This is a genomic window from Coralloluteibacterium stylophorae (assembly GCF_018122625.2).
GTDB lineage: Bacteria > Pseudomonadota > Gammaproteobacteria > Xanthomonadales > Xanthomonadaceae > Coralloluteibacterium > Coralloluteibacterium stylophorae.
The window spans coordinates 56,700-114,370 of the sequence record NZ_JAGQFT020000001.1 but is presented as its reverse complement, the minus strand read 5'-3'; the positions used below and the strand labels follow the sequence as shown (position 1 = coordinate 114,370).

Below are 57,671 nucleotides of genomic sequence, written 5' to 3'. Positions count from 1 at the left end.
GTGGACGAGCTGATGGTCAACGGCCAGATCTTCGATCACGCGGCGCGGCTGCGGTCCTTCGAACTGACCGCGCAGGTGCGCGAGCGCCTGGCGGCGTGAGCCGCGGAAGATCCGGCTGACCTGCGGGACCGGTCGCGGCTGAAGCGGCTCCTATACGGAGCTCGCGTTCGCCCAGACGATGCGCTCGCCGATGCGCACCGTGCGGAAGGCCTCGTCGGCGAGGCTGGCCGCGCGACGGGCATCGGCGAGCAGGCGCGGCGGCTCGTCGAGCGCATCGTCGGCCAGCTCGAAGGTGCCCCAGTGGATGCCGATGCTGCGCCGCGCGCCGACCGCGCGGTGCAGGCGCACCGCCTCGGCCGGATCGATGTGCTGGCCGCGCATGAACCAGCGCGGCGAATACGCGCCGATCGGGATCGCGGCGAGGTCGAAGGGTCCGAGCCGCGCGATCTCGCCCAGGCGCTCGCTCCAGCCGGTGTCGCCGGCGAAGTAGAAGGCGAACGCCGCGCGGCGCACGGTCCAGCCGCACCACAGCGAGCGGTTCGTGTCCCACGGCGTCCGCGCGCTCCAGTGGCGCGCCGGCGCGCAGTCGAAGCGAAGGCCGTGGACTTCGGTCGCGTCCCACCAGTCGAGTTCGTGCACGCTGCGCGCGCCGCGCCGGCGCAGCCAGTCGCCCAGGCCCAGCGGAACCAGGAACGCCGCGTCGGGAAAACGCCGCACCAGGCGCCGGATGCTGTCGTAGTCGAGATGGTCGTAGTGGTTGTGCGAGAGCAGGACCGCGTCGATCGGCGGCAGCGTCGCCACCGTCGCCGCCGGCGGCGTCCGCCGCTGCGGGCCTGCGAAGCGCAGCGGCGAGGCGCGCCCGGACAGTATCGGATCGGTGAGCACCGTGCGCTCGCCGACCCGCAGCAGCACGCTGGCATGCCCCAGCCACCACGCCGCGTCCTCGCCGCCGCCGAAGTCGGCCTGCCCGCACCAGGCGCTACGGAACGCGTCGTAGCCCCCGGCGGGCGGCTTCGGCAGGCCCTGCTCGCGGCGTTCGCGGCGCCAGCGCCGGAGATCGCCGCTGCCGCGCGTGTCGGGGTCCGGATTGCGGAAGCCCTGCGGCGTGTGGTGCGGCTTGTGCGGGTCGTAGTGCGGGTTGCGCCAGGCCATGCGGGTTCCTTCGGGACGATGCGCAGGGTGTCGGCGGCGGCGTCAGCGGGACGTCAGGCGGCGTCGGCTCTCGAAGCTGCGCGGGCGCCCGTCGAGCGGGTCGACGAAGGCCAGCCGCCGGGCCAGCAGGGCCAGCGGGGCGTCGAAGTCGTCGTCGGCGTGCACGCCCAGCTCCGGATACAGGCGATCACCCGCGATCGGCGCACCGAGCGCCGCCATGTGCACGCGGAGCTGGTGCTTGCGGCCCGAGACGGGCTCGAGCGCGTAGCGCCACACGTCGTCCTCGCGCGCCAGCACGTCGATGCGCGTGTGCGCATTCGCGGTGCCCGGCTCCTCGCACATGCGGAAGAACGGCTCGCCCGGCATCAGCCGTGAGCGACGCTCGCACGGGAACGCCAGCCCCGGCAGCGCCGGCGCGAGCGCCTCGTACTGCTTGCGGATGCGGCGTTCGCGGAACAGCGCCTGGTAGGCCGCGCGGCTGTCGCGCGAGGCGGAGAACAGCACCAGTCCCGCGGTCTCGCGGTCGATGCGGTGCAGCGGGACCAGGTCGGCGTTGCCCAGGCGCCGCGTCAGCCGTGCCAGCAGCGTCTCGCGGACGAAGCGGCCGGCCGGCACCACCGGCAGGAAGTGCGGCTTGTCGACCACCACCAGGTGGCGGTCGACGTGCAGGACCTCGGCCTCGAACGGGATCGGCGGCTCGTGCTCGACCTCGCGGAAGTAGTGCACGCGCAGGCCGGCGCTGTGCGCCGCATCCTCGGCGAGCGCCCGGCCCTCGGCGTCGAGCACGCGGCCGCGCCGCATCCGCGCGCGCCAGGTCTCGCGGTCGATGCGCGGGAAGCGCGCGGCCAGGCAGTCGAGCACGGTCGTCCACGGCCCGGGCGGCAGATCGAGGGTGCTGCGGGCGTCTGGCTCGGGCGACTGCATCGCGACGATGGTAGAGCCTTGGCCGGCAACCATGGGCGCAATGCCCGTGACGTCTGGCCCATGAGCCGCCCCCGTCGGCCTGCGACGCTCGGACGCTTTGCCAGGGGATCCACCATGACCCGCCACCTGCTCGCCCTCGCCCTTGCCGCCGCCCTCGCCGGCTGTGGCGCGGACCACGACGCCGCCACGCCCGCCGACGGAAAGGGGGCCGCCGCGACCGCTGCCGGCACCACCGCCGATACCGGCGACGCCGCCGCGCGCCTGCAGACGCTCTACGCGGAGTTCTGGGAGGAGTCGCTCGCCCTGCACCCGCTGCAGGCGACCTTCGTCGGCGACGACCGCTACAACGACCGTCTTCCCGACACCGCCAGCGCCGAGTTCCGCGAGAAGGAGCACGCCTTCCTGACGAAGTGGCTGGAGCGCGCCCGCGCCATCGACAGCAGCGGGCTCGAGGGCCAGGACCGCCTGTCCTACGACATCTTCGTCGAGGAGCTGCAGGACGAACTCGAGGGCGAGCGCTTCCCCGGCTGGCAGCAGCCGCTCAACCAGTTCTACAGCTTCCCCAGCACCTTCGCGATGCTGGGCTCGGGCACCGGTGCGCAGCCGTTCGAAACGGTCGCCGACTACGACGCCTGGCTGTCGCGCGCGGGGCAGCTGCCGGCGCTGTTCGACTCCTCGATCGCCAACATGCGCGAGGGCATGGCCAGCGGCGTGGTGCAGCCGAAGGTGCTGATGGAGAAGACGCTCGACCAGCTCGACGGCCTGATCAAGGACGATCCCACCGAGACCCTGTTCTGGCGCCCGATCGCGGAGATGCCGGAATCGTTCTCCGACGCCGACCGCGAGCGTCTCACCGAGGCCTACCGCAGCCTCGTCGCCGACCGGCTCATGCCCGCCTACCGCGAGCTGCGCGCCTTTGTCGCCGACGAGTACCTGCCCGCCGCGCGCGACAGCGTCGGCCTCGACGCCCTGCCGCAGGGCGCAGAGTGGTACGCGCACAACGTGCGCACCATCACCACCACCGACCTCACGCCCGCGCAGATCCACGACATCGGCCTGGCCGAGGTCGAGCGCATCCACGGCGAGATGCGCGAAGTGATGCGGCAGGTCGGCTTCGAAGGTTCGCTGCAGGACTTCTTCGCCCACGTCACCAGCGATCCGGAGTTCACCTACCCGAGCGAGGACGCGCTGCTGGCCGACTACCGGCAGTTCGAGGACGAGGTGAACCGCGCGGTGCCGCAGCTGTTCTCGCTGACGCCCGAGGCCGGCTTCGAGATCCGGCCGGTGGAGGCCTTCCGCGCGAAGTCCGCCGCCGGCGGCTCCTACATGCGCCCGAGCGAGGACGGCAGCCGCCCGGGCATCTTCTACGTCAACACCTACGACCTGCCCTCGCGCAAGACCTGGGACCGCGACTCCCTGTTCCTGCACGAGGCGATCCCGGGCCACCACTTCCAGATCGCGCTGCAGCAGGAGCTCGACCTGCCGGCGTTCCGCCGCTTCGGCGGGCAGACCGCCTTCATCGAGGGCTGGGGCCTTTACGCCGAGTCGCTGGGCAAGGAACTGGGCGTCTACGACGATCCCTACCACTACTTCGGCCGGCTGCAGGCGGAACTCTGGCGCGCGATCCGCCTGGTCGTCGACACCGGCCTGCACAGCAAGGGCTGGAGCCGCGACCAGGTCATCGCCTACATGAAGGAGAACTCGGCCACCACCGACACCGAGGCGGTGTCGGAGACCGAGCGCTACATGGCGATCCCCGGCCAGGCGCTGGCCTACAAGATCGGCGAGCTCAAGATCAGGGAACTGCGCACCCGCGCCGAGGCCGAACTCGGCGACGCCTTCGACATCCGCGCCTTCCACGCCGAGGTGCTGAAGGACGGCTCGGTGCCGCTGGACGTGCTCGAGGCCAAGATCGGCCGCTGGATCGAGGCGCAGCGCGACGCCGCCGCCTGATCGCCGGCGCCGGTGCGCGGCATGCGCTCCGCACCGGCGCCTGATCGTTTCACCACACCCCCGGGCCTAGTCTCGCGCCAGCGACGCGTGTCGCGAGACCGGGAGGCACCGATGGACCCCATGCTGTTCGACGGCTGGCAGCCGCTGGCGCGCACGGCGCTGGTCGGCGTGCTGGCCTATGCCGGGCTCGTCATCCTGCTGCGGATGTCGGGGGCGCGCACGCTGGCGAAGATGAACGCCTTCGACCTGGTGGTGACGGTCGCGCTCGGCTCGACGCTCGCCACCATCCTGCTGAGCAAGGACGTCAGCCTCGCGCAGGGCCTGCTGGCGTTCGCGCTGCTGGTGGCCATGCAGTTCGCGGTCACCTGGTCGAGCGTGCGCCTGCCCTGGGTGCGGCGCGTGGTGACCGGCGAACCGGTCCTGCTCGTGCACCGCGGCGCCCTCCTGGAGGACGCGATGCGCCGGGCGCGCGTCAACGAGGACGACCTGCGCGCCGCCGTCCGTGCCGCCGGCACCGGCGGCGTCGCCCGGGCCCATGCGGTGGTGCTGGAGACCGACGGCACCTTCAGCGTCATCCCCGCGGACGCGGACGGCGCCGACGATGCGGCGCTGACCGGAGTTCCGCAGGCCGGTCGGGATCGAGAGCGCGATGGCACCGCGCTGCCGCGCGCCAGCACGCACGGCTGACAGGCAACGAGGGTTCGCTGGCCGCCCGCCTTCCGTGAGCGTGCTCGGGCGGCGCGGCCGCAGTGCCGGCAGGCTGCGCGGATCGCCTTCGGGGCGCGTCCGAATGGATCCAGGCGGGCAGGAGGTTCTCAGGGCTCGCGCGGTCGCGGGACCGGCAGCGACCAGCCGTGGCGAATCGCCATGAACCTCAGCCCGAAGCACAGCAGTGCGCCGGCGACCATGCCCGCCGCCGGCGGCAGCGCCAGCCAGGCGCCCAGTACCGCGACCGCCGCCCCCAGCGCGGCGGCCACCGCGTAGAGCTCCGCACGCAGCACCACCGGCACCTGCGCGACCAGCATGTCGCGGGCGATGCCGCCGCCGATGCCCGAAAGCATGCCGAGCAGGACCGCCATCACCGGATGCAGGCCCCAGGCCAGCGCCTTGGTGGCGCCGGCCACCGCGAACAGCGCCAGGCCCGCCGCGTCGAACAGCTGCACCGGGTTGCGCAGCCGCTCGATGTCCTCGTAGCGGAAGAAGGTGATCGCGCCTGCCAGGATCGCCACGCCGAGGTAGCGCCAATCGGCGAAGGCGGCGGGCGGCACCGCGCCGATCAGCACGTCGCGCGCGATCCCACCCGACACCGCGGCCGCGAACGACAGCACCAGCACGCCGAACAGGTCGAGGCGGTGGCGCACGCCGACCGTCGCCCCGCTGATGGCGAAGACGAACGAGCCGACCAGATCCAGGACGACGAGGAAGAGATCCATGGGCGGGCACATGCGGGGCGCGCCAGCATGCCGGCCCCGTCCGCCGCATGCACCCACCAGCCCGGTCCGGGCCCGGGCGAGGCCGCCCCATTCCCCAATCCCCATTCCCCGCTCCCCATCCCCATCCCCCATCCCCCATTCCCTGTTCCCTGTTCCCTGTTCCCCAGTCCCATTCCCGCTTCCCCATCCCCGCTTCCCCATCCCCCACCCCGAGCCCGACACCACAGTCACGCCCGCGCACCCACAGTCGATCGCCCCCGTCCCGCCGAGAGCGCCCGCATGAACGCCGTGGCCCCCGACCTCCTGCGCCGTCGCCTGCTCCAGGGTGCCGGCGGGTCCCTCCTCGCCGCCTCCGCGCTCGGCGCGGCCGGCGCGCAGACGCGGGTGCCCGAGCGCGCCAGCGGGCAGCCGATGCCGGAGCTTGCGCGTCCGCTGCCGGCCGGTCCGCAGCGGCGGCTGGGCTGGGCGGTGGTGGGCCTGGGCAACTTCGCGCTCAACCAGATGCTGCCGTCGTTCGCCGACAGCAAGCACGCCAGGCTGGTGGCGCTGGTCAGCGGCAATCGCGACAAGGCGCGCGAGGTCGCCGGGCACTACGGCGTCGAGGACGACAACATCTACGGCTACGACGACTTCGACCGCATCGCCGAGAACGACGCCATCGACGTGGTCTACATCGTGCTGCCGCCCGCGCTGCATGCCGACTACACCATCCGCGCGCTCGAAGCCGGCAAGCACGTGCTGTGCGAGAAGCCGATGGCGCCGACGGTCGCCGAATGCGACGCGATGATCGAGGCCGCCGACCGCGCCGGGCGCAAGCTGATGATCGCCTACCGCGCGCAGTACCAGGCGCACAACCTGGAGGCGATCCGCATGATCCAGGACGGCGAGCTGGGCGCGCTGAAGTACATCACCTCGGCGCATTCGCGCAACACCAATCCCGAGGAGCCGGCCGACCAGTGGCGGCTGCAGAAGGAGATGGCCGGCGGCGGCTCGCTGTTCGACATCGGCATCTACAGTCTCAACGCCGCGCGCTACCTCTCCGGCGAGGAGCCGGTGCGGATCTCCGCGAGCATCCACTCCGACGCCTCCGACCCGCGCTTCAGGGAGGTCGAGGACCTGGTGCTGTTCCGCCTCGAGTTCCCCAGCGGCGTGATCGCCAACTGCTCCAGCGGGTTCAGCACCGCCAGCATGAACCGCGCCACTGCGGTCGGCGCGGATGCGGTGCTGACCATGGAGCCGGCCACCGACTACTACCGGCACTCGCTGTCGGTGAGTTCGAAGGACGGCACCCGCGAGCTGGGGCTGCGCGAGGACAACCAGTTCGCGCAGGAGATCGACCACCTCTGCGAATGCATCCGCGCGGACACCACGCCGAAGACGCCCGGCGCGGAAGGCCGCCAGGACGTGCGCCTGATGCTTGCGATCTACGAGGCGGCGCGCAGCGGGCGGACGATGCCGTTCGAGTCCGACTACCGCCGCAGCCGCGAGGAGCTGCTGCGCGGCTACGCCATCGTCGAGGCGCTCAAGCAGGCCTGAGGGCGCTCACGGCGCCCACTCCGGCAGGGCCCGCCACAGCGCCTCGCGCATGCGGCGGGTGTGCGAGCCCTGCCAGTAGACGCGGCCGCAGCCGGGACAGCGCCGCACCGGGTCGGGCGAACCCTGCACCGTCGGCGGCACGTGCGCGGCGGCCTCCTCCGCGGTGGCCGCGCGCAGCGGTGCGTTGCAGACCAGGCAGCGGGTGAACAGCTCCGTGGGCGCCGGCAGCGCACAGTGGGCGACGACCTCCGCGAGCTGCTCCAACGGTACGTCGCTGGCGGGGATGAACACCTTCGCCGGCCGCAGGAAGGCGACGAGGTGGCGGTCGCGGGTCAGCAGCACGCGGTCCTCGCACGCGGCGATCGCGACCAGCTCGCGGTCCGGACGCTGCGGTTCGAGCAGGGTGTCGCAGCCGAGCGTCCTGAGCCAGCGCGCGAGCCGGGCGAGCATGGCGTCGGCCAGGAAGGCCGCACCGCCCTGCGCCGGCGGCGACTGCACGTCCCGACCTCGATCCACGCTCCGCTCCTGCGCCGCCGTCGCGGTGGCCCATACTGGGCCGCGGGACGTGGGCCCGGCGTCGATCGCGGGCATGACCTTCCGGCCGTACGGGTCTGCGGGCGTGGCGTTAAGGTGCCGGGTCCGCCCTCAGGTGCCCGCCGATGCCCGACCTGCTCCGCCCCGCCCTCCTCTGCGTGCTCCTCGCCGGGCCCTGCGCGTTTGCCGCAGCGGCCCAGGACGCGCCGTCCGCCCACGCCACGGCGCCCGTCCCCGCCGGCCTCGCCGGGTTCGACGCCTACGTCGCCGGCGTCCAGGAGACCTTCGACGTACCCGGTATCGCGGTCGCGATCATCGATGCGGAGGGCACCGTGCTCGAACGCGGCTGGGGCGTGCGCGAGCTGGGCAAGCCGGCGCCGGTCGACGCGCACACGCTGTTCGCGATCGCCTCCAACACCAAGGCCTTCACCTCGGCGTCCCTGTCGATCCTCGCCGACGAGGGCCGGCTGTCCCTCGACGACCGGGTGATCGACCACCTGCCCTGGTTCCGCATGGCCGATGCCTACGTGACCCGCGAGATGCGCCTGCGCGATCTGCTGGTGCACCACAGCGGCCTCGGCCTCGGCGCCGGCGACCTGCTCTACTGGCCGACCACCAGCTACAGCAACCGCGAGGTGGTCGAGCGCCTCGCCCACGTGCCGCTGGCCGGCGGGTTCCGCGCCGGCTACGCCTACGACAACATCCTCTACGGCGTCGCCCAGCAGGTGATCGAGACGGTCGGCGGGCAGTCCTACGCCGAGTTCCTGCGCACGCGGATCTTCGAGCCGCTGGGCATGGACGAGACCCGCTTCAACGCCGACCACCTGCGCCCCGGCGACGCCGCCGCGACCGGCCACGCCAGGGCCGACTTCACCGACCTCGCCCCGGTCGCGCCGATGACCTGGTCCAACGTCGCCGGCGCCGGCGGCATCTATTCCAGCGTGCACGACCTCGCCACCTGGATGCGCGTGCAGCTCGACGGCGGCGTGATCGAGGGCGAAGGCGACGGCGCCCGCCGTCTCTTCAGCCAGGCGCGGCACGAGGCGATGTGGACCGTGGTCACGCCGCGCGCGATCCGGCCCCCGCAGGTGCCGGCGCTGGCCGCGGCGACGCCGAACTTCCTCGGTTACGGCGAGGGCTGGAACATCTCCGACTACCGCGGGGAGAAGCTGGTCTGGCACACCGGCGGCTGGCCCGGCATGGTCTCGCGGGTGACCCTGGTGCCGTCGAGGAAGATCGGCATCGTCGTGTTGACCAACGCCGAGGCCGGCGCCGCGTTCCAGGCGGTCACCATGCGCGCGCTCGACGCGATGCTGGGTGCGCCGGACACCGACTGGACCGCCGCCTATGCCGCCGGGCTCGGCAGGCAGCAGGAGGAGGCCACGGCCGACTGGGAGCGGCACCTCGCCGCGCGCGATGCGGATTCCGAGCCGTCGCTTCCGCTCGCCGACTACGCCGGCACCTACCGCGATCCCTGGTACGGCGACGTCCGCGTCGAACGCAGCGGCACGGGCCTGGCGATCCGCTTCTCGAAGACCGCCCAGCTCGTCGGCGACCTCGAGCACTGGCAGCACGACACCTTCCTGGTGCGCTGGCGAGACCGCCAGCTCAACGCCGATGCGTTCCTGAGCTTCGCGCTGACGCCCGACGGCGCCATTCGCGAGGCGCGCATGGAACCCGTCTCGCCGCTCACCGACTTCAGCTTCGACTTCCAGGACCTGCGCCTGGCGCCGGTCGGGAGCGGGGACGCCGACGCCGACGCGGGCTGAGCCCGTGCGGCCGCGCCTGCCGGCTCAGCCGAACCGCGGCTGGGCCAGCACGCTCAGGAAGTGCCCGAGGACGCGCGGCTCCAGCAGCAGCATGAACAGCACGCCGTAGATCGCGCCGGCCAGATGCGCGCTGTGGTTGATGTTGTCGCCGCCCTTGCGGTCCATGTAGATGCTGTAGCCGACGTAGAACACGGCGTAGACGATCGCCGGCACCGGCAGGAAGAACACGAAGATCAGCGACCACGGGTCGACCAGGATGAAGGCGAACAGCACCGAGGTCACCGCGCCGGAGGCGCCGAGGCTGCGGTAGTTCGGGTCGGCGCGGTGCTTGAGGTAGCTCGGCAGCGAGGAGACCAGCAGCGCGCTCAGGTAGAACAGCGCGAAGCCTACCGGCCCGATCAGCTGGCCCAGCACCTGCTCCATGATGCGGCCGAAGAAGAACAGCGTGATCATGTTGAACGCGAGGTGGGCGACGTCGGCGTGGATGAAGCCCGAGGTCACCAGGCGGTCGTACTGGTGCGCCTTGCGCACCGCCGGCGGCCACAGGATCAGGCGCGCGATCAGCCGCGGGTTCTTCCAGCCGAGGATGGTCACCGCGCAGGTGACGACGATGATGCCGAGGGTGACGAACATGCGCTGGACGAGGCCCGTAGGAGCGGCCGGCAAGTCTACTGGAGACCGGCCGGCCGCCGCGCCCTCAGCCCGGGCCGCTGCGTTCGCGCGGGCGCGCCTTGCGGTCGGTGAACAGCATCGTCGCCACCAGCACCACGCCGAAGGCCGCCGCCAGCAGGAACAGCGCCAGCGCCAGCGCCGGATAGCCGAACAGGCGGAGGTCGGTGTCGACGCTCATCATCATCGCCGCGCCCACGATCAGCGCCGCGATGATCACGCCCGCGCAGATGCGGTTGGCGATCTTCTGCAGGCTCTCCATGAGGTAGGTCTCCTCGAGCCCGGCCAGGTGCACGCGCAGCCGGTTCTCGGAGAGCAGGTTCAGGATCGAGGACACCCGCCGCGGCATGTCGCGGGTGAGTTCCTGCATCTCCATCATCTCGCTGGCGATCGCCGAGGGCGAGAACGAGCGCATCATGCGTTTGCGCATCACGCTCTGCAGGTGCTGCTCGACCACGCGGCGCACGTTCATCTCGGGGCCGAGCGCGCGCGACACCGCCTCGAGATTGAGCAGGGTCTTGGCCAGCAGGGTCAGCTCCGGCGGCGTGCGCAGGCCGTGCGCCGCGCCCACCCGGGTCAGCTCCATCACCATCCGTCCTTCGGACATGAGATCGGAGTCCGACAGGTTGCAGTACTGCGCGATCAGGCGCCCGGCCTCGCGGATGAACTCGGTCTCGCGGAAGTCCTGCAGCCGCGTGCCGATCGCCATGAACAGCTCTGCGACCTCCTCGCCGCGGTCGTCGACCGCAGCCAGGATCAGCTTGAGCAGGCGGTCGCGCATGCGCGGCGGCACGTGCGCGACCATGCCCAGGTCGAGCAGCGCCAGGGTGTTGTCCTGCATCAGCAGCACGTTGCCGGGATGCGGATCGGCGTGGATCAGGCCGTGCACGAACACCTGGTCCAGGTAGGCCCGCATCAGCGTCTCGGCCAGCCGCTCCAGCGGTTCCTCCATGCGCCTGAGGTCGGCGACGCGGGTGATCTTGGCCCCGTCGAGCAGGTCCATGGTCAGCACCCGCGTGCTGCTCAGGTCCCACACCGGCCTGGGCACGCGCAGCTCGGGATAGCTCTCGAGGTTCTCGGCGAAGCGCGCGAGGTTCTCGGCCTCGATCCGGTAGTCGAGCTCGGCGACCAGGGTCTTGCGGAACTCCGCCACCCAGTCGGCGAAGCGGTAGCGGCGGCCGACATCCGAGACCCGGTCGACCGTGCCCGCCAGGCGCGCCAGCAGCGCGAGGTCGCTGCGGATGATGCCGTCGATGCCGGGCCGCTGGACCTTGACCGCCACCCGCCGCCCACCGCGGAGGGTCGCCGCGTGCACCTGCGCCAGCGAAGCGGCGGCCAGCGGCTTCTCGTCGAACGTCTCGAACGCCTTGCTCAGGCGCACTCCGAGCTCGCTCTCGACCTGCTCGCGGATCGCTTCGAACGGCACCGGGGCGACGTCGTCCTGCATGCGTTCCAGAGCCGCCATGTAGGGCGGCGGCACCAGGTCGGGCCGGGTCGACAGCGACTGCCCGAGCTTGATGAAGGTGGGACCGAGCGCCTCGAGGTCGGCAGCGAGCTGCCCGGGTTCTTCCGGCGCCTGGGCCTCGCCCTCGACGGTCGCGGCCAGGGCCGCGTCGTCGAGGCTCAGGCCGTTGAACAGCCCGGCCTTGCGGTAGCGCATCAGGAGCCGCGCGATGTCGAGGTAGCGGCGCATGCCGCTGGGATTGCCGTTGTCGCTCATGGCGTTCCCCCGGCCATGGAAGGTCCGGTGGAACCGGAGACGGGAGCACGGCGGTGGCCGTGCACGGATCGGGTCGGGCGCATGCGGGCGTCGCGCATCGTTGCTCCAGTGCGCCGGGGTGGGCGGGCGCCGGGCACGATGGCAGCGCACGGGCGAGCGTCCCGTCAACGTCGCCGCGCACTGACGCACCGCCCACGCCCCCCGTCCCAGCATGCGACGTGCCGCCCTCCCCGCGGCGATTTCGACGAGGCAGCCCATGAACAAGCCCCCCGCACCCGGCATCTCCACCGACCACCGCAAGGACCAGAATCCCGGCTACGCCGAAGAGGAGGCGGGCACCAGGGACGAGGCCCAGCAGCCGGCGCCGAAGCCGGCGAAGAACTTCGAGAATCCCGAAGGCGGCGTCGGCGACAAGAAGCCGGAAAGCGGCGCCTGAAGCACCGCGCTCAGCCGAGTGCGCCGAACTCTCCACCCTTCTCAGCGGCCCGCTTCCACGCGGGCCGCTCGCGTATCCGCGCCAGGAACCCGCGCAGGTGCGGGTAGCGCTGGTCGAGGCCGCCGCGGGCGGCCGCGGCCTCCAGCGGGAAGCTCATCTGGATGTCGGCGGCGCTGAAGCGCTCGCCGGCGAACCAGGCCTGCCCGGCCAGCGTGCGTTCCATGAAGTCGAACTGCGCGGACAGCTGCGGGCGGACGAACCCGCCCAGCACCTTGTCGGCGATGCCGCGCGCGATCGGCCGCACCAGCGCCGGCGCCCTGGCCTTGACCTGACCGAACACCAGGGTGAGCAGCAGCGGCGGCATCAGCGAGCCCTCCGCGAAGTGCAGCCAGTAGGTGAAGCGCCGCCCGTCCTCGCTGTCGCGCGGCGGCGCCAGCCGCCCTTCCGTGTCGTAGCGCTGCAGCAGGTACTCGATGATCGCCCCGGACTCGGCGACGACCACGCCGCCGTCCTCCAGCACCGGCGCCTTGCCCAGCGGGTGCACCTGCTTCAGCGACTCGGGCGCGCGCATGTCCTTGCCGCGCCTGTACTCGCGGATCGAATAGTCGAGGCCGAGCTCCTCCAGCAGCCAGACGACGCGCTGCGAGCGCGAGTTGTCGAGGTGATGGACGACGATCATCGGCGGACTCCGCGGCAGGCCAGGGCCGCGCAGGATACGGCGGTGCGGTGATGCGCGGGCGACGGCGCGTCCGGGCCGCACCCGCCCGCACGGGCACGTACCATGGCCGGTCCGTCCCCATCCAGCCCGCCGCCCATGCAGCCACGCACCGTGCTCGCCGCCGCCCTCGCCGCCTCCCTCCTGCTGCCGGTCGCCGCGCCTGCCGCCGATGCGCCGCTGACCACCGTGGCCGAACGCTCCGGATTCCAGCGCACCGGCCGCTACGAGGAGACGATCGCGCTGTGCGAGGCCTTCGCCGCGCGGCATCCCGACGCGGTGCGCTGCGAGCGCTTCGGCACCACCCCCGAGGGCCGGCCGATGCTGGTCCTGGTCGCCAGCCGCAGCGGTGCGCTGACGCCGGAGGCCGCACAGGCGCAGGGCCTGCCGGTCACCCTGATCCAGGGCGGGATCCACGCCGGCGAGATCGACGGCAAGGACGCCGGCTTCCTCGCCCTGCGCCAGCTCCTGGACGGCGAGGCGGCGCCGGGCGCGCTCGGGCGCCAGGTGCTGCTGTTCGTGCCGGTGTTCAACGTCGACGGCCACGAGCGCTTCGCCGCCTGGAACCGCCCGAACCAGCGCGGCCCCGAGGAGATGGGCTGGCGCACGACCGCGCAGAACCTCAACCTCAACCGCGACTACCTCAAGGCCGACGCGCCGGAGATGCAGGCGATGCTGGCCCTGATGCGGCGCTGGGACGTGCTCGCGCTGGTCGACCTGCACGCCACCGATGGCGCCCAGTTCGAGCACGACGTCTCGATCCAGGTCGAGCCGGTGAAATCCGGCGACGTGCCGCTGCGCGAGGTCGGGCGGCAGTTCCGCGACGGTGTCATCGCGGCGCTGCGCGACGAGGGCTCGCTGCCGCTGGACTTCTATCCCTCCTTCGTCGTCGGCGACGACCCGTCCTCGGGCTTCGAGGACGGCGTGCCGACGCCGCGGTTCTCCAACGGCTTCATGGTGCTCGCCAACCGGCTCGGCATGCTGGTGGAGACGCACAGCTGGAAGCCCTACCCAGAGCGCGTGCGCACCACCCGCAACACCATCGTCGCGGTGCTCGAGCTGATGGCCGAGCATGGCGCGCGCTGGCGCCGGGTCGCGCAGGCCGCCGATCGCCGCGCGCAGGCGCTCGCCGGCACCCCGGTGCCGCTGGACTGGGCCGTCGCAGGCCCGGCGCGGACAATCGAATTCCGCGGCTATGCCTACACGCGGACGCCGTCCGACGTCTCGGGCGCGACCATGACCCGCTACGACGAAACGACGCCGCAGGTCTGGCGCGTGCCGCTGCGCACCGCGGTCGAACCCAGCGTCGAGGTGGCAGCGCCGGGGGCGGGCTATGTCGTCCCCGCCGCGCACGCCGCCTGGGTCGGCGAGAAGCTTCGCCACCATGGGGTGATCTTCTCGACCCTGCAGGGCGCGCATCCGCAGGCCGCGACCGAGGTCTTCCGCGCCACTTCGGTGGCGTTCGGCGCGCGTCCGTTCGAGGGCCACCAGCGTGCGACCCTCGCCGGCGGCTGGGCACCCGAGGCCCAGGACGTCGGCGCGGGTGCGCTGTTCGTGCCGATCGCGCAGCCGCGCGCGCGCCTGGCGATGGCCCTGCTGGAACCGCAGGCGCCGGATTCGCTGGCCGCCTGGGGCGAGTTCAACAACGCCTTCGAGCGCAAGGAATACATGGAGGACTACGTGGCCGAGGACGTCGCCCGCGACATGCTGCGCGACCCGGCCGTGCGCCGCGCGTTCGAGGCCAGGCTGCGGGATCCGGGCTTCGCCGCCGACCCGCAGGCGCGGCTCGACTTCTTCTATCGCCGCCACAGCGCCTGGGACGAGCGCCTCGACCTCTATCCCGTGCTCAGGGTCGAGCGGCCGCTCGAGTAAGGGCGCGGGCGCTCACGCCGGCGCGAGGTCCGGCCCGGCGCCGCCACGGTCGCGCCGCCGGCGGCGGGCGAACCAGGCGGCGAAGAAGGCCACCGTCAGCAGCAGTTCGGCGAGGTCGCCGCCGTAGTACATCCACTGCGCCGCGGATTCGAGCTCGGCCCTCCCGACGCCGGTACCGCGCGGGAACCCGTAGCCGTACATGAGCTTGCCGAGGTTCGCGTGCGCGGCGGTGCCGACGAACAGCACCGCCAGCCGCATCGCCGCGCCCGGGCGGTGCGGCGCCGGATCGGGACCGGCGATGGCCCAGGCGAAGAGGTAGCCGGAGACCAGGAAATGGACGTGCAGCAGCACGTGCAGCACCGGGTCGGACATGCCCAGCGCGAACAGCGGCGTGAGGTAGAGCACGTACATGCCGCCGATGTCGAGCAGGAGCGCGGTCAGCGGATGCACCAGCACGCGCAGCGGCGGCGCCCCGAAGAAGCCGACCACCCGCCGCGCCGCGACCGCCGGCAGCGCCCGCAGCAGCAGCGTGCCCGGCGCGCCGAGCACCAGCCCGAGCGGCGCGAACATGCCGAGCACGAGGTGCTGCAGCATGTGGCCGCGCAGGTCGTGGTGCGCCCAGGCCGCGACCGGCCCCGCCATCACCGCGACCACCAGCAGCACGCCGCCGGCGAAGGCCGCCGTCCGCCATCGCGACCAGCGCCCCGCGCGGCGCTCGCGCAGCACCAGCACCAGGTAGCCGCCCAGGGCCAGCAGCGGCACCACGACCAGGAGCACGAACAGCGCCGCGGCCGCGTCCGGCGCCGCGGCGTGCGCGTGCTGGTTCAAGCTCCCCGGCTCCCGCCCGCTTCGCGCCGTACGCGCCGGGCGAGCACCAGGCCGATCGCCAGCAGCACCAGGGCGCCGCCGTTCCAGGCCAGGTCGTAGGGCCACAGCGGCTCGACGTAGCGGACCTGGTGCAGGCGCAGCAGCTTGTGGTCCACCAGGCCGTCGAACAGCTGGAAGCCGCCCGCGCCCAGGAACAGGCCCGCCCAGACCGCGCGCCGCACCAGCATCCCGCGCTGGCGCAGCTCGCCGAGGAGGAAGAAGCCGGCGACCAGAAGGATCAGCTCCGCCGAGTGCAGCAGGCCGTCGGAGAGCAGGCCGATGGCGGGCGTGGAACGGTCGAAGAAGTGGTGCCAGGCCAGGATCTGGTGGAACACGATCTCGTCGACCGCCGCCATCAGCCCCACCCCCAGGACCGCCGCTGCGCGCAGGGTGCGGACGGGGGCATGCGCATCGTTCGGGACGAACGGCTCACCCATGGTGTCGTGGCGGTCCGGCGGAACCGCCAGAGTCGGGCTGTCGTCGTGCAGCCGATGTCGAGGCGACGGCCTCGCCTGCACTGCCGGCGCCGGCGTTCCGCCGCAGCGTCGCCTCGATCCGGTCGGCGGCGGCCGTCGCGCCGTCGGGCGCGGTCATCGCCGCGCCGCGGCGCGCGCGCTTGGCGAAGCCCGGCTCCCTCAGCAGGCTGCGCAGTTCGGCGGCAGCGCGTTCGGCGCCGTAGCGACGCGCCGGCAGCGCCCGCGCCACGCCCAGCGCGGTCAGGCGCGCGGCGTTGTCGGGCTGGTCGAAGCCGTGCGGCACCACCAGCATCGGTCGCGCGGCCTGCAGGGCCCGTGCGCAGGTCCCGATGCCGCCCTGATGCACGAGGACGGCCGCATGCGGGAACACGCGTTCGTAGGGCACCGCATCCACCGCCATCAGGTCGTCGGCACCCGCCGGCACCGCCGCGTGCGCGCCGGCGCCGACCAGCAGCGCCCGCCTGCCGACCGCGCGTGCCGCGCGCACGCTCTCGTGGAAGAAGCGGCCGGCGACCGCGACCGCCGCCGAGCCCAGGGTGAACACCAGCGGCGGCGGTCCGGCGGCGAGGAAGCCGCGCACCGCGTCCGGCATCGGCAGGTCGCTGTCGTACAGCGCGAAGCCGGTGCAGTCGGTGCCCGGCGGCCAGTCCGGCTGCGGCGGCGCGAAGGCCTCGGGAAACAGGGCGAGCACGCCGTCGGGTCCGTGCTGCGCATCGAACAGCGGATTGCCCCGCGGGTTGCGCACCGGCAGGCCGAGGCGTGCCCGGAGCCGGCGCAGCGGCCGCGTCCAGCCCGCGGTGCCGTGCTGCGCGAGCCAGCGCAGCATGTGTCCCTGCGCGCGCGCGGGATGCGTGCCGCGATGCAGCGGCGTGAACGGACCCAGCGGCGGGAACTGGTGCGCCGACAGGAACACCATCGGCGACAGCACCGCCGACATCCACGGTCGCGCCCAGCGCTCGGCCGCGACCTGTCCGGCGAACGCGAGGCTGCTGGTCGCGATCAGCGCCGCCTCGCGCGCGACGGGCTCGATGGCCGCATACGCCGGCCCGGCATCGCGCGCGACCAGGTCGACCAGGAAGCGCGGCCCGCGCAGCGGCGCGAAGGCGTGCTCGACATGGCCGGCGGCCGCCTCCGCGGACAGCGTGCCGGCGGCGACGAAGTCGAGCCCGGCGGCGGCGACGTGCGGCGCGTGCACGGCGTGGCTCGCCACCGTCACCGCATGCCCGCGGGCGGCCAGCGCCCGCCCGACCGCCAGGAACGGAAACAGGTCGCCGAGGGAGCCGACGGTGGCGAACAGGATGCGGGACGGAGGGGCGCCGGCCATGCGACCGAGCCTGCCGGCACCGGCGCCAGCGCCCCGTGAGCGGCTCAGCCCGCGGTCGCGTCCTTGCCGCGCTCCAGCGCCGCGAGCAGCTCGGGCATCGCCAGCGCGCGCTCGACGCTCAGCAGCGCCAGGCCCGAACGCGCCGACTCCGGCAGCTCGCCGGGATCGCCCGCCAGCACCACGGAACCCTCGTAGTGCCGGTAGCGCAGCTCGGTCAGCACGCGCCCCACCGGCAGCAGCTGCATCTCGCTGTCGAGCACGATGGCGTCCGGCGGGCCACCGCCCTCGCCGTCTGCCGGCGGAGCGTCGTCCAGGAACACCAGCGCCGCCGCACCGCTGCGCATCACCGTGCAGCGGTAGTTATGCAGGCGCAGGCCGTCGGCGATGATCGACAGCCGCGATGCCTCCTCGCCCACCACCAGCACGTGACGGCCGGCGCCGTCGAAGGCGCGCTCCTGCGCCGCCGCGGGCAGCACGTTCCTCAGCGGCAGATGGATGTCGAAGCGCGTGCCCATGCCGGGCCGGCTGTGCACGCGCAGCACGCCCTGGTGGTTCTCCACGATCCGGCGGCACGACAGCAGTCCGAGGCCGGTGCCGCCCTCCTTGGTGGTGAAGAACGGGGTGAACAGGCGCGCGCGCACCTCCTCGCTCATGCCCATGCCGGTGTCGATCACCGACAGCCGGACGTACTCGCCCGGAACCGCCGCCTCGTCCTCGAGGATGTCGCCGCGGCCGAGTTCGCTGCGCCCGGCGGCCAGGGTCAGGGTGCCGTCCGGCGGCATGGCCTGGATCGCATTCAGGCAGAGGTTGAGCAGGCACTGCTGCAGCTCGGTCTCGTTGCCGGCGACCGACAGGTCCTCGTCCTCGACCTCGATCTCCAGCGCCATCGTGCGCGGCCGCGTGCCCTGCAGCAGCAGGTCGGTGGCGCGGAACAGCTGCGCGACCACCAGGTGCGGATTGATCTGACGCGCGCCGCGGGCGAACGACAGCATCGACGCGACCATGTCCATCCCGCGCTTGGCGCAGGTCTCGATCATGGTCGCGAACTTCCTGACGCTGGGATCGGTGCCGGCCCGCTCGGCGATCATCGGCGCCGCGATCAGCAGCGGCTGCAGGATGTTGCGCAGGTCGTGCGACAGTCCGCCGGCCAGCAGCGCCAGGCTCTCGTAGCGCTGCGAGCGCACCAGTTCCGATTCGGCCTGGTCGCGCGCACGCTGCTCGGCCGCCTCGATCAGGGCACGCTGGGTCGCGGCGCCGAGCCGCGCCGGCTGGTTCTTGAGGATGTAGTCGGTCGCGCCCTGGCGCAGCGCCTCGATCGCGGTCTCCTCGCCCATCGTCCCCGACACGAACAGGAACGGCATGCGCGGGCTGGCCTCGCGCACGATCGCCAGCGCCGCATGCCCGCTGAAGCCGGGCATGGCGAGGTCGGACAGCACGATGTCCGGCTGGAAGTCGGCCAGCGCCGCGCGCAGGCCCGCCTCGTCCTCGACGCAGCGGACCTCGACGTCGAGCCCGTCCTCGCGCAGCAGATCCGCGATCAGCTCCGCGTCCTGGGGATCGTCCTCCAGGTGCAGGACGCGGATGGTGCCGGGATGGACCTCGAGCAGGCGGCGCATCATGGCCGGGTCAGAGCTCCAGCGGGCTTTCGTTGAGCACGGCCCAGAACTGGCCGAGGGTCTGCACGGCGCGGAAGAACTGGTCGACGTCGACCGGCTTCACCACGTAGGCGTTGACCCCGAGGTCCCAGCTGCGGGCGAGGTCGCTCTCCTCGCGCGAGGAGGACAGGATCACCACCGGGACCTTGCGCAGGTGCGGGTCGTCGCGCATCTGGCGCAGGACCTCGAGGCCGTCCATGCGCGGCATCTTGATATCGAGCAGGACCACCGCCGGCATCTCGTCGCCGCGGTCGGCGAACGCGCCGCGCGAGAACAGCCAGTCCAGCGCTTCGACACCGTCCTCCACATGCACGATCGGGTTGGCCAGGCGCGCCTCGTTCAGCGCGTCGATCGCCATCTCCGCGTCGGCGGGGCTGTCCTCGGCCAGCAGGATGGGACGCAGGATCTTGCTCATAGGGTGCCGGTCTCTCAGGAGTGGGTGGTGTTGCCAGGCAGGGTGAAGCGGAAGGTGGCGCCGGCCTCGGGCGCGGCCTCGGCGTCGATGCGCCCGCCATGGCGGGCGAGGATACGGCGGACGCTGGCGAGGCCGATACCGGTGCCGGGATACTCGCTGGCCTTGTGCAGGCGCTGGAACACGCCGAAGAGCTTGTCGGCGTAGGTCATGTCGAAACCGGCGCCGTTGTCGCGGATGAAGAACTCGTGGCTGCCGTCGTCGCGGCGCGCCGCGCCGATCTCGATCTCGGCGACCTCGCGCCTGGCCGTGTACTTCACCGCGTTGCCCATCAGGTTCTGCCAGACCGCGCGCATCATGTTCTCGTCGCCCATCACCACCGGCAGCGGCTGGATCCGCCAGCGCACGTCGCGCTCGCCGAGGTCGGCCGAGACGATGGCGCGGGTCTCCTCGACCACCGCCTGCATGTCGACCGGTTGCAGCCGCATCGCGCCGCGGCCCAGGCGCGAATAGACCAGCAGGTCGTCGATCAGCGCCGCCATGCGCGCGGCGGAGTCGCCGATCACCCTGAGGTAGTGCGTGGTCTTCTCGTCCGCGTCCTCGCCCAGGTGGCGGCGCAGCTTGTCGGCGAAGCCGCCGACGTGGCGCAGCGGCGCGCGCAGGTCGTGGGAGACGGAATAGCTGAAGGCCTCGAGCTCGCGGTTGACCTCGGTGACCTGGTCGACGCGGCCGGCCAGCTGGCGGTTGAGGTCGCGGACGTCGTCCTCCGCGCGCTTGAGCGCGGTGACGTCGCCGGTGGTGAGCAGGGCGACGCGGTCGGCGCTGTCGGGCAGGCGCATGCGTCGCGCGTTGACCAGCAGCACCCGCTCGGCGCCTTCGGCATTGAGCTGGCGCAGCTCGTAGTCCCAGAGCTCGCGGTCGCGGCCGAGCACGTCGCTCAGGCGCTGCAGCAGGGCGGAATCGAACCAGTTGCCGGCGATGTCGGCCAGCGCTACGCGCTGGTCGCGCGCCACCTCGTCGAGCCCGTAGAACTCGGCGAAGGCGTCGTTGTGCAGGACCACGTCGAGCTGGCCGTCGATCAGCGCGATCGGCTCGCGCGCGGTCTCGAAGATCGCCTGCGCGCGCGCGATCGCCTGCTGCGAGGCGCGCTCCGCGGCCAGGCGATGGCGCAGCTGGCGCTCGGTCAGCATCAGCACGACCGCGAGCAGCGCCAGCTGCAGCAGCATCGCCACGACGTTGATCACGTCGAGTCGCTTGACGTTGCTGGCCGCGGCCGCCTCCCGCTGCTGCAGCTTCGCCTCCTCGTCGCGGAGCAGGCTCTCGGCCAGCGGGCGGAACGGGAACTCCTGCACCGCGGTGATCATGGCCACGTCCGCCGCGGCGATGTCGCCCGCCTCGATCGCCACGACCGCCTCGTCGATCAGGCGCAGGCGCGCCTGCAGCATGCTGCGCAGCTCGCCGACCCGGACCTGCTGGTTGGAATCGTCGCGGGTCAGCAGGGCCACGCGCTGCAGGCCTTCGAGGACGCTGTCGCGGTTCTGGGCAATCGTCGCCCTGTCGAGCGTGTCGAGCAGGCCGAGGCGGTAGCGGTAGACCACGGCCTCGCTGTCGCGGATCCCGTAGAGGAGGTCGTTGAGCGCGCTGCGCACCTCGCTGGTGTGCGCGACCCACTCGGACGAGGCCAGCGCGCGGTCGGTCTCCTGCCGACTGAGCCAGAACGGGACGGTGACGATCAGGATCACCGCGGCGGCGAGCAGGCCGAGCCGCAACCGGAAACCGTCTTGTGCCACCGAGACCGCCATTCGCCTCCCCGTACTCCCAGTCCGTCCACGCAAGCGCGCCGGGCTGCCCCGGCGTAACCGGACGAGTATGACACGAGGCGGCAGCGTCGGCGCCAGACGCAGGACCGTGCACGGCCTTAACACATCCGCGGCTACCCTCGGGCGCTTTGCCCCACCCGGAACGCACCGAACCATGAGCATCCATCCCCGCGCCGGCCAGCTGCCGCAGGCTTCCGACCTGGTCGATCTCGACGAGCTGGAGAAGGCGTACTACGCGGTCACTCCCGATGCCGCGCGCGCCGAGCAGCAGATCGCCTTCGGCACCTCCGGGCACCGCGGCTCGTCGCTGCGCGCGAGCTTCAACGAGGCGCACATCCTCGCGGTGACCCAGGCGGTGTGCGACTACCGGCGCCAGCAGGGGATCGACGGGCCGCTCTACATCGGCCGCGACACCCACGCCCTCTCCGGGCCGGCGCTGCGCAGCGCGGTCGAGGTGCTGGTCGCCAACGAGGTCGAGGTCCGCGTGGACGGCGGCAGCGCCTACACGCCGACGCCCGCGGTCTCGCACGCCATCCTGGTGCACAACCGCGGCCGCCGCGGCGGCCTCGCCGACGGCATCGTGATCACGCCCTCGCACAATCCGCCCGCCGACGGCGGCTTCAAGTACGACCCGACCACCGGCGGCCCGGCCGAAGCCGAAGCGACCAAGGCGATCCAGGCGCGCGCCAACGCCCTGATCGCCCAAGGGTTGCGCGAGGTCCGGCGCACGCCCTGGGAGCGCGCGCAGGCGGGCCTGGTGCGGCACGACGTCCTCGGCGCCTACGTCGAGGACCTGGGCGCGCTGATCGACATGGACGCAATCCGCGGCGCCGGCCTGAAGCTCGGCGTCGACCCGCTCGGCGGCGCCGGCATCGACTACTGGCCGCGCATCGCCGAACGCTACGGACTCGACCTGACGGTGACCGATGCCACCGTCGACGGCACCTTCCGCTTCATGCCGCTGGACTGGGACGGCAAGATCCGGATGGACCCCTCGTCCAGGCACGCCATGGCGCAGCTGCTCGAGCTGCGCGACCGCTTCGACGTCGCCTTTGGCTGCGACACCGACCACGACCGCCACGGCATCGTCGCTCCGAGCGTGGGCCTCCTGCCCTCCAACCACTTCCTCGCCGTGTGCGTCGACTACCTGTTCCGCGAGCGCGGGCAGTGGCGCGAGGCGGTCGGCATCGGCAAGACCGCGGTGTCGAGCGCGATGATCGACCGCGTCGCCGCCGACCTCGGCCGCGGCGTGGTGGAGGTGCCGGCGGGCTTCAAGTGGTTCGTCGGCGGCCTGCTGGACGGCAGCCTCGGCTTCGCCGGCGAGGAGAGCGCCGGCGCGACCCTGCTGCGCCGCGACGGCGGCGTGTGGACGACCGACAAGGACGGCATCGCGCTGGGCCTGCTGGCGGCGGAGATCACCGCGCGCCGCGGCCGCGATCCCGGCGAGGTCTATGCCGGCATCGAGGAGTGCCTCGGCCGCGCGCACTATGCACGCATCGACGCGCCGGCCTCGGCGGCCGAGCGTGCCGCGATCGGGAAGCTGTCCAGCGACGCCGTCACCGCGGGCGAGCTGGCCGGCGACACCATCGAGTCGGTACTGACCCATGCGCCGGGCAACGACGCGGCGCTGGGCGGGATCAAGGTGTCGAGCGCCCACGGCTGGTTCGCCGCGCGGCCCTCGGGCACCGAGGACATCTACAAGATCTACGCCGAGAGCTTCCGCGACGCCGCGCACCTGGCGCGGATCCAGGAGGAAGCCAGGGCCATCGTCGGCGCCGCGATCGGCGCGGCCTGAGCCGGCATCGCCGGCGCCCGCCACGGGCGCCGGCGCTTGCATCGCTCCGGCGCCGCCCCCACCCTCCGCGTCCCGTTCCTGCGCGGATCCTCGCGTGACCGACACTGCATCCGAGGCGCGCGCCGAAGCGCCGCGCCGCGGCCGACGCCGCCGTCCCGACACCGACGCGCCCAAGGGCCGCGTCTCCGCCTACCGCCGGCTGCTGCCCTACGCGCGCCGGCACCGCGCCCTGATCGCGGGCTGGCTGGCGTTCCTGGCGCTGTCCTCGGCGGCGACGCTGGGGCTGCCGGTGGCGGCGCGCTTCATGATCGACCGCGGCTTCGGCCAGACCGACCCTGCCCTGCTCAACGCGGGCTTCGTCGCGCTGTTCGCGGTCGCCTGCCTGCTCGCCTTCGCCGGCGCGGCGCGCTACTTCTGCGTGACCCTGCTCGGCGAGCGCGTCGCCGCCGACGTGCGCACCGACCTCTACGACCACCTGCTGCATCTCGACCAGGCCTTCTACGAAGGCACCCGCTCGGGCGAGCTGGTCTCGCGGCTGTCGGCCGACACCGAACGCGTGCAGAGCATGGTCGGCTCGACCCTGTCGCTGGCGCTGCGCTCGGGCGTGACCCTGATCGGCTCCGGCGTGATGCTGCTGGTGACCAGCCCCGCGCTGGCGGGCCTGACCGCGCTGGTGATCCCGGCGGTGATCCTGCCGATCGTGATCATGGGCCGCCGCGTGGAGCGGCTGTCGCGCGAGAGCCAGGACCGCGTCGCCGACGCCACCGCCGTGGCCTCGGAGTCGCTCGGCGCCATCCACACGGTGCAGGCCTATTCGCGCGAGGAGCGGGAAAGCGCCCGCTATCTCGGTGCGGTGCGCGATTCGCTGCGCACCGCGCTGCGCCGCATCCGCATGACCGCGGTGCTGACCGCCATCGTGATCCTGCTGTCGTTCGGCGCGATCACGCTGGTGCTGTGGGCCGGCGCGCACAAGGTGCTCGACGGCAGCATGGACGCCGGCGTGCTCGGCCAGTTCGTGCTGTACGCGGTGATCGCGGCCGGATCGGTGGGCGGGCTGTCGGAGGTGTGGGGCGAGATCCTGCGCACCGCCGGTGCGCTCGGGCGCATCGGCGAGCTGATGGACGCGCAGCCGGCGATCCGTTCGCCGGCCGCGCCGGAGCCGCTGCCGCGGCCGGTGCGCGGTGCGCTGGCGTTCGAGGACGTGCGCTTCTTCTACCCCACGCGGCCGGACACGCCGGCCTTGGCCGACTTCGACCTGGCGGTCCGCCCCGGCGAGACGGTGGCCCTGGTGGGACCGTCGGGCGCCGGCAAGTCGACGGTATTCCAGCTCCTGCTGCGCTTCCACGACCCGGCCGGCGGCCGCGTCACCCTCGACGGCATCGACCTGCGCGCGCTCGCCCTGCCCGAGTTGCGCGGCGCGTTCGCGCTGGTGCCGCAGGACCCGATCCTGTTCGGCGCCTCCGCCGCCGAGAACCTGCGCTTCGGTCGGACCGACGCCAGCGACGCCGACATGCACGCCGCCGCCCGTGCCGCCGCCGCGGAGGAGTTCATCCAGGCCATGCCGGAAGGCTATGCGACCTCGCTCGGCGAACGCGGCGTGCGCCTGTCCGGCGGCCAGCAGCAGCGCCTGGCGATCGCGAGGGCGATCCTGCGCGATGCGCCGGTGCTGCTGCTCGACGAGGCCACCAGCGCCCTCGACGCGCAGAGCGAGCGCCTGGTCCAGCAGGCCCTCGACGGCCTGATGCAGGGCCGCACCACCCTCGTCATCGCGCACCGCCTGGCGACGGTCAAGCGCGCCGACCGGATCGTGGTGATGGACCGCGGCCGCATCGTCGCCCAGGGCCGGCACGAGGAACTCGTCGCCGCCGGCGGCCTCTACGCCGACCTCGCCCGCCTGCAGTTCTCGACCTGAGGCCGTGCGGAAGGGAGCGATCCGCGCCTGCGCTTCCGCTCCCTCCCCCTGGCCGGGGTCGATCGCGATGCGGCAGGCGCAGCCCGCCTGTCAGCGTCCCTGCGCCGCCCAGCCCGCCAGCACCTTGTCGAGCGTCAGCGGGAACTCGCGGATGCGCACGCCGCTGGCGTTGTAGACGGCGTTGGCCACCGCCGCGCCGGCGCCGCAGATGCCGAGTTCGCCGATGCCCTTGGCGCCGAGCGCGTTGACGATGTCGTCGTGCTCCTCGAGGAAGATCGCCTCCACCTCGGGCGCGTCGGCATGCACCGGGATGTGGTATTCGGCGAGGTCGCGGTTGACGTAGGCGCCGCTGCGCGCGTCGACGAAGGTCTCCTCGGTCAGCGCCGAGCCGATGCCCCACACCAGCCCGCCCAGCGCCTGCGAGCGCGCGGTCTTGGGATTGAGGATGCGCCCGGCCGCGAACACGCCGAGCATGCGCCGCAACCGGATCTCGCCGGTATCGGCATCGACCGCCACTTCGGCGAAGTGCGCGCCGAAGGTCTGCTGGTCGTAGTCCTGGGACACGTCGCCGGGCTCGATCCGGCCCTGTCCGTCGACGCCCGCCGCCGCCTGCCGCGCGAGCAGGCGGACCAGCTCCTCGCGCCTGCCGGCGGCTTCGATCCAGCCGCCGGCGAAACGTGCGGAACTGCGCGCGCCGGCGTCGACCCCGAACAGGGCCGAATGCGCATCGCCCGCCGCCAGATCGAGCAGCTGCCGGCGCACGTCGAGGCAGGCGCGGTGCAGCGCGTTGCCCGCGCTGGCCGCGCCGACCGAGCCGCCGGAGCCCGAGGCCTTGGGGAAGTCGGTGTCGCCCATCTCGATCCGCACCGCGGCCGGATCCAGCCCCAGCGCGTCGGCGGCGATCTGGGTCAGGATCGTGTAGGTGCCGGTGCCGATGTCGGTCATCGCCTGGCGCGCGACCAGCCGCCCACCGGCGTCCAGGTGCACGCTGGCGCTGGAGGCCATCAGCATGTTCGGACGGATCGCGGACGCCATGCCGTAGCCGATCAGGCTGCGTCCCTCGCGACGCGAGGCCGGCGTGCGCGGGCGCTGGTCCCAGCCGAAGCGGCGCGCGCCCTCGTCCAGGCATTCCACCAGATGCCGGCTGCTGAAGGGCTTGCCCTTCTCCGGGTGCACGTCGGTGTCGTTGCGCCGGCGCAGTTCGAGCGGATCCATGCCCAGCTTCTCGGCGAGCTCGTCCATCGCGCACTCGAGCGTCAGCATGCCGATCGCCTCGCCCGGCGCGCGCATCGAATCCGACATCGGCAGGTCCAGCCGCACCAGCCGCAGGCGCGTGCTGCGGTTCGCCGCGGCGTAGAGCGCGCGCGTGCAGGTGACGGTCGGCTCGATGTGGTCGTCGAACCAGGCGGTCTGCTGCCAGCTGGTGTGGCCGATGCCGGTGAGGCGCCCGTCCGCGTCGGCGGCCAGGCGCAGGCGCTGCACCGACTCGTTGCGATGGGTGCAGTTGTGGAAGGTCTGCTGCCGGCTCAGCGCGGTCTTGACCGGACGCCCGAGCCGGCGTGCCGCGACGGCCGACAGGATGGCGTCGCACTCGGTGGTGAGCTTGCCGCCGAAGCCGCCGCCGATGTAGCGGGCGACGATGCGCACCTGCTCCTTCGACATGCGCAGGGTGTCGGCCACGCTGGTGCGGCCCTCGGCCAGCATCTGGTGGGCGACGTGGAGGGTGAGGCGTTCGCCGTCCCAGGCCGCGAGCGTCGCGTGCGGCTCCATCGCGTTGTGGTGCTGGTAGGGCGTGGTGTAGGTGACGTCGACCACGTGCGCGGCCGCGGCGCAGGCGGCGTCGAGGTCGCCGATCTCCGAATCGGGCAGGCCACCGCCCTCGAAGCCCTCGTCGCGATGCGGCTCGACCCGGGTGTCCAGGTCGGCCTTCTCCACCTCGTACTCGACCCGCACCAGGAACGCGGCCGCCCGCGCCTGCTCGAAGCTCTCGGCGACCACGAAGGCGACCGGGTCGCCCCAGTGCCGCACCTGGGTGCCCTGCAGGTAGGGGCGCGGCCGGCTCAGGCGGCTCTTGGCCACGCGCGGGCCGAACGGCGCCAGCTCGGGCGCGTTCTCGTGGGTCAGGACCAGGACCACGCCCGGCGCGCGCTCCGCCGCGGAAGTATCGATGCGGCGGATGCGGCCACGGGCGACGGTGGCGCCGACGACGTAGCCGTAGGCGGTCTCGCCGCTCCCGGCGAACTCGTAGGCGTAGGGCGCGCGACCGGCGACCTTGAGCGGCCCGTCGACGCGATCGAGGGCGCGGCCAATCTGCGCATCGCCGGCCAGCCCGGGCGTCACCTCGCGAAGCCGCGCGTTCATGCCGCACCCGCCTCGATGCCGGCGGCATCGGCGAGCGTGCGTGCCAGCGTGCGCCGCGCCAGCGGGATCTTGAAGTCGTTCCCGCCCTGCCCGCGCGCAGGCTCGAGCTCGGCCTCGGCCGCGGCCAGGAAGGCGTCGTGGCTCGCGGGCCGGCCGACGATCGCCTTCTCCGCGCGGTGCGCGCGCCACGGCTTGTGCGCGACGCCACCGAGCGCGATGCGGGCGTCGCGCACGGTGTCCCCGTCCAGGTCCAGCGCCACCGCGACCGACACCAGGGCGAAGGCATAGGAGGCGCGGTCGCGCACCTTGCGGTAGCGCTGGCGCGGGCCCGGCGGCGCGGGCAGGTGCACGGCCACGATCAGTTCGCCCTCCTCGAGCACGGTCTCGCGGTGGGGCGTGTCGCCCGGCAGGCGGTGCAGCTCGTCGATGGCGATGCGGCGGCCGCCACCGTCGGGGCGCAGGGTCTCGATCTGCGCATCCAGCGCGTTCAGCGCCACCGCCATGTCGGAAGGATGGGTGGCGATGCAATGCGCGCTCGCACCGAGGATGGCGTGGATGCGGTTGACGCCGCCGATCGCGCCGCAGCCGCTGCCCGGCTCGCGCTTGTTGCAGGGCGCGGCGACGTCGTAGAAGTAGTAGCAGCGCGTGCGCTGCAGCAGGTTGCCGCCGGTCGAGGCCTTGTTGCGCAGCTGCCCAGACGCACCGGCCAGCAGGGCCTCCGCCAGCAGCGGCCAGCGCTGGCGCACGCGCATGTCGGCGGCGAGGTCGCTGTTGCGCACCTGCGCGCCGATGCGCAGGCCGCCGTCCTCGCCGTCCTCGATGCGGTCCAGCGGCAGGCGGCTGATGTCGACCAGGTGCGGCGGCGTCTCGATCTGCAGCTTCATCAGGTCGAGCAGGTTGGTGCCGCCGGCGATGAAGCGCCCGCCGGGATGCGCCTGCAGCGCGGCCACCGCGCCGCGCGCGTCCGCGGCGCGGTCGTAGGAGAACGGCCTCATCGCACGCCCTCCCCGTCCGCCACCTCGCGGATCGCGCCGAGGATGTTGGTGTAGGCCGCGCAGCGGCAGAGGTTGCCGCTCATGCGCTCGCGGATCTCGTCGTCGCTGAGCTGCGGCCGCGTCGCGACATCGGCGCTGGCATGGCTCGGCCAGCCGGCGCGGACCTCGTCGAGCATCCCGACCGCCGAGCAGATCTGCCCGGGCGTGCAGTAGCCGCACTGGAAGCCGTCGTGCTTCACGAACGCCGCCTGCATCGGATGCAGCGCCTCCGGTTCGCCCAGGCCCTCGATGGTGGTGATGGCGTCGCCCTCGTGCATCACCGCCAGGGTCAGGCAGGCGTTGATGCGGCGGCCGTCGATCAGCACCGTGCAGGCGCCGCACTGGCCGTGGTCGCAGCCCTTCTTGCTCCCGGTCAGGCGCAGGTGCTCGCGCAGGGCGTCGAGCAGCGAGGTGCGGGTGTCGAGGTCGAGCGCGTGCTCGCTGCCGTTGACGTTGAGGCGGATGCGGCGCTGGTGGAGGGACGCGCTGGCGGCGTCCGTCCGCGCATCGGAGCTGGCGGTGGACATGGCTTGCACCTGAGGGGGCGACGCCAGCGATGCTCTACCCGCCGCCGTGTGCTCCATGTGTGCCGCGCCAGCGCTCGAGGTCCTCGGGCGTGTCGATGTCGACGTGGATGCCCGGGTCGTCGACCTCGACCCGCAGCACGTGGTGCCCGGCGTCGCGCAGCACACTGCGCAGGCCGGCGTCGCCGTCGAGGCGCCTCGCCATGCCGATGGCGCTGCGCCCGAGCAGCACCGGATTGCCCGGCGCGCCGGCGTGCACCGGGATCGCGGCGATCCTCTCCTCGCGGTCGGCCTCGTAAGCCTCGCGCAGGCGGCGGTAGGTCTCCTCCTGCACGCTGGGCATGTCGGCGAGGACCACGAAGGCCTGGTCGATGTCCTCGCGCAGCGCGTCCAGGCCACGGCGCAGCGATCCGGCCAGGCCCGCCTCGGGCGTGGGATTGGCGATGCGCTGCAGGTGTGGACACGGCAGGTCGAGATCGCTGGTGCCCGCCGCCTCGCTGGTGACCAGCACGACCTGGTCGAGCCCGAGGTCGCGCAGCGGGCGCATGGCCTGCTCCAGCAGGCTGCTGCCGTCGGCGGACAGCAGCAGCTTGCGTCCGTCCATGCGCCGCGACAGCCCCGCTGCGAGGACCACCGCCGCGGTGCCGCGCAGCGCGTTCATCCCGCCCGTTCCCGCGACACCCGCACGACGTCGGCCAGGATCGACAGCGCGATCTCCATCGGCGTCGCCGCGCCGATCGGCAGGCCCACCGGCGCGTGCAGGCGCACGATGTCGTGGGCCTCGACCCCCGCCGCCTCCAGCCGTGCGACGCGCTCGTCGCGGCGGCTGCGGCTGCCGAGCGCGCCGACGTAGAAGGCGTCCGAGCGCAGGGCGTCGACCAGGACCGGCTCGTCCAGCGAGAGGTCGTGGGTACAGACCACCACCGCCGTCCATGCGTCCGGCGGGTGCCGCGACAGCGCGGAGTCCGCGGTGTCGCGCGCATAGCCGATGTCCAGGTCCGGCGGCGGCGCCTCCGGCCCGTTGGGCCGGATCAGGAGCACCTCGTAGCCGCTGCTCCGGGCGAGCCCGGCCAGGGCCAGGGCGACCGCATCGCCGCCGACCAGGACCAGGCGCGTGGCCGGCACGAACGGGACGCACCAGCCGACGCCGGCGGCGTCGCCCCGGCTCTCGTCCTCGTCGGCACCGGCGCCGGCATCGAGCACCGAAACCGCCGGATCCACGAGGCAGAACCGCGACACGCCGTCGTCGGCCACGCCCCAGATCGCCGGCCGGCGAGTGCGCGTGGCATCCGACAGCAGGCGCATGTCGGCATCCTCGGGGCCGACCCGGCGCAGGTCCACCTCGATCCGGGAACCGCAGGCGAGCTGGATGTCGACGAAGGGACTGCCGCGGCCGAACACCAGCCGCTGCGCGGCGCCGCTTTCGAGCGTCGGCCGCGCCAGCGCGGCGACCGCGGCCTCGACGCAGCCGCCGGACACCGCGCCGAAGCTGCGGCCGTCGGCGCGGATCAGCATCTGCGCGCCGACCGGGCGCGGCGTCGGGCCGCTGGCATGGACGAGGGTCGCGACCGCGCAGGACTCGCCGTCGCGCAGGGCGTCGAACAGATGGGGACGCACGTCGTCGACGAGCGCGCCGACCGGCCACTGCGGCCAGGCGGCGGGGACCTCGGCGGTCGCTCGCGGCAACGCGACGGTCGGCGCCTGCAGCGCCTCTTCTGGGGGCATCGGGTCTGGAACTCCGGGGGAACGGACGGCGCGTCGCGCCTGCGCGACGACCTTACCGCGTCATGCTCCCCCCGGCGCCGTGACGGACCCGTCCAGCGGCGCCCGGCGCTGCGTCAGTGTGTTCCGGGAGCGGCCGCGGCGCCAATGACCGCGGCGCCCGCGACCGGGCCCGGCACTGCGTCCGCGGCGACGGGAGCCGGCGTCGGCGCATCATCGGCGGGCGCGAGCCCGGGCACGACGCCTGCCTCCTCCCCCACCGCCGGCGGCGCATCCGCGGCGATGCCGAAGGCACCGTCGGCCGCGGCCTCTTCGGCCAGGCTGTTCATCACGATGATGCTGATCCGGCGGTTGGTCGGGCTGCGCGGGTCGACCTTGTCGAACAGTACCGACGAGCCCAGTCCGACCACGCGCGCCATCTTCTCGTCCGGCATCCCGCCGCCGCGCAGCGCACGCCGCGCGGCATTGGCGCGGTCGGCCGAGAGCTCCCAGTTGGTGTAGCCGTCCTGGCTGCCCTGGTAGGGCGTGGCATCGGTGTGCCCGGACAGGCTGACACGGTTCGGCACCGCGTCCAGCGACTCGACCAGGTCGTTCAGGATCGCCGAGGCGTAGGGCTTCAGGTTGGCGCTGCCGGAGTCGAACATCGGCCGGTTGAGCTTGTCGATGATCTGGATGCGCAGGCCTTCCGGGGTGATGTCGAGCAGCAGCTGGTCCTTGAATGGCGCCATCGCCTGGCTGGCCGCGATCGCCGCCTCGATCTCCTGCTTGAGGTCCTCCATCCTCGCCTTCTCGGCCGCCTGCGCCAGGCGCTTCGCATCGGCGCCGTCGATGGCCTTGGCGCCGATGTCGGGGCCCATGCCCGACGGCAGGTCCATCGCGCCGCTGGTGCGGATGACGTCGTTGGCGGCGCCGCCGTCGCCGATCGAGCCGGCCGCCGGCACCAGGCTCTGGCCCTGGATGGGGCTCGGATTGCGGAAGTACTCCGAGATCGCCGCCTTCTGCTCCTTGGTCGCCGCGCCCAGCAGCCACATCACCATGAAGAAGGCCATCATCGCGGTCACGAAGTCCGCGTAGGCCACTTTCCAGGCGCCGCCGTGGTGTCCGCCGGCGACCTTCTTGACCCGGCGGATGACGATGGTGGGTTCGGCCTCCACCTCAGGCCGCCTTGCGCTGGCCGCGCAGGTGGGTCTCGAGGTCGGCGAACGACGGGCGCACGTCGGAGAACAGCAGCTTGCGCGCGAACTCCACCGAGATCGTCGGCGGATAGCCGCGCACGCTGCAGACGAAGGCCATCTTCACGATCTCGAAGGCCTTGCCCTCCTCGTGCGCGTGGTGGGCCATCGCCGCGGCCAGCGGACTGGCGAAGCCGTAGGCCAGGAGGATGCCGAGGAAGGTGCCGACCAGCGCCGCGCCGACGTGCGCGCCGATCGCCGCGGTGTCGCCGCCGTCGAGCGAGCCCATGGTGATGACGATGCCCAGCACCGCGGCGACGATGCCGAAGCCGGGCAGGCCGTCGGACAGCGTCTGCACCGCGTGCGCCGGCTCGGCGGCCTCCTTCTGGTGGGTTTCCAGCTCGATGTCGAGCAGCTGCTCGAGCTCGTGCGGATTCATGCTGCCGGCCACGATCAGGCGCAGGCAGTCGGTGGTGAATTCCATCAGGTGGGTGTCCGCCTGCACCTTGGGGTACTTGGCGAACAGCGGGCTGGAATCGGGCTTCTCGATGTCGGCCTCGACCGCGATCAGGCCCTCCTTGCGCATCTTGGAAAGCACGTCGTAGACCATCGACAGGATGTCGACGAAGTCCTCGCGCTTGTACTTGGCGCCCTTGAGCAGGTGCGGAATGCTCGAAAGCACGGCCTTGACCGTCTTCATCGGATTGGCCGCGATGAAGGCACCGAGCGCGGCGCCGCCGATGATGACCAGCTCGTAGGGCTGCCACAGCGCGGCGAGGTGGCCGTGGGACATGACGTAGCCGCCGAGGACGCTGGCGATCACGACGACGAAACCGATGATGAGGAGCATGGAGCTGGCGCCGCTGCGGAAGGGGTCGCCTGGGTTATCGGCCGGAGTCCGCCGGAGGTTTAGCGCCGCGACACCGTTTTCACGCCGCGCCTGCATGGGCGGAGCGGGATCGCCCGGCCCGCCTTGAGCGGCCCGCGCCGGGTGGCCACAATCGCCGACCTTTCCTTTGGCGCCCGCGCATGTCCATCCTGTTCCGGCTCGTCGCGATCCTCGAGATCGCAGGCGGCTTCTACGGCCTCGCCACCGCCTGCAAGCGGCTGCTGCTGGGTGGCTTCGGCGGCAGCGGCGCGCTGCTGCTGGTCGTCGGCCTGGTGCTGTCGGCGCTGGCGCTGGTGGCAGGGGTCATGCTGATGGAGAACCAGGCCCAGGGCGCACGCCTGTCGCGCATCGTCCAGGCGCTGCAGATCCCGCTGATCGGCACCCCCTGGCTCAGCTACGCCTGGCATGTCGGCGCCACCGTTCCGCTGAGCATCGCCTTCGGCCGTTCAGTCAGCGCCGATCTCGACTGGGCGATCCCCTCCGCAGGCTGGCGCTTCGCGCTGGCCGGCCCGTCGACGGTGCACCTGGGCGTGAACCTGCTCGCCCTCACGCTGTGGCTGGTGCTGCGCTTCGCGCGGCGCTGATCCGGCGATCGCTCAGCGCAGCCCGGGCTCGAAGCGCGCCACCAGGTCCCAGGCATCGCCGCGGAAGCGCTGCCGCACGCGGGTGACCGCCTGCTCGCCGCGCCAGGTGCCGCGCTCGAGCACCAGGCAGGCGGTGCCCGGTTCGACCTCGAGCAGCGCGGCCGCGTCCGCGTCCGCGCTGGCCGCGCTGATGCGGTGCTCGGCGCGCGTCCACGGCACCCGCTGCAGCAGCCAGCTTCCGGGCGGCTCGCTGTCGAAGGTCGCCGTCGCCGCCTCCGGCACCGCGGCCACCGCGACCAGCCGGTCCTCCAGCGCGATCGGGCGGCCGTCGGCCAGGTGCAGGCCCTGCAGCGCGAGCAGCCTGCCCGCGCCCGCCAGTTCGAGCTCCTGCGCGTCGCGCCGGCGCGGCGCGCGCAGCCGGCGGGCGACCAGACGGAAGCCATAGCGCCAGCCGCGCGAGGCGACTTCGTGGGCGATGTCGGGAATCGCCAGGGCCACCGATTCGATGTGCGGATGCGGCGTGGCGACGAAGGAACCCGCGCCGCGCCTGCGCACGACCGCGCCCGCGTCGGCGAGCAGGCTCAGCGCCTTGTTGACGGTCATGCGGGAGCAGCCGTAGCGCGCCATCAGCGCGTGCTCGGGCGGCACCCGGTGCCCCGGCGGCCATTCGCCGCTGCGGATGCGCGCCTCGATGTCGCCGCGGATGCGCTGGTGCAGGCTGGTCGCCACGTCAGTCCCGCAGCAGCCCGGCGACGGCCGCGGTGAAGCGCGCGGCGACGGCGTCGCGGTTGCGATGGCGCCCGTCGGCGACCACCCGCCGACCGCGCCGCCACACCGTGCGCACCGCCCCGCCACGCGCGGCGAACACCAGGCTGTCGAGCAGCGCATCGCCGTCGCGCGCGGCGAGCGCGGGATGCGCGGCGTCGAGTTCGACCAGGTCCGCCGCCGCGCCCACGGCCAGCCCCGCGGACGCGCCCAGCGCCTGCGCCCCGCCGGCGAGCGCGCCGGCGTAGAGGAAGCGCCCGCTCGATCCGCGGCCGTCCGGCACCAGCACGTTGCGCGCCCGCGCCGCCAGCCGCTGCCCGTACTCGAGCAGGCGCAGTTCCTCGGCGGCGTCGATCAGCACGTTCGAATCCGAACCGACGCCGAAGCGGCCGCCCGCCGCGACGAAGTCGCGCATCGGGAACAATCCGTCGCCGAGGTTGGCTTCGGTGATCGGGCACAGCCCGGCGACCGCGCCGCTCGCCGCCAGCCGCGCACACTCGCCGGCGTCCATGTGGGTGGCGTGCACCAGGCACCAGCGCGGGCCGATCTCGGCGTGGTCGAGCAGCCACGCGACCGGGCGCTGGCCCGACCATGCCACGCAGTCCTCGACTTCCTTCACCTGCTCGGCAATGTGGATGTGCACCGGGCCCGCGGCCAGCGGCAGCAGCGCGCCGAGTTCCTCCGGCGTGACCGCACGCAGGCTGTGCGGGGCGAGGCCGAGCACGGCGTCCGGCAGCGCCCGCAGCGCCGTCGCGCTGGCCTCGAGCAGGGCGGAGAAGCCGTCGACGTCGTGCACCAGGCGCCGCTGCGCCGGCGACGGCGGGGCTCCGCCGAAGCCGGCATGGGCGTAGAACACCGGCAGCAGGGTCAGGCCGATGCCGGTGTCCTGCGCCGCCGCGGCCAGGCGTGCCGCCATTTCGGCGCGGTCGGCGTAGGGCCGGCCATCGGAGTCGTGGTGCAGGTAATGGAACTCGCCCACGCGGGTGAAGCCGGATTCGAGCATCTCGACGTAGGCCATCGCCGCGATCGCCTGCATGCGCTCCGGGTCGAGCCGGGCCAGGAAGCGGTACATCAGCTCGCGCCAGGTCCAGAAGCTGTCGCCGCGGCCGCCACCGTGCTCGGCCAGGCCGGCCATGCCGCGCTGGAAGGCGTGGCTGTGCAGGTTGCCGAGCCCGGGCAGCGCGATCGCGAGACGCTCGGCGCGCGCGTCCGCTGTCGCGCCGGCTTCCACGCGCACGATCCTGCCGTCGCGCGCCTCCAGCGCCACGTCGCGCGCCCAGCCCTCCGGCAGCAGCGCACGCTCGAGGTGGAAGCGCTGGATCTCGGGATCGGACATGGGGCTCCTCGTGCTGGACAGGCCGGGCCGGACGCGCCCAGTATTGTATAGACAATCGACGCCTGCACCGCCGCGCGCGGTGCTCCCGGAGCCCGCATGAGCGACACCCTCACCCTCGTCCCCGGCCAGGTGCGCCTGGCGCAGTGGCGCGCCGTCCACGCCGGCGCCGGCGCCCGTCTGGATCCCGCGGCCTATGCCGCGGTGGAGGCCAGCGCGGCCACTGTGCAGGCGATCGTGGCGCGCGGCGAGCCGGTCTACGGGATCAATACCGGCTTCGGCAAGCTCGCCAGCGTGCGCATCGCCGCCGGGGATCTCGCCGCGCTCCAGCGCAACATCGTGCTCTCGCACGCCGCCGGCGTCGGCGAGCCGACGCCCGCGCCGGTGGTGCGGCTGATGCTCGCGCTCAAGCTCACCAGCCTCGCCCAGGGCGCCTCGGGCGTGGCAACAGAGACGCTGCGCCTGCTCGAGGCCCTGCTCGCCCACGACGTGCTGCCGCTGGTCCCGGCGCAGGGCTCGGTCGGCGCCTCGGGCGACCTCGCGCCGCTGGCGCACCTGGCCTGCACCCTGATCGGCGCCGGCGAGGCCTTCCACCGCGGCGAGCGCCTGCCCGCGGGCGAGGCGCTGGCGCGCGCCGGGCTGGCACCGCTCACGCTCGGGCCCAAGGAGGGCCTGGCCCTGCTCAACGGTACCCAGTTCTCCACCGCCTGCGCGCTGGCCGGGCTGTTCGCGATCGAGGACGTGTTCCAGGCCGCGCTGGTCACCGGCGCGCTGTCGACCGAAGCCGCCAAGGGCTCCGACACGCCGTTCGACCCGCGCATCCATGCCCTGCGCCGGCAGCCCGGGCAGATCGAGGTGGCCGCCGCGCTGCGCGCACTGATGACCGGCTCGGCGATCCGCGAATCGCACCGCACCGACGACGTGCGCGTGCAGGATCCCTACTGCCTGCGCTGCCAGCCGCAGGTCATGGGCGCGGCGCTCGACGTCATCCGCCAGGCCGCCACTACGCTTGCGACCGAGGCCAACGGCGTCTCCGACAACCCGCTGGTATTCACCGACAGCGGCGAGGCCCTGTCCGGCGGCAACTTCCACGCCGAGCCGGTGGCCTTCGCCGCCGACATGCTGGCGCTCGCCGTCTGCGAGATCGGCTCGATCTCGGAGCGGCGCACGGCGATGCTGGTCGACCCGGCGATGTCCGCCCTGCCCGCCTTCCTGACCCCGGACCCGGGCCTCAACTCGGGCTTCATGATCCCGCAGGTCACCGCCGCCGCGCTGGTCTCGGAAAACAAGCAGCGCGCGCATCCGGCGAGCGTCGATTCGATCCCGACCTCGGCCAACCAGGAGGACCACGTGTCCATGGCCGCGCACGGCGCGCGCCGGCTGCTGGCGATGGCCGAGAACGCGGCCAACGTGGTCGCGATCGAGCTGCTCGCCGCGGTCCAGGGCTGCGACTTCCACGCGCCGCTGCGCTCCAGCGAGGCGCTGGAAGCGGTGCGCCACCGCCTGCGCGAGGCGGTGCCGCGCCTCGACGACGACCGCTTCTTCCACCCCGACATGGCGCAGGCCGCGGCGCTGGTGCGTGCCGGCGCACTGCCGCGCGCGGCCGGCATCGGCCTGCCCGCCGTCGATCCCGAACTCGCCTGAAGCCGGAGGCCGCATGACCCGCACCGATCCGTCCCGCCGCATCCGCGCCCCGCGCGGCAGCGCCCTCACCGCAAGGAGCTGGCTGACCGAGGCGCCGCTGCGCATGCTGATGAACAACCTCGACCCCGAGGTCGCCGAGCGGCCCGAGGACCTGGTCGTCTACGGCGGCATCGGCCGCGCCGCGCGAGACTGGGAGAGCTTCGACCGCATCGTCGCCACGCTCGCGCGCATGGACGACGACCAGACCCTGCTGGTGCAGTCGGGCAAGCCGGTGGGCGTGTTCCGCACCCACGTCGACGCCCCGCGCGTGCTGATCGCCAACTCCAACCTGGTGCCGGCCTGGGCCAACTGGGAGCACTTCCACGCGCTCGACCGCCAGGGCCTGATGATGTACGGGCAGATGACCGCGGGCTCGTGGATCTACATCGGCTCGCAGGGCATCGTGCAGGGCACCTACGAAACCTTCGTCGAGATGGGCCGCCAGCACTACGGCGGCGACCTCGGCGGGCGCTGGATCCTCACCGCCGGCCTCGGCGGCATGGGCGGCGCACAGCCGCTTGCCGCGGTCATGGCCGGCGCATCCATGCTCGCCATCGAATGCCAGCAGAGCCGCATCGACATGCGCCTGAAGACGCGCTACGTCGACGAGCAGGCGAGCGACCTCGACGACGCGCTGGCGCGCATCGCGCGCTGCACGCAGGCCGGCGAGGCGAGGTCGATCGCCCTGCTCGGCAACGCCGCCGAGATCCTGCCCGAGCTGGTGCGCCGCGGGGTGCGCCCGGACGCGCTCACCGACCAGACCTCGGCCCACGATCCGGTGCACGGCTACCTGCCCGCCGGCTGGAGCGTGGAACGGTGGCAGCGCGAACAGGCGGCCGACCCGGATGCCGTACGCGACGCGGCGAAGGCGTCCATGCGCGTGCACGTCGAGGCGATGCTGGCGATGCATGCGCAAGGCGTGCCGACGGTCGACTACGGCAACAACATCCGGCAGATGGCCCACGACGCCGGCTGCGCCGACGCCTTCGCCTTCCCCGGCTTCGTGCCGGCCTACGTGCGCCCGCTGTTCTGCCGCGGCGTGGGCCCGTTCCGCTGGGTGGCGCTGTCGGGCGACCCGGAGGACATCGCGAAGACCGATGCCAAGGTCAAGGAACTGATCCCCGACGATCCGCACCTGCACCGCTGGCTGGACATGGCCGCCGAGCGCATCGCCTTCCAGGGCCTGCCGGCGCGGATCTGCTGGGTCGGCCTGGGCCTGCGCGACCGGCTCGGCCTCGCCTTCAACGAGATGGTGCGCAAGGGCGAGCTCAAGGCGCCGGTGGTGATCGGCCGCGACCATCTCGATTCCGGCTCGGTCGCCTCGCCCAACCGCGAGACGGAGGCGATGCGCGACGGCTCCGACGCGGTCTCCGACTGGCCGCTGCTCAACGCCATGCTCAACGTCGCCGGCGGCGCGACCTGGGTTTCGCTGCACCACGGTGGCGGCGTCGGCATGGGCTACTCGCAGCATTCCGGCGTGGTCGTCGTCTGCGACGGCAGCGAGGCCGCCGACCGCCGCATCGCCCGCGTCCTGTGGAACGACCCCGCCACCGGCGTCATGCGCCACGCCGATGCCGGCTACGACATCGCCATCGACTGCGCCCGCGAAAGGGGCCTCGACCTGCCGATGCTCTGACCGCCACGCCCCGCCGTAGGAGCGGCTTCAGCCGCGACGGGATGCGGGTTAGGCGTTGGGGGGCTTCGGGCCTGGGGCTCGGAGATCGGGTTAGACTCGAGGCTCGGGCTTGCGTCCCGGGCCTTGAACTCTGGGCCTTCGGAGCCTCAACCTTGACTGGGCTCGGGGATCTGAGCCCGGGGCGGGTTAGCGCGCTGTCCACTTCTGTGGGAGGGGCTTCAGCCCCCGACAGCTCCGCCTGCCGCGCAGTCGGGGCTAAAGCCCCTCCCACAAGAGAGCGCGTCGGAACAAGGTCCTCGCACATCGACGTGTCGCGGCTGAAGCCGCTCCTACGGTTTGAGCTCCGATCAGCTGTCCTGCAGCGACGGACGGCTGAGGCTTGGAGCCGGGAACTTCGAATCCTCGCCCTTGGCTCGGGCTCGGACGTCCGGGCCTCGTGCGAATCCGCGCGCTGTCCACTTCTGTGGGAGGGGCTTCAGCCCCGACAGCTCAGCCTGCCGCGCGGTCGGGGCTGAAGCCCCTCCCACAGAGGAGCGCCTCGCGACAGCGGCCCTTGCATTCGGCGCTGGCCCCGGCCATCGCCCCTCGCTCGTCGCCCCACGCCCTTCGCCCTTCGCCCTTCGCGATGCAGCCCGGCGCCGAAGGGTTGCAATGACCGATGGCAGTTCGGCGCACGCGCAGGCGCCGCTACGGTGCCGCAGCCGGATCGACCGGCCCACCCGGACCACGCCGATGTCCACCGTCCGCCTGCTGGCGTTCCTGACCGTCCTGCCCCTGGCCCCGGCGCTGGCCATCGAGGTCGATGGGCGCATCGATCCCGACGAATGGTCCGGCGCGCGGCACGTCACCGACTTCCGCAAGACCCAGCCGCTCAACGGCGAGCCGGGTTCGCTGCCGACGGAAGCCTGGATCCTCGCTACGCCGGACGGGCTGGCGATCGCCTTCCGCAACGTGCAGCCGGCCAGCGTTCCGCGGACCCGCCAGCGCGTGCAGCGCGACTTCGACGAGCAGGTCGACCGGGTGAACCTGATGGTCGACTTCGACGGCGACGGGCGCACCGCCTACAACTTCACGGTGAGCTCCACCGACGACATCTACGACGCGATCATCAGCAACGAGTCGAGCTTCAACGACGACTGGGACGGCGACTGGCGGCATGCGGTCGCCGAGGACGCCGACGGCTGGTCGGTCGAGATGCTGGTGCCCTGGCACATCGCGCCCATGCGCGGCGCCGAGGGCGAACTGCGCACGCTCGGCCTGTACCTGGACCGCGTCGTCGGCGCCACCGGCGAGCGCATGGCCTGGCCGCTGGCGAGCTACGAGCGCCCGCGCTTCGTCTCCGAGTTCGCGCCGGTCGAGCTGCGCAAGTACAGCCAGTCGCTGCTGGCGATCACGCCCTACGCCTCGGCGCTGTACGACAAGGTCGACGGCAGCGGCGAGACCAAGTTCGGCGGCGACGTGTTCTGGAAGCCCAACGGCCAGTTCCAGCTCACCGCCACGGTCAATCCGGACTTCGGGCAGGTCGAGAGCGACGACCTGGTGGTGAACTTCGATGCCACCGAGATCTTCTTCAGCGACAAGCGCCCGTTCTTCACCGAGAACCAGGGCCTGTTCGAATTCACCACGCCCTCCGACTACAGTCAGCTCCTCTACACGCGCCGCATCGGCGGCCCGGCCGACGACGGCAGCGGCGCGGCCGACATCGATGCCGCGCTCAAGCTCAACGGCAGCTTCGGGGCGACCAAGTACGGCGTGTTCAGTGCCGAGGAGGCCGGCGAAGCCGGTCGCAGCTTCCAGGCGCTGCGCCTGGTGCGCGACTTTCCGACGCAGAACCTGGGCCTGATGGCGACGCACGTCGACCGCCCGTTCCTGGACCGCGAGGCGACGGTCGTCGGCATCGACCACGACTGGCGCCCGACGCCGCGCTGGAACGTGCGCACGCGCCTCATCGGCAGCGACATCCGCGACGACGGCGCCACCGCCCGCGACACCGGCGCCACCGTCTGGGCCGACTACGAGATGGACCGCGGCTGGCGCCAGCAGTGGATCGCCATGCACTTCGGCGACGAGCTCGAACTCAACGACGCCGGCTACCTGGCGCGCAACAGCACCAACTACGCGCACTGGCAGGTGCAGCGCCGCTTCACCGAGCTGCCCGCCGACTCGCGCTACGCCGCCAAGGACTGGCGCTGGCGCGTCTCCGGCAACTACAACGACCACGGCGAACGCCTCAACCACCAGTTCCGCATCAGCCGCGACAGCCAGCTCCGCAACGGCAGCAGCGAGTACGCGCAGATCAACGTCAACAGCGCGCGCGTCGACGACCTGCTCACCCGCGGCAACGGTCCGGTGCGGCTGCCGCCGAGCTTCGGCGCGTATGTCGAGTACAGCCGGCCGCGCAAGGGCGACTGGGCGCACGAGCTGGAGGCCGAACTCTACGGCGGCGGCCTCGCCGGCAACGACCGTCTCGGCTACAGCCTGGCCTATACGCCGCTGTACTTCGTCAGCGACGCGCTCAACGTCTACCTCGGCGGCTATCTGGAGCACACGCCGTCGTGGCTGGTCTGGCAGCGCGACACCCTGATCGGCGAGTACGACGCGCGCGAGGCGCATATCGATGCCGGATTCACCTGGCTCCTCGGCCGGCGCCAGGAGCTGCGGCTCAAGCTGCAGGCGATCGCGCTGGAGGGCGAGCTGCGCCAGGCTTATCGCATCGCGCCCGACGGCGAGGCGCTGGCGAGCGCCGAGACGGTGGACGATCTCAGCGTGCGCACCCTCGGCGTCCAGCTCCGCTACCGCTACGAGCTCGCGCCGCTGTCGTTCCTGTACGTGGTCTACGGCCGCGGCGGCTATGCCGAGGACCCCTACGCCGACCAGGGCACCGGCGCCCTGCTGGGCGACGCCTTCGACCTGCGCGACGACGAGCAGCTCCTGGTCAAGCTGAGCTACCGCTTCGAGATCTAGTGCAGCGCGGCCGGGTCCAGCCGCGCGAGCTTGTCCGGATTGCGCATGACGAAGATGTCACCGAGCCGGCCGTCGGCGTCGTAGCCGAACGACACCGCCGCGGTGATGCCGCCGCCATCCCGGACCAGGAGGCCACGACCGCCGTTGAGGGCCACCTCCTCGATCGCCGCCCCCGCCCACCACACGTGCAGGCCCGCCTCGACGAAGCGCAGCACCTCGGCAGGCCCGCGCATGATCCTGCGCGTGGCCGAGACCTTGCCGCCGCCGTCCGCGGACAGGCGCACGTCCGCGGCGAGCAGCCGCGCCAGGCGGGACGTGGAGCCGGTCGCGACGGCCTCGCCGAAGGCGTCGAGCAGGCGCCGCTGCCGGTCCGGCGGGGTCACCTGGCGCACCTTCCCGCGCTCGATGTGGCCCCGCGCGCGCGCCACCAGCTGGCGGCAGGCCGGCTCCTGCAGGCCGAGCGTGCGGGCGACGTCCGGATACGGCATGTCGAAGATCTCGTACAGCAGGTAGGCCGCCCGCTCCTTCGGGGTCAGGCGCTGCAACGCGAGCAGGAAGGCGGTGGTCAGGGACGCGGCCATGGCGACATCCTCGCCTGCGTCCGCCGCGGTCTGCACCGGCTCCGGCAGCCACGGCCCCACGTAGTCCACCCGCGCGCGGTCGCCCGCACGCAACATGTCCAGGCAATGCCGGGTGCAGACGGTGGTGAGCCAGGCGGCGGGATTGGCGACCGCCTCGCGCTCGTCCGCCTGCCATTTCAGGAACGTGTCCTGCACCGCATCCTCGGCATCCGCATGCGAGCCCAGGATGCGATAGGCCAGCCCCAGCAGCCGCGGCCGGACGGCCTCGAAAGCCTGGAGCTGGCCGGGCCGGCGCTCGTCGGTGCCTGATACCTGCTTCATCGCCTCCTCCGCGCCGGTCGCCTTCCCAGACGACGTCCCGGACATGTACTTCGTGACAGCCGCCGGCGCGAGGTGTCCCGGCGGCCGGCCCAGCATCCGTGCGGGCTGAGCCGCGCGCTCGTGGTTTCGTGCGCGATCCGTCCGCAGCGTCAGGGTCCCATCGTGCTGCGGATCCACCGGGCGCACAGGATCGAAAGCCGGACAGTCCATCGGAAGCTGCGGCGCCGATGCTCCCACGCGGGGAGCCGGTCAATGCGAGAACAGCACCGGGATCGGCGCCTGCAGGTACAGCGTCCGGGTTGCGCCGCCGAAGACGAGCTCGGCGAGACGCGAGCGGCCATGGCCGCCAGCGACGATCAGGTCGGCGCCGATGCGCAGCGCATGCTCGAGGATCGCCTCGCCGGCCTCCCGGTCGCCCCGGGGCTCCACCAGGTGCCGCGCGGCCACGCCGTGCCGTGCGAGCAGCGGCAGCACGGACGCCGCCTCGACATCCGCGAAACGGGCGGTGCCGGCCGCGCCCTCCGCGAGGGTGAGCACGTGGACCGCCCGCGCCACCGCCAGCAGCGGCAGAGCGTCGTGCAGCGCACGCGTCGCCTCGCGTGTCGGCGTCCAGGCCAGCACGACCGTCCCATAGCGGCGGTCGGTCCTTGCGGTGGAGGGAATCACGAGCACCGGTCGGCCGGACTCCAGCAGGATCATGCCGAACGCCGCGCTCTCGCCCGCGGTCGGCTGCAGCGGGCGACCCATGACCACGAGGTCGGCCACCTGTGCATGTTCGACCGCCTGCCGTGCCGGCGAGGCCCAGCGGGCGTCGCCGACCACGACCTTGCAGGGCGGCCGATGTCCCTCCAGCAGGCGGCGCACGTCCTCGGCCAGCGCCTCGGCGCCGGCGCGGGCCGCCAGGTCGGATGCCTCGTCGGGTCCGGCCGGCATGAACTCCCAGCCGAAGGCCCGGGCCCGGCCGACATCCATTCCTACCAGCACGCGCAGCTCCGCCCCGAGCTGGGCGGTAAGCGCGCATGCGGCCTGCAGGGGCGCGGCCTCGGCCTCGCCCCGCAGCAACGGCACCAGGATCGATCTGTACATGGCCACTCCTCCGTCCCCGCCTCCGGCGTGCGTCGGCCTGCGGGCTCAGTGCGAGAACAGCACCGGGATGTGCGCGCCGAACAGCAGCTCGCGGGTCATCCCGCCCATCGCCCATTCGCGCAGCTTCGAGTGACCGTAGCCGCCGACCACCAGCAGGTCGGCATGGACCCTGCGGACGTGGTCGAGCAGGACGGCGCTGGCGTCGCGATGCCCGGCGGCGTAGCTCACCACGTCCACCTTCAGCCCATGGCGCGCGAGGTGGGTGGCGATCTCCGCCCCCGGCTCGTCGCCCTCGCCACCGGCGCCGTCCATGGGGTCGACCATCACCACGTCGACCTGCGCCGCGGTGCGCAGCAGCGGCAGGGCGTCGTGCAGGGCGCGCGTCGCGTCCGGCGTCGGGCGCCAGCCGACCACCGCGCGCCGCGACGGCACCGGCACCTTGCAGCGCGACGGCACCACCAGCACCGGGCGTCCCGACTCGAGCAGCAGTGCGCCGAAGTAGGCGCGCGTGGTCTCCGCCTCGGCCGTGTCGCCATGGGCACCGGCCAGCACGCTGAGGTCGCCGTACTGCGCGCACTGCGCGGCCATGCCCAGCGGGCCCTGCAGCGGCGCCTCGACCAGCCGCACCTCGTGCGAAACCGTGGAGGTGCGCAGCCGTTCGCGCAGCGCCTCGGCGTTGCGCCGGCCCTGCTCGCGGAGCTTTTCGTAGATGTTGCCGAGCGAGATCTCGGACACGAAACCCCAGGGCCCGACCGTCGGCAGCGGCAGGTTGAGCATCTCCAGCACCGTCAGGTGGGCCTGGTGGTGGGTGGCGAGATCGAGCGCGACGTCCAGCGCATCGCTGTCCGCCGCGGTCGACGTCATCGGAACGACGATGTCCCTGATCATCTCCAGCCTCCAACGCGGTTGCGGTGGAGGCATTGGACCGGGTCCCCGCGCTGGCGGCATTGATCCTGATCAACAGGGCGACGGCGACGGACGACACCCGGCGCCAGTCAGTCCAGGTCGTGGATGCTCCCGATCTTCCGGGTCCTGGCGTTCAGGACCCTGCCGTCGCCCAGCCAGGCCCAGACGTCGCCGGCGGGCGTCTTCCAGACCAGGTCGAGCTTCCTGTCGCCGCTGAGGTCGCCGGTGGTGAGCAGGGAGGCACCCGGCAGCGTGGCGACGCTCGCATTGCGCCTGGTGACCTTCATTCCGCTCACGGTCCAGAACGCGGCACGGTTGCGCGACGCGTTCACGACGAGGATGTCGTCCTTGCCGTCGCCCGTCACATCGCCCGCTCCGGCGACGGTGTAGCCGCTGGCCGGCTTCTCGCCCAGCTCGCCGTTCCTCGCGGAGAGCGTCCTGCCGTCGCCGAGCCAGATGCGGAGCGTCGTGTTCGGCCGCTGCCACAGCACATCGAGCTTGCCGTCGCCATTGAAGTCGCCGTGCGCGACCAGGGTATAGGCCGCGTTGTAGGCCACGCTGGCGTTCTTCCTGCGGATGCGGGTCCCGTCCATCAGCCAGGTCATGTAGCGCTTGCGCAGCGGATTGACGAACAGGATGTCGTCCTTGCCGTCGCCATCGACATCGCCGACGCCGCCGACATGCCATCCTTCCCAGCTTCCGGCCTTGCCGAGACCGGCGTAGCCGATACCGGCGATGCCGCCGCGGGTCCTGCCCGCGAACAGCTCGCCGCTGGCGGACTGCCAGAGAAGATCGACGCGTCCGTCGCCGTCCAGGTCGCCGGAGCCGACGAGACGCCAGCTCCCGTTCACGCTTTCGCCCGCAAGGCGCGCACGCCGGTCGGTTCCCACCATCAACCAGGCGTGGAGCGTGGCCGCGTCGTTGTCTGCGAAGACCAGGTCGTCCTTGTTCTGCTCGTTGACCCGTCCGGAAACGGTCTGCAGGCCGCCGATGGCAACTTTCGTTGAACGGAACGCGGCGGCGATCGGGATCGTCCGTGCCAGAGCCCTCGCGGCGTCGGCGGTGGCCGCGTTCCCGCAGGGCAGGTTCATCGCGCCGCACTTCAGCAGCGGGTTGGTGAACATGAGCACCGAATCGGTGCCTTCCAGTCCGTAATTCATGACGTCGTGGAAGTTCCCGGCCACCGATTCGTAGCCATTGGCGTACGGGTAGATGCCCCCTTCGTCCGCGTTGTGGTTGAGGCCCAGGTTGTGCCCGATCTCATGGGCCAGGGTGTCGTCGCTGCAGCCGGTTCCCCAACCGTTCGAGTCCCAGACCCAGCCGTCCGCGACGGTGGAATACGCACCGCCACTCAGTTCGCCATTGGTGGTCCGCCAGTTGCCCAGGCCGCAGATCCCGCTGTTGGCCGTGAACTTCACCACGAGGCTCACGAGATCGCCGCCGTAGGTCTCGCGTGCATCGCGGATCGGCCGCAGGCTGGAATGCGTGCCGCTGGTCAGGTCGTCGAACGACCTGTCGACGGCATGGTCGTCGGCGTAGTTCACCTGGATGGCCTTGACCAGGCGGATGCGGCCATCGACGCCGGTGTTCTCCAGGACCTGGTTGGCCATCTCGACCAGGAAGCTGAGACGCGTAGCGCCGGCAGCGCTGCCGCCCAGGCCGTCGGCGAGCGATTTGCTGTAGCCGGCGACGAGGTCGAGGGTCTTGGCCTCGGCGGCCGTCGCCGCAACCGTCGCTGCGGCGACGGCCTGCTCCGCCGTACGGAGCGCCAGGGCATCTGCGGCCTGTGCGGCGAAGCCCGAGGCCTCGACTGCGTCGTCGCCCCAGGCAGGGGTGTCGAAGCGCGCGCTGTCGATCACCGCCACGTAGGTCGCACCCGCTCGCGTGGTCAGCTTCAGCGTCGATCCGTCGGGGCGTGGTATCGAGCCGAACACGGCGGTCGGACCGAAGGTGAAGACGGCCTTGCGGCGCGGATCCATGCTTTCGACGTGTCCGATCCAGCTCCAGTTGCCGTCGGCGCTTTCGCTGCGGCGGTCGTAGCGGATGGCCAGTTGCTGACCATCCGGAGTGATGAAGTGCAGGATTCCCCCTACCGTCGCTGCGATGGCGTGGGCCTCGCTGACGGCGACGGGATGTAGCGTGACGGGGCCTTCCTCGCGGGTGGGGCCTGCATATCGCACCAGATCACCTCGATCCGGGCCCGTCGCGATGCCGGTGCCTGCGGCATCCAGGCGCGACGGCGCCACGGGCATGAGCGATGCCGACGTGCTCCGTCCCTGCACCCGCTCCACCGTCCCGGAAGGCTGCGATGCCGGGCCCGCAGCCGTGGGTTCGGGACCAGAGGCGGATCCCCCGTGCGCGAACCAAGCGGCACCTGCCATGCCCGCAACTGCGAGCGCGACGACCTTCTTCATTGTTCTGAGTCCCTGGAGGGTTGAGCCGGGCCGATCCGGCGGCGCCGCCGACCGCGTCGCAGCGGCAGCAGTGCCCGGGGTATCGGTCCGACGGCAGGAACCTTGAGCTGCCGGCGGCGCGCGATTGTGCCAGCGCCGAGGGCCTGCTGGGCAATCCTGCCGCCCGGGTGTCCGCAGGTAACGGGGGCTCAACCCGGGGAGGCGAGCGCGTAGGGCTCGGCACCCATCGGCTCGAGGTCTCCTGGCCGGCGGCGGGCGCCGAGGACCATCTCGGAGGTCCAGTGGGTCAGCAGCGTGCTGTAGGCGCGACGGTGCGTCACGTTGCTGAGGGCGTGGTCTGCGCCCTCGATCACGCGGTAGGTCATCGAGCGCGCGCGGCGAAAGGCGCCGATGTAGCTGACGATGTTCGGGTGCGGGACGAGGCGGTCGTGCTCGGACTCCACGATCAGCACGTCGCCCTCGAACTGGGTGCAGGCGCCCAACGCGCGGTTGTCCTCCGGCGGCACGACCTGGCTGCGGTAGAGGTCGAGGTCGGCGCGGTCGAGGCTGCCCTTCGGCGTCTCCCAGTGCTCGTCGCGATAAAGCGCCGGCACGCGCAGCGCCAGCCAGCGCACGGGACGCAGCGCGGTGAGGATGGACGCGAGATATCCGCCGTAGCTCGAGCCCACGACCGCGATCGCCGACCTGTCCACCTCGGGATGGCAGGCCAGCCGGTCGTAGGCGGCGAGCACGTCGTTGAGGTTGTGCTCGCGCGTGGTGTCCGCGCGCAGGCCCTCGAGGTCGCCGTGCCCGCGCATGTCGAAGGTCAGGCAGATGCAGCCCAGCGCGGCGATCTCCTTGGCGCGGATCAGGTCGCGCTTCTGGCTGCCGTTCCAGCCGTGCACGAAGAGCAGGCCGGGCATCCGCGTCGAGGGCGCGGCGATGGTGGCCGCCAGGTGCTGGTCGTCGACGTGGATCGCGGTGGGACTGCTACGCATCTCGAACCTCCTCGCAGAGCGTGTACTTGCGGATCCGTCCGGCCCTGGGATCCTCCATGTCGAGCAGCAGGTCGGCGCCGGCCGGAGGCGTCTCGTGCTCGCCGTAGATCTCGATGCACTCGCTGCGCACCGCCGCGAGCGCCGGGTCGGCAGCGAAGGCCTCGAGCGCGACCAGTTCGGCCGGGGTGGCCCCGCCCAGTCGCCACGACTGTTCCAGCACCCCGGAGCGCCAGCGGCCACGGCCGTCGCGACCCTGCGCGACATCGTAGTTGCTGCGCGACAGGAGCAGTCCCGGGTAGGCGGCGAGCGCTGCGTCCTCGTAGGTCCGCGCCTGGCGGATGGCGGTGCGTTCGGCCGTCTCGAGGTCGCGCTCCAGCAGGCGATCGAAGCCGCCGCGCACCACCGTCAGGCGCGTGCCGCCGTAGACCTCCTGGCCGAAGTTGTTGGTGGTCAGCCGCTGGGTGCCGTGGTAGCTGGCGACGAGCCCGCCGACGCGCACCTGGCCGACGCTGCAGGTCACCACCTCCTCCAGGTTCTCCTCCAGCACCAGCCCGCCACAGGCCAGGCTCGCGGTGGCGAGATGCATGAGCGCGACCTCGACCTGGTCCATGTCCGTGGCGACGACCTGGCCGAGGCCGCCACGGGCATGTACCGGCTTCAGCCGCAGCGGGCCGAGCTCGAACAGCCGCTGCGCCGCGATGCGGGCGTCGTCGGCATCGAACACGGTGTAGCCGCGCAGCACCGCATCCGCGGCGCGGGCGGCGAACAGCCGCGACCATCCGGCCGGTGCCGCGGCCTCCGCCGCCACCAGCGGCTGGGTGATCGCCTTGGTCGCGACGAAGGACACGGGCGCGACGCCGCCGAACAGGTCGTGCGCGTCGCGCACGCCGAGCGAGGCGGCGAAGTCGGTGCCGACCAGGGTGTCGGTCGGCACCAGGTAGACCGGGCCGCTCGCGCGCAGCGCCGGCTGGTGGGCACCAGCGAATTCCAGGCCCTTGAGGCCTGCGATGCGGCGTGCCAGGCGCATGCAGCTCTCGATCTCGTACTCGCACTCGAGCTCGCTGCCCTCCACCTGGTACACCGCCACCACGCCGCCGCGGTCCGCGGTCGACCACGCCTGCCGCGCCGTCTCATGCATGTCCGTGTGTGCTCCTGTCCGGGTCGCGCGGCGCATCCTCCGGGCGCGCCGCCCGACGAGTGCGCTTCCGCACCTTGTCGATCTCCCCTGCGGCCGCGACGCTAGCCATGCCCGGATGACGCCGGTGTCACGCGCGGAAGGCGTCCCGGTACGCGCGCTGCGCCCCCGTCCGCACCCGGCGCGACGGGTGCAGTGCGCCACCACCGCGCACTCGCCCCCACCAGCGGGGCAGCGTCGCCTCGATTCCATGCCGCAGGCGGCTGACGGATGGAGTTGATGCCGTACCGACGTCCCTGAACCCCCGTCACGGGCCGGCCACGCCGCGGCGGGCGTGATCGCGATTCCCCGATGCGGCCGCTGCTGTGCGGTCCACCTGCCAGCGGAGTTCCCATGTTCCCCGTGCCGAACCGCCTCGCGATCGCGCTCGCCCTCGCCGCCGCGCCGTCGCCGATCCTTGCCCAGCAGGACGAGACCACGCGCGTGAGCACCCAGGCGCACGTGGTGATGCCCGCCAAGACGGATGCGACGCCGGCGCGGATCCGGTCGCTGCAGGTCCCGGACGGCTTCCGCATCGCGCCCTTCGCCACCGGGCTCAAGAACGCGCGGATCCTGGCGGTCTCGCCCGAGGGCCGGGTCTACCTGAGCCGGCGCGACGAGGGCGACGTGCTGCTGCTGGAGGACCGCGACGGCGACGGCCGCGCGGACGGCGAGCCGCGCACGGTCGCCCGGCGGCCCGGCGCCCACGGCATCGCCATCCACGACGGCAGGTTCTACCTCGCCACGGTGAAGGAGCTGTTCGTCGCCGAGATCCAGCCGGACGGCGGCCTCGGCGAGCTGCGCATGCTGATCGACGACCTGCCCGACGGCGGTCAGCACGCCAATCGCGTCCTCGCCTTCGGCCCGGACGGGCAGATCTATTACAGCGCCGGCTCGACCTGCAACGCCTGCAACGAGACCAACCCGGAGAACGCGACGCTCCTGCGCATCTCGCCCGACGGCAAGAGCCGCACCATCTTCGCCAGCGGCCTGCGCAACACCATCGGCTACGACTGGAATCCCGAGACCGGCGAGCTGTGGGGCATGGACCAGGGCATCGACTTCCTCGGCGACGACGCGCAGCCGGAGGAACTCAACCGCATCGTCCAGGGCAAGCAGTACGGGTGGCCGCACGTCCACGGCGACGGCCGGATCACGCCATGGACCACGCCAGCCGGCGACATCGCCAAGCAGCAGTGGAGGTCGATGAGCGAGCCCATGGCGATGGGCTACACCGCGCATGCCGCGGCGATGCAGATGGTCTTCTACCCCGGCGGCGACTTCCCCGCGGAATACGAGGGCGATGCCTTCGTCACCATGCGCGGCTCGTGGAACCGGCAGCCGCCGTCGGGTTACGAGCTGGTGCGCCTGCGCTTCGACGACCAGGGCCGCCCGCAGGGGTTCGAGCCCTTCGTCACCGGCTTCGTCGCCGACGACGGCAGCAGCCACTTCGCGCGGCCGGTGGGCCTGGCCGTCGCCGGCGACGGCGCGCTGCTCATGAGCGACGATGCCAACGGCGTGATCTACCGGATCAGCCACGAAGACGGCGACGCCGGCGCCGCCGCGGACCGTGCCGGCCGCGCCCGCGACGACGGCGAGGTGCCGGCCGGGCCGATGCAGGACCAGGCCAGGCGGGGCAGCGGCGTCCCTGTCGCGATCGAGCGCGATGCGCTGGCGACGGAGGGCAGCCTGCGGGTGTCCTCGCCCGACCTCGGCTCCGGCGCGGCGATCCCCACCCGCTTCAGCGAGTATGGCGAAGGCCTTTCGCCGGCACTGCGCTGGTCGCCGGTCGAGGGCGCGGCGTCCTATCTCGTCATCGTCGAGGATCCCGATGCGCGGCCGACCACGCCATTCGTGCACTGGGTCGCCTGGAACATCCCCGGCGACCTCAGCGAACTGCCGCAGGGCCTGCAGGAACAGGCCCGGCTGACGGATCCCGAGGGGGTCCTGCAGGGGCGCACCAGCCGCGGGTCGACCGGATGGTTCGGTCCGCGCCCGCCGGTCGGCGATCCGCCGCACCACTACCACTTCCAGGTCTTCGCGCTGGACACCCGGCTCGATCTCCAGCCCGGTGCCGACCGCGACACCGTGCTTGCCGCCGCCGAAGGCCACGTCATCGCTGCCGGTGAACTGGTGGGCACCTACCAGCAGCAGACCCCACCGACGAAGTGACCCCGCCCGCACCGCATCAGGAGCACGCCATGAGCAAGCAGAACGGAACACCGCCCTCGGTCACCGACGACAGCCACGCGCAGCGGGAGTACCCGCACTCCTCCGGCGACCGCAACACGCAGATGACGAAGAAGCCGCGCAAGGAGACCTTCCAGGGCGGCACCCAGCGCCAGCCGAACATCGACGCCCCGAACCAGGAAAAGAAGAAGTAGAACCGGCCCGCGCCGGCCGGGCAGCACCCGGTCGATGCCGCATCGCAACAGACTCCGGCGCCCACACACGTCAGAAGCCCGGCATCGGGCTGTGTAGTGGCGGCGGAAAAGCACTCTCCGGGTGCGCCGCTACGGGCCGTGCGTCGGCGTGCTCGCCGGACGTCGGCGTCCTCGTCGTTCGTCGCCACGATGCTGCATCGCAGCACATTCCTGTATCGAAGTTGCGTCCCTGTGGAACGTGCCGCGCGTCACATGCGCGGAGGCGGCCGACTGTGCCCGAAGTCGTGTTGACAGCGCTGTCAGCAACGCATTCAATGCCGCCGAATCCGCGCTGAACGTCAGTAGTCGGCGCTCATAGAAACGTCAGAAACAACATTCCGGGATGTCCGGGGAGGGAGCACCATGAAGCACCTGCAGTCCGTTCCACAGAAGCGGCTCTTGACGTCCGCACTGCTGCTGGCACTCGCGCATCCGGCCATGGCCCAGGTCGCGCAGCAGGACACCGAGCGCAACGAGCAGACGGTCGACCCGGCGCAGGGCGCCCAGGTCCAGACCTCGGCCTCGCCCACCACGCTCGACGCGATCACCGTCACCGGTATCCGCGGCAGCCTCACCTCGTCGATGAACCTCAAGCGCGATGCGCAGGGCATCGTCGACGGCATCGTCGCCGAGGACATCGGCAAGTTTCCCGACACCAATCTTGCCGAGAGCCTGCAGCGCATCAGCGGCGTGTCGATCGACCGCTCGCTCGGCGAAGGCTCCAAGGTCACCGTCCGCGGCGTCGGCCCCGACTTCAACCTGGTGCTGTTGAACGGCCGCCAGATGCCGGCCTCCAACCTCGGCGGCGGCGGCGCCGAGGTGTCGGCTTCGCGCGCGTTCGATTTCGCCAACCTCGCCTCGGAGGCGATCTCCGAGATCCAGGTGTACAAGAGCGCCCGCGCCAGCACGCCGGCCGGCGGTATCGGCGCCACGCTCAACATCCTCACCGCGCGGCCGCTCGACAACCCGGGCCTGCACGCCAACGTCGGCGTCAAGGCGGTGCACGACACCTCCTACGACAACGTGCCCGAGTCGATCGAAGGCGATTCGGTGACCCCCGAGATCTCCGGCATCTTCAGCAACACCTATGCCGACGGGAAGTTCGGCGTGTCGCTGACCGGCAGCTACCAGGAACGCGACTTCGGCTTCAGCCAGGCCTCGGTGGCCAATGGCTGGGCCAAGTTCCAGGGCCCGTTCCCGACCGAGGGCAGCGAGGTCACGAACCCGCCCGAGGCCGGCGACATCTACTCGCGTCCGCAGAACACCGGCTACAGCGTCAACAGCGTGCAGCGCCAGCGCACCAACGGCCAGCTGACCCTGCAGTACGCCCCAACCGAGCGCGTCACCACCACGCTCGACTACACCTACGCCGAGAACAAGATCCAGCAGCAGCGCAGCGAACTGTCGGTCTGGTTCAACTGGGGCCCGGGCGAGACTGCATGGACGGATGGCCCGGTCGCCGCTCCGAACTACTACTCCGAATACATTCCCTCCGCCACCGGCGACGTCGCCATGGGCGGCGCCCAGATCGCTACCGTGAACGAGCTCGATTCGCTCGGCTTCAACGTCGAGTGGGAGGTCACCGACTCGCTGGACCTCGAGTTCGACTACCACGACTCCACGGCCGAGTCGCGCCCGGACAGCCCGTACGGTTCGGCGGGCGTACTGAGCGCGGCGGCGTTCGTCCGCGGCAACACCGGCGTCGACTACAGCGGCGATCTGCCGATCGTGAACTACGACCTCCCGTCCGGCGTCAGCGAGCTGTCGCCGTCGCAGGCGCTGGTCACCGGCTCGGTGTTCCACAACACCTATACCCGCTCGGACATCGAGCAGAGCCAGCTCAAGGGCCGCTTCGAGTTCGGCGACTATTCGGGCCTCGACTTCGGCGTAGCGTTCACCGAGGTCGATAACCGCACTGCGCACGGCTATATGCAGCGCGACACCTGGGGCGGCGTCGGCACCCCGGACGACTACGACGATTCGATCTGGACGATCGACGACATGTCGCAGTACTTCGATGCGTTCTCCGGCCACGACGATCCGAACTTCAGCAGCCGCTTCCTGGTCTTCGACTTCGACGCCCTGCGCGATCGCGCTGTCGAGCTGACCGGGCGCGACGACTGGTACCGCGCGCCGGACACGTTTACCGAGGATCTGCGTACCAACGAGAAGTCGCGCAGCGCGTTCCTGCAGTACACGACGACCTTCGACTGGCAGATGCCGCTGCACGTCGCCGCCGGCATGCGCTACGAACAGACCGACGTCACCTCGTCGGCACTCGTTCCGACCGCCACCGGCATCGAATGGGGTTCGGCCAACGAGCTGAACGTGGTCTACGGGGATGCGTCGTTCACCGAACTCGAGGGCGACTACGACTACTGGCTTCCGAACCTCGACCTCAGCCTCGACATCACCGACCAGCTCGTCCTACGCGGTAGCGCCGGGCGCACCATCGGCCGCCCCGGCTGGCGCGACATCCAGGGTGGCCAGACCCTGGCCCAGATCGTCCGCGTCGACGGCGGCGACGGTAGCCAGGGCAATCCCGGCCTCGAGCCGCTGCTGTCGGACAACTACGACCTGTCGCTGGAGTGGTACTACGGCGAAGGCAGCTACGTGTCGGTCGGCTACTTCCGCAAGAACATCGACAACTATGTCGGGGTCACGCAGATCCAGGACACGCCGTTCAACCTGAACACCCCGGTCGGCGGCGACTACTGGAACGCAGCGCTGGCGTCCGGCTGCCTCGAGTCCGACCGGGTCTGCATCCGCAACTACATCCTCCGGAATTTCGACGGCCAGCCTGGCGTCGACTACACCGGCGACAACGCCAACGGCGAGGCCACCGGCATCATCACGGGCCAGCCCGGCGACCCGATCGCGAACTTCGACATCACCGTCCCCGCCAACCAGCAGTCCGCCTCGCTCGACGGCTGGGAGTTCAACGTCCAGCACGTGTTCGGCGACAGCGGCTTCGGCCTGTCGGCGAACTACACCATCGTCGACTCCGGCCTGGTCTACGACAACGAGGACATCGGCGAGCAGTTCGCGCTGGAGGGCCTGAGCGATTCGGCCAACCTGGTCGGCTTCTACGACAAGGGGCCGTGGCAGGTGCGCCTGGCCTACAACTGGCGCGACGAATTCCTCTCCGGCCGCTTCGACGGCCAGGGCCCGAACCCGGCGTACACCGAGGAATACGGCCAGCTCGACGCCAACGTCAGCTACCAGTTCAACGACCGTCTCACCCTGGCGCTCGAAGGCATCAACCTGACCGACGAGACGATCCGCGTGCACGGGCGTCACGAGAACCAGGTGCTGTGGGCCACGCAGAACGGCCCGCGCTACATGGTCGGCCTGCGCTACAAGTTCTTCTGATGCATCGTGGCAGACGCCGTGCGGCCTTGCGGTCGCGCGGCGGGAGCGGCCGCCGGATCCGCGGCGGCCGTATCCTTGCGGGTCGCGTCCATGCGCAGGTGGTCTCGCCCGCCCGCGCATCGACGCACCCTGCGATCCTCCGCCAGGCATCGAGATGACCCGACCCGCCCTGCTCAACAACGTCGACCACAGGAATCTGCGGATCGACACCGCCCGCAGCGCCGCGCTGGGCGACGCGGTGATGTCCGCGCCGACCTACCCGGCCGAGTTCCGGAACGTGCAGGCGCACTACCCCATCGTCTTCCGCAGGACGCCGCAGGCCTTCGAGCCGGTGGCGCTGTTCGGCCTGCGCCAGGGCGAGAACGTGTTCCTCGACGGCACGCGCTGGGATGCGACCTACGTCCCGCTCGCGATCGAACGCCAGCCGTTCCTGATCGGCGTCGGCGATGGCGGCGCGCCGATGATGCACATCGACCTCGACAGTCCCCGCGTCGGCGGCGACCACGGCGAGGCGCTGTTCCGCGAGCACGGCGGCAGCACCGACTTCCTCGAACGCATGCAGTCGGTCCTGCTGGCCCTGCACGAAGGCCTCGCGGCCAACGCCGCCTTCGTCGACGCCCTGCAGCGCCACGAGCTGCTCGAGTCCTGCGTGCTCGACGCCCAGCTCGACGACGGCACCGAACTCCGCCTCGCCGGCTTCCACGCCATCGCCGAGGAGCGCCTGCGCGAGCTGGCCCCGGAGGCGCTCGTCGAACTGCACCGCACGGGGCACCTGCAGCCGATCTACATGGCCGTCGCGTCGGTGTCGCGCTTCCGCGACCTGATCGACCGCACCAACCGTCGCCATGCTGCCCGGCGCTGAACCCATCCGCGAACTCGCGCATGCCGGTCCGGATGCGCTGTCCGACGACCTGCTGCGTTCGGCCGAGCCGGTCGTCCTGCGCGGACTGGTCGCGCACTGGCCGATGGCGCGGGCCGGCGGCGAGTCGGCCGAGGCCGCGGTCGCCTACCTGCAGCGTTTCGCGCGGCCCGGCGCCGCCCCCGTGGTCGCGACCGTGGGCCCGCCGACGATCGACGGCCGCTTCGGCTACAACACCGACCTCAGCGCGTTCAACTTCCGCCAGGAAAAGGTGCCGCTGCCGGTGGCGCTGAAGACCCTGCTCAAGTACCTCGACGAGGCCGCGCCGCCGGCCATCTATGTCGGCTCGACCACCATCGACACCTGGTTGCCCGGCTTCCGTGGCGAGAACGACCTCGACCTCGGCGGCCGCGACCCGCTCGCCAGCATCTGGATCGGCAACCGCACGCGGATCTCGGCGCACCAGGACGTGCCGGACAACCTCGCCTGCGTGGTCGCCGGACGGCGTCGGGTGACCCTGTTCCCGCCGGACCAGCTCGCGAATCTCTACGTCGGGCCGTTGGACTTCACCCCCGCAGGGCAGCCGATCAGCCTGGTGGATTTCGCCGCGCCCGACCTCGAGCGCTTCCCGCGGTTCGCCGAGGCCATGCGCCACGCGCGGACCGCCGAGCTCGGTCCCGGCGACGCGGTGCTGATCCCCAGCATGTGGTGGCACCACATGGAGGCACTGGCGGGCTTCAACGTGCTGGTCAACTACTGGTGGCGGCAGGCGCCGGCGTGGATGGACACGCCGATGAACGCACTGATGCTGGCGATCATGAGCGTGCGCGACCTCCCGCCCGAGCAGCGCGCGACATGGCAGGAGGTGTTCCGCCACTACGTGTTCGAGCCCGGCGAGGCGATGGCCGACCACATCCCCGGCCCCGCGCGCCGCGCGCTGGCCACCCCGATGGACGAGACCCGCGCCCGCGAGCTGCGCGCGCGTCTCCTGCAGCGACTCAACCGCTGAGGACGCGGACGTGGAACAGACCCCGATCAGGCGGATCGTGATCGCCGGCGGCGGGACCGCCGGCTGGATGACGGCGGCGGCGCTGGCGCGGACGCTCGGCAAGATCCTCGACATCACCCTGGTCGAGTCCGAGGAGATCGGCACGGTCGGCGTGGGCGAATCGACCATCCCGACCATCGTCACCTACCACCGCCTGCTCGAGATCAACGAGCAGGCCTTCATGGCCGCCACCAACGCGACCTTCAAGCTCGGCATCAGCTTCGAGAACTGGCGCGACGTCGGCGAGGACTACATCCACTCCTTCGGCGTCACCGGCAAGGACCACTGGACCGCCGGCTTCCAGCACTTCTGGCTGAAAGGCCGCGAGCGCGGCCTGGCGACCGAGTTCGGCGACTACTGCCTGGAACTCCGCGCCGCGCAGGAGAACCGGTTCGCGCACCTGCCCAAGCAGGGCATGAACTACGCCTTCCACATCGACGCCAGCGTCTATGCGAGGTTCCTGCGCGACTTCTCCGAGCGCTACGGCGTCAGGCGCGTGGAGGGCCGCATCGCCGAGGTGCGGGCCGACCGCGACGCAGGCCGCATCCGCTCGCTCAGGCTCGCCTCCGGCGACGAGATCGAAGGCGACCTCTTCATCGACTGCACCGGCTTCCGCGCGCTGCTGATCGGGCAGGCGCTCGGCGTCGGCGTGGAGGACTGGTCGCACTGGCTGCACTGCGACAGCGCGGTGGCAGTGCAGACCGAGGCGGTCGGCCCGGCGGTGCCCTACACCCGGGTCGTGGCGCACGGCGCCGGCTGGCGCTGGCGCATCCCGCTGCAGCACCGCATCGGCAACGGCATCGTGTTCGGCAGCCGCTTCATGGACGACGACACCGCCACGCGCACGCTGCTCGAGCAGATCGAGGGCA

At 72.1% G+C, this 57,671-nt stretch carries 47 protein-coding genes (2 of these 47 cut by a window edge); 19 read left to right on the top strand and 28 right to left on the bottom strand.

Annotated features, from left to right (window positions below; translation table 11 throughout):
* On the top strand, window positions 1–99 hold the 3' end of the coding sequence (locus KB893_RS00470) for an LLM class flavin-dependent oxidoreductase (RefSeq protein ID WP_213173296.1). It extends 894 nt beyond the left edge of the window; only the last 99 of its 993 coding nucleotides appear in the window; the start codon falls outside the window, past its left edge; its stop codon occupies window positions 97–99.
* Between the two features lie 51 nt (window positions 100–150).
* On the opposite strand, the gene KB893_RS00465 is transcribed toward KB893_RS00470, so the two are convergent.
* Together KB893_RS00465 and KB893_RS00460 are read right to left on the bottom strand one after the other, a co-directional pair.
* A complete protein-coding gene (locus tag KB893_RS00465) occupies window positions 151–1,152 on the bottom strand; it encodes an MBL fold metallo-hydrolase (RefSeq protein ID WP_213173295.1) in 1,002 nt (333 codons plus the stop codon).
* 42 nt (window positions 1,153–1,194) lie between these two features.
* The gene (locus tag KB893_RS00460; RefSeq protein ID WP_211928044.1) at window positions 1,195–2,076 is read right to left on the bottom strand and encodes a pseudouridine synthase; all 882 of its coding nucleotides are present in this window, start codon (window positions 2,074–2,076) and stop codon (window positions 1,195–1,197) included.
* A gap of 114 nt (window positions 2,077–2,190) precedes the next feature.
* Between KB893_RS00460 and KB893_RS00455 the strand changes: the two genes are divergently transcribed.
* Both KB893_RS00455 and KB893_RS00450 read left to right on the top strand, forming a co-directional pair.
* Window positions 2,191–4,029, top strand: coding sequence for a DUF885 domain-containing protein (locus KB893_RS00455; protein ID WP_211928041.1), 1,839 nt, complete (start codon window positions 2,191–2,193; stop codon window positions 4,027–4,029).
* Window positions 4,030–4,140: 111 nt separating this feature from the next.
* Window positions 4,141–4,716 (top strand): DUF421 domain-containing protein, encoded by a 576-nt coding sequence (locus tag KB893_RS00450; RefSeq protein WP_211928042.1) that lies wholly within the window; start codon window positions 4,141–4,143, stop codon window positions 4,714–4,716.
* A gap of 128 nt (window positions 4,717–4,844) precedes the next feature.
* Here KB893_RS00450 and KB893_RS00445 read toward each other — a convergent pair whose 3' ends face one another.
* On the bottom strand, window positions 4,845–5,462 hold the full coding sequence (locus tag KB893_RS00445; protein ID WP_213173294.1) for a trimeric intracellular cation channel family protein: 618 nt from the start codon (window positions 5,460–5,462) through the stop codon (window positions 4,845–4,847).
* 279 nt (window positions 5,463–5,741) lie between these two features.
* On the opposite strand from KB893_RS00445, the gene KB893_RS00440 reads away from it, so the two are divergent.
* The gene (locus KB893_RS00440; RefSeq protein WP_213173293.1) at window positions 5,742–6,998 is read left to right on the top strand and encodes a Gfo/Idh/MocA family protein; all 1,257 of its coding nucleotides are present in this window, start codon (window positions 5,742–5,744) and stop codon (window positions 6,996–6,998) included.
* Window positions 6,999–7,004: 6 nt separating this feature from the next.
* Here the strand turns inward: KB893_RS00440 and KB893_RS00435 are convergent, their stop codons facing one another.
* Window positions 7,005–7,514: a Mut7-C RNAse domain-containing protein gene (locus tag KB893_RS00435; RefSeq protein ID WP_211926958.1), complete on the bottom strand. Its 510-nt coding sequence runs from the start codon at window positions 7,512–7,514 to the stop codon at window positions 7,005–7,007.
* Window positions 7,515–7,657: 143 nt separating this feature from the next.
* Between KB893_RS00435 and KB893_RS00430 the strand changes: the two genes are divergently transcribed.
* Window positions 7,658–9,301, top strand: coding sequence for a serine hydrolase (locus tag KB893_RS00430; RefSeq protein WP_211926957.1), 1,644 nt, complete (start codon window positions 7,658–7,660; stop codon window positions 9,299–9,301).
* Between the two features lie 24 nt (window positions 9,302–9,325).
* Here KB893_RS00430 and KB893_RS00425 read toward each other — a convergent pair whose 3' ends face one another.
* Window positions 9,326–9,934, bottom strand: a complete 609-nt coding sequence (locus KB893_RS00425; RefSeq protein ID WP_211926956.1) for a rhomboid family intramembrane serine protease — start codon at window positions 9,932–9,934, stop codon at window positions 9,326–9,328.
* 64 nt (window positions 9,935–9,998) lie between these two features.
* A complete protein-coding gene (locus KB893_RS00420; RefSeq protein WP_211926955.1) occupies window positions 9,999–11,690 on the bottom strand; it encodes an ABC1 kinase family protein in 1,692 nt (563 codons plus the stop codon).
* Window positions 11,691–11,946: 256 nt separating this feature from the next.
* Between KB893_RS00420 and KB893_RS00415 the strand changes: the two genes are divergently transcribed.
* Window positions 11,947–12,126, top strand: a complete 180-nt coding sequence (locus KB893_RS00415) for a hypothetical protein (RefSeq protein WP_211926954.1) — start codon at window positions 11,947–11,949, stop codon at window positions 12,124–12,126.
* Between the two features lie 10 nt (window positions 12,127–12,136).
* Here KB893_RS00415 and KB893_RS00410 read toward each other — a convergent pair whose 3' ends face one another.
* Window positions 12,137–12,805: a glutathione S-transferase gene (locus tag KB893_RS00410; protein ID WP_211926953.1), complete on the bottom strand. Its 669-nt coding sequence runs from the start codon at window positions 12,803–12,805 to the stop codon at window positions 12,137–12,139.
* 135 nt (window positions 12,806–12,940) lie between these two features.
* Between KB893_RS00410 and KB893_RS00405 the strand changes: the two genes are divergently transcribed.
* A complete protein-coding gene (locus KB893_RS00405; protein ID WP_211926952.1) occupies window positions 12,941–14,713 on the top strand; it encodes a M14 family metallopeptidase in 1,773 nt (590 codons plus the stop codon).
* 12 nt (window positions 14,714–14,725) lie between these two features.
* Here the strand turns inward: KB893_RS00405 and KB893_RS00400 are convergent, their stop codons facing one another.
* The 6 genes from KB893_RS00400 to KB893_RS00375 are packed head-to-tail and all read right to left on the bottom strand — an operon-like array spanning window position 14,726 to window position 21,237.
* On the bottom strand, window positions 14,726–15,541 hold the full coding sequence (locus KB893_RS00400) for a cytochrome c oxidase assembly protein (RefSeq protein ID WP_211926951.1): 816 nt from the start codon (window positions 15,539–15,541) through the stop codon (window positions 14,726–14,728).
* Entirely contained in the window at window positions 15,538–16,017 is a 480-nt protein-coding gene (locus KB893_RS00395; protein ID WP_211926950.1) for a DUF2243 domain-containing protein, read from the bottom strand. Before KB893_RS00395 ends, KB893_RS00400 begins: the two co-directional genes overlap by 4 nt.
* A complete protein-coding gene (locus KB893_RS00390; RefSeq protein WP_211926949.1) occupies window positions 16,010–17,380 on the bottom strand; it encodes a glycosyltransferase in 1,371 nt (456 codons plus the stop codon). Before KB893_RS00390 ends, KB893_RS00395 begins: the two co-directional genes overlap by 8 nt.
* Window positions 17,381–17,424: 44 nt before the next feature.
* Entirely contained in the window at window positions 17,425–18,999 is a 1,575-nt protein-coding gene (locus KB893_RS00385) for an ATP-binding protein (protein WP_211926948.1), read from the bottom strand.
* A gap of 7 nt (window positions 19,000–19,006) precedes the next feature.
* Window positions 19,007–19,450, bottom strand: coding sequence for a response regulator (locus KB893_RS00380; RefSeq protein ID WP_213173292.1), 444 nt, complete (start codon window positions 19,448–19,450; stop codon window positions 19,007–19,009).
* Between the two features lie 14 nt (window positions 19,451–19,464).
* Window positions 19,465–21,237, bottom strand: coding sequence for a sensor histidine kinase (locus KB893_RS00375; protein WP_425491082.1), 1,773 nt, complete (start codon window positions 21,235–21,237; stop codon window positions 19,465–19,467).
* Between the two features lie 184 nt (window positions 21,238–21,421).
* Here KB893_RS00375 and pgm point away from each other — a divergent pair, with 184 nt between their 5' ends.
* Entirely contained in the window at window positions 21,422–23,062 is a 1,641-nt protein-coding gene (pgm, locus tag KB893_RS00370; RefSeq protein WP_211926331.1) for a phosphoglucomutase (alpha-D-glucose-1,6-bisphosphate-dependent), read from the top strand.
* Between the two features lie 94 nt (window positions 23,063–23,156).
* Complete coding sequence (locus KB893_RS00365) at window positions 23,157–24,974, top strand: ABC transporter transmembrane domain-containing protein (protein WP_211926330.1); 1,818 nt, start codon at window positions 23,157–23,159, stop codon at window positions 24,972–24,974.
* A gap of 90 nt (window positions 24,975–25,064) precedes the next feature.
* Here the strand turns inward: KB893_RS00365 and KB893_RS00360 are convergent, their stop codons facing one another.
* From KB893_RS00360 to motA, 7 genes are all read right to left on the bottom strand, one after another.
* Entirely contained in the window at window positions 25,065–27,335 is a 2,271-nt protein-coding gene (locus tag KB893_RS00360; RefSeq protein ID WP_211926329.1) for a xanthine dehydrogenase family protein molybdopterin-binding subunit, read from the bottom strand.
* Window positions 27,332–28,330, bottom strand: coding sequence for an FAD binding domain-containing protein (locus KB893_RS00355; RefSeq protein ID WP_211926328.1), 999 nt, complete (start codon window positions 28,328–28,330; stop codon window positions 27,332–27,334). The genes KB893_RS00360 and KB893_RS00355 overlap by 4 nt, the downstream gene beginning before the upstream one ends.
* Window positions 28,327–28,953, bottom strand: coding sequence for an aldehyde dehydrogenase iron-sulfur subunit PaoA (paoA, locus tag KB893_RS00350; RefSeq protein WP_211926327.1), 627 nt, complete (start codon window positions 28,951–28,953; stop codon window positions 28,327–28,329). The genes KB893_RS00355 and paoA overlap by 4 nt, the downstream gene beginning before the upstream one ends.
* A complete protein-coding gene (locus KB893_RS00345; RefSeq protein WP_211926326.1) occupies window positions 28,931–29,554 on the bottom strand; it encodes a nucleotidyltransferase family protein in 624 nt (207 codons plus the stop codon). The genes paoA and KB893_RS00345 overlap by 23 nt, the downstream gene beginning before the upstream one ends.
* Window positions 29,551–30,618: an XdhC family protein gene (locus KB893_RS00340; protein ID WP_211926325.1), complete on the bottom strand. Its 1,068-nt coding sequence runs from the start codon at window positions 30,616–30,618 to the stop codon at window positions 29,551–29,553. The genes KB893_RS00345 and KB893_RS00340 overlap by 4 nt, the downstream gene beginning before the upstream one ends.
* 113 nt (window positions 30,619–30,731) lie before the next feature.
* Window positions 30,732–31,769, bottom strand: coding sequence for a flagellar motor protein MotB (gene motB, locus KB893_RS00335; protein ID WP_211926324.1), 1,038 nt, complete (start codon window positions 31,767–31,769; stop codon window positions 30,732–30,734).
* A 1-nt stretch (window position 31,770) separates the two neighbouring features.
* Complete coding sequence (gene motA / locus KB893_RS00330; protein WP_211926323.1) at window positions 31,771–32,637, bottom strand: flagellar motor stator protein MotA; 867 nt, start codon at window positions 32,635–32,637, stop codon at window positions 31,771–31,773.
* Window positions 32,638–32,816: 179 nt separating this feature from the next.
* On the opposite strand from motA, the gene KB893_RS00325 reads away from it, so the two are divergent.
* Entirely contained in the window at window positions 32,817–33,260 is a 444-nt protein-coding gene (locus KB893_RS00325) for a hypothetical protein (protein WP_211926322.1), read from the top strand.
* Between the two features lie 12 nt (window positions 33,261–33,272).
* On the opposite strand, the gene hutC is transcribed toward KB893_RS00325, so the two are convergent.
* Together hutC and KB893_RS00315 are read right to left on the bottom strand one after the other, a co-directional pair.
* Window positions 33,273–33,977 carry a histidine utilization transcriptional repressor HutC gene (gene hutC / locus KB893_RS00320; protein WP_211926333.1) on the bottom strand — a complete coding sequence of 235 codons (705 nt, stop codon included), beginning with the start codon at window positions 33,975–33,977 and terminating at the stop codon, window positions 33,273–33,275.
* A 13-nt stretch (window positions 33,978–33,990) separates the two neighbouring features.
* Window positions 33,991–35,361, bottom strand: a complete 1,371-nt coding sequence (locus KB893_RS00315; protein ID WP_211926321.1) for a formimidoylglutamate deiminase — start codon at window positions 35,359–35,361, stop codon at window positions 33,991–33,993.
* Between the two features lie 96 nt (window positions 35,362–35,457).
* Here KB893_RS00315 and hutH point away from each other — a divergent pair, with 96 nt between their 5' ends.
* From hutH to KB893_RS00300, 3 genes are all read left to right on the top strand, one after another.
* Complete coding sequence (gene hutH, locus KB893_RS00310) at window positions 35,458–37,002, top strand: histidine ammonia-lyase (RefSeq protein ID WP_211926320.1); 1,545 nt, start codon at window positions 35,458–35,460, stop codon at window positions 37,000–37,002.
* A 13-nt stretch (window positions 37,003–37,015) separates the two neighbouring features.
* Complete coding sequence (gene hutU / locus KB893_RS00305; RefSeq protein ID WP_211926319.1) at window positions 37,016–38,677, top strand: urocanate hydratase; 1,662 nt, start codon at window positions 37,016–37,018, stop codon at window positions 38,675–38,677.
* A gap of 732 nt (window positions 38,678–39,409) precedes the next feature.
* Window positions 39,410–41,641, top strand: coding sequence for a DUF5916 domain-containing protein (locus KB893_RS00300; RefSeq protein ID WP_213173290.1), 2,232 nt, complete (start codon window positions 39,410–39,412; stop codon window positions 41,639–41,641).
* Here KB893_RS00300 and sigJ read toward each other — a convergent pair.
* From sigJ to KB893_RS00270, 6 genes are all read right to left on the bottom strand, one after another.
* Window positions 41,638–42,543, bottom strand: a complete 906-nt coding sequence (gene sigJ, locus KB893_RS00295; RefSeq protein WP_211927378.1) for an RNA polymerase sigma factor SigJ — start codon at window positions 42,541–42,543, stop codon at window positions 41,638–41,640. The two genes, KB893_RS00300 and sigJ, sit on opposite strands and share 4 nt — an antisense overlap.
* Before the next feature lie 249 nt (window positions 42,544–42,792).
* Window positions 42,793–43,629 carry a universal stress protein gene (locus tag KB893_RS00290; RefSeq protein ID WP_211927377.1) on the bottom strand — a complete coding sequence of 279 codons (837 nt, stop codon included), beginning with the start codon at window positions 43,627–43,629 and terminating at the stop codon, window positions 42,793–42,795.
* Window positions 43,630–43,674: 45 nt separating this feature from the next.
* Window positions 43,675–44,517: a universal stress protein gene (locus tag KB893_RS00285; RefSeq protein ID WP_211927376.1), complete on the bottom strand. Its 843-nt coding sequence runs from the start codon at window positions 44,515–44,517 to the stop codon at window positions 43,675–43,677.
* 107 nt (window positions 44,518–44,624) lie between these two features.
* On the bottom strand, window positions 44,625–46,949 hold the full coding sequence (locus KB893_RS00280) for an FG-GAP-like repeat-containing protein (RefSeq protein WP_213173289.1): 2,325 nt from the start codon (window positions 46,947–46,949) through the stop codon (window positions 44,625–44,627).
* A 188-nt stretch (window positions 46,950–47,137) separates the two neighbouring features.
* Complete coding sequence (locus KB893_RS00275; RefSeq protein WP_211927374.1) at window positions 47,138–47,926, bottom strand: alpha/beta hydrolase family protein; 789 nt, start codon at window positions 47,924–47,926, stop codon at window positions 47,138–47,140.
* Window positions 47,919–49,064 carry a DUF3182 family protein gene (locus KB893_RS00270; protein ID WP_211927373.1) on the bottom strand — a complete coding sequence of 382 codons (1,146 nt, stop codon included), beginning with the start codon at window positions 49,062–49,064 and terminating at the stop codon, window positions 47,919–47,921. Before KB893_RS00270 ends, KB893_RS00275 begins: the two co-directional genes overlap by 8 nt.
* 390 nt (window positions 49,065–49,454) lie before the next feature.
* Here KB893_RS00270 and KB893_RS00265 point away from each other — a divergent pair, with 390 nt between their 5' ends.
* The 6 genes from KB893_RS00265 to KB893_RS00240 all read left to right on the top strand — a co-directional run.
* Window positions 49,455–51,272 (top strand): YbhB/YbcL family Raf kinase inhibitor-like protein, encoded by a 1,818-nt coding sequence (locus KB893_RS00265; protein WP_213173288.1) that lies wholly within the window; start codon window positions 49,455–49,457, stop codon window positions 51,270–51,272.
* Window positions 51,273–51,301: 29 nt separating this feature from the next.
* Window positions 51,302–51,484 (top strand): hypothetical protein, encoded by a 183-nt coding sequence (locus tag KB893_RS00260; protein WP_211927945.1) that lies wholly within the window; start codon window positions 51,302–51,304, stop codon window positions 51,482–51,484.
* 402 nt (window positions 51,485–51,886) lie between these two features.
* Window positions 51,887–54,895: a TonB-dependent receptor gene (locus KB893_RS00255; protein ID WP_211927944.1), complete on the top strand. Its 3,009-nt coding sequence runs from the start codon at window positions 51,887–51,889 to the stop codon at window positions 54,893–54,895.
* A gap of 154 nt (window positions 54,896–55,049) precedes the next feature.
* On the top strand, window positions 55,050–55,757 hold the full coding sequence (locus KB893_RS00250) for a SapC family protein (RefSeq protein WP_213173287.1): 708 nt from the start codon (window positions 55,050–55,052) through the stop codon (window positions 55,755–55,757).
* A complete protein-coding gene (locus KB893_RS00245) occupies window positions 55,741–56,763 on the top strand; it encodes a cupin-like domain-containing protein (RefSeq protein ID WP_213173286.1) in 1,023 nt (340 codons plus the stop codon). Before KB893_RS00250 ends, KB893_RS00245 begins: the two co-directional genes overlap by 17 nt.
* Before the next feature lie 10 nt (window positions 56,764–56,773).
* A protein-coding gene (locus KB893_RS00240) for a tryptophan halogenase family protein (RefSeq protein WP_211925158.1) crosses the window boundary here: on the top strand, window positions 56,774–57,671 show its 5' portion. The gene runs 599 nt beyond the window's last position; only the first 898 of its 1,497 coding nucleotides appear in the window; it begins with the start codon at window positions 56,774–56,776; the stop codon falls past the right edge of the window.

Coding starts and splice junctions, on each gene's coding strand:
- KB893_RS00465 (WP_213173295.1), bottom strand. CDS start 1,152: ATGGCCTGGCGCAACCCGCACTACGACCCGCACAAGCCGCACCACACG.
- KB893_RS00460 (WP_211928044.1), bottom strand. CDS start 2,076: ATGCAGTCGCCCGAGCCAGACGCCCGCAGCACCCTCGATCTGCCGCCC.
- KB893_RS00455 (WP_211928041.1), top strand. CDS start 2,191: ATGACCCGCCACCTGCTCGCCCTCGCCCTTGCCGCCGCCCTCGCCGGC.
- KB893_RS00450 (WP_211928042.1), top strand. CDS start 4,141: ATGGACCCCATGCTGTTCGACGGCTGGCAGCCGCTGGCGCGCACGGCG.
- KB893_RS00445 (WP_213173294.1), bottom strand. CDS start 5,462: ATGGATCTCTTCCTCGTCGTCCTGGATCTGGTCGGCTCGTTCGTCTTC.
- KB893_RS00440 (WP_213173293.1), top strand. CDS start 5,742: ATGAACGCCGTGGCCCCCGACCTCCTGCGCCGTCGCCTGCTCCAGGGT.
- KB893_RS00430 (WP_211926957.1), top strand. CDS start 7,658: ATGCCCGACCTGCTCCGCCCCGCCCTCCTCTGCGTGCTCCTCGCCGGG.
- KB893_RS00425 (WP_211926956.1), bottom strand. CDS start 9,934: ATGTTCGTCACCCTCGGCATCATCGTCGTCACCTGCGCGGTGACCATC.
- KB893_RS00420 (WP_211926955.1), bottom strand. CDS start 11,690: ATGAGCGACAACGGCAATCCCAGCGGCATGCGCCGCTACCTCGACATC.
- KB893_RS00415 (WP_211926954.1), top strand. CDS start 11,947: ATGAACAAGCCCCCCGCACCCGGCATCTCCACCGACCACCGCAAGGAC.
- KB893_RS00410 (WP_211926953.1), bottom strand. CDS start 12,805: ATGATCGTCGTCCATCACCTCGACAACTCGCGCTCGCAGCGCGTCGTC.
- KB893_RS00405 (WP_211926952.1), top strand. CDS start 12,941: ATGCAGCCACGCACCGTGCTCGCCGCCGCCCTCGCCGCCTCCCTCCTG.
- KB893_RS00395 (WP_211926950.1), bottom strand. CDS start 16,017: ATGGGTGAGCCGTTCGTCCCGAACGATGCGCATGCCCCCGTCCGCACC.
- KB893_RS00390 (WP_211926949.1), bottom strand. CDS start 17,380: ATGGCCGGCGCCCCTCCGTCCCGCATCCTGTTCGCCACCGTCGGCTCC.
- KB893_RS00385 (WP_211926948.1), bottom strand. CDS start 18,999: ATGATGCGCCGCCTGCTCGAGGTCCATCCCGGCACCATCCGCGTCCTG.
- KB893_RS00380 (WP_213173292.1), bottom strand. CDS start 19,450: ATGAGCAAGATCCTGCGTCCCATCCTGCTGGCCGAGGACAGCCCCGCC.
- pgm (WP_211926331.1), top strand. CDS start 21,422: ATGAGCATCCATCCCCGCGCCGGCCAGCTGCCGCAGGCTTCCGACCTG.
- KB893_RS00360 (WP_211926329.1), bottom strand. CDS start 27,335: ATGAACGCGCGGCTTCGCGAGGTGACGCCCGGGCTGGCCGGCGATGCG.
- KB893_RS00355 (WP_211926328.1), bottom strand. CDS start 28,330: ATGAGGCCGTTCTCCTACGACCGCGCCGCGGACGCGCGCGGCGCGGTG.
- paoA (WP_211926327.1), bottom strand. CDS start 28,953: ATGGAGCACACGGCGGCGGGTAGAGCATCGCTGGCGTCGCCCCCTCAG.
- KB893_RS00345 (WP_211926326.1), bottom strand. CDS start 29,554: ATGAACGCGCTGCGCGGCACCGCGGCGGTGGTCCTCGCAGCGGGGCTG.
- KB893_RS00340 (WP_211926325.1), bottom strand. CDS start 30,618: ATGCCCCCAGAAGAGGCGCTGCAGGCGCCGACCGTCGCGTTGCCGCGA.
- motA (WP_211926323.1), bottom strand. CDS start 32,637: ATGCTCCTCATCATCGGTTTCGTCGTCGTGATCGCCAGCGTCCTCGGC.
- KB893_RS00325 (WP_211926322.1), top strand. CDS start 32,817: ATGTCCATCCTGTTCCGGCTCGTCGCGATCCTCGAGATCGCAGGCGGC.
- KB893_RS00315 (WP_211926321.1), bottom strand. CDS start 35,361: ATGTCCGATCCCGAGATCCAGCGCTTCCACCTCGAGCGTGCGCTGCTG.
- hutH (WP_211926320.1), top strand. CDS start 35,458: ATGAGCGACACCCTCACCCTCGTCCCCGGCCAGGTGCGCCTGGCGCAG.
- hutU (WP_211926319.1), top strand. CDS start 37,016: ATGACCCGCACCGATCCGTCCCGCCGCATCCGCGCCCCGCGCGGCAGC.
- KB893_RS00300 (WP_213173290.1), top strand. CDS start 39,410: ATGTCCACCGTCCGCCTGCTGGCGTTCCTGACCGTCCTGCCCCTGGCC.
- sigJ (WP_211927378.1), bottom strand. CDS start 42,543: ATGAAGCAGGTATCAGGCACCGACGAGCGCCGGCCCGGCCAGCTCCAG.
- KB893_RS00290 (WP_211927377.1), bottom strand. CDS start 43,629: ATGTACAGATCGATCCTGGTGCCGTTGCTGCGGGGCGAGGCCGAGGCC.
- KB893_RS00285 (WP_211927376.1), bottom strand. CDS start 44,517: ATGATCAGGGACATCGTCGTTCCGATGACGTCGACCGCGGCGGACAGC.
- KB893_RS00280 (WP_213173289.1), bottom strand. CDS start 46,949: ATGAAGAAGGTCGTCGCGCTCGCAGTTGCGGGCATGGCAGGTGCCGCT.
- KB893_RS00275 (WP_211927374.1), bottom strand. CDS start 47,926: ATGCGTAGCAGTCCCACCGCGATCCACGTCGACGACCAGCACCTGGCG.
- KB893_RS00270 (WP_211927373.1), bottom strand. CDS start 49,064: ATGCATGAGACGGCGCGGCAGGCGTGGTCGACCGCGGACCGCGGCGGC.
- KB893_RS00265 (WP_213173288.1), top strand. CDS start 49,455: ATGTTCCCCGTGCCGAACCGCCTCGCGATCGCGCTCGCCCTCGCCGCC.
- KB893_RS00260 (WP_211927945.1), top strand. CDS start 51,302: ATGAGCAAGCAGAACGGAACACCGCCCTCGGTCACCGACGACAGCCAC.
- KB893_RS00255 (WP_211927944.1), top strand. CDS start 51,887: ATGAAGCACCTGCAGTCCGTTCCACAGAAGCGGCTCTTGACGTCCGCA.
- KB893_RS00250 (WP_213173287.1), top strand. CDS start 55,050: ATGACCCGACCCGCCCTGCTCAACAACGTCGACCACAGGAATCTGCGG.
- KB893_RS00245 (WP_213173286.1), top strand. CDS start 55,741: ATGCTGCCCGGCGCTGAACCCATCCGCGAACTCGCGCATGCCGGTCCG.